This window comes from Halorubrum sp. Eb13 (genome assembly GCF_002252895.1).
GTDB lineage: Archaea > Halobacteriota > Halobacteria > Halobacteriales > Haloferacaceae > Halorubrum.
The window spans coordinates 55,629-112,834 of the sequence record NZ_NHPE01000086.1; the positions used below are offsets into that span (position 1 = coordinate 55,629).

52 protein-coding genes and 9 pseudogenes (2 of these 61 cut by a window edge) are annotated in these 57,206 nt (G+C 57.6%); 33 read left to right on the plus strand and 28 right to left on the minus strand.

Annotated elements, in window-relative coordinates; translation table 11 throughout:
- From DJ75_RS10030 to DJ75_RS10060, 7 genes are all read left to right on the plus strand, one after another.
- Positions 1 to 694 carry the 3' portion of a glycerophosphodiester phosphodiesterase gene (locus tag DJ75_RS10030; RefSeq protein WP_254921943.1) on the plus strand. The gene continues 392 nt to the left of window position 1, outside the view, so 694 of the gene's 1,086 nt are visible here — the last part of the coding sequence; its start codon lies off the left edge, out of view; its stop codon occupies positions 692 to 694.
- Positions 695 to 919: 225 nt separating this feature from the next.
- Entirely contained in the window at positions 920 to 2,389 is a 1,470-nt protein-coding gene (locus tag DJ75_RS10035) for an ABC transporter substrate-binding protein (protein ID WP_094524345.1), read from the plus strand.
- A 1-nt stretch (position 2,390) separates the two neighbouring features.
- Entirely contained in the window at positions 2,391 to 3,278 is an 888-nt protein-coding gene (locus DJ75_RS10040; protein ID WP_094524346.1) for a carbohydrate ABC transporter permease, read from the plus strand.
- 128 nt (positions 3,279 to 3,406) lie between these two features.
- Entirely contained in the window at positions 3,407 to 4,165 is a 759-nt protein-coding gene (locus DJ75_RS10045) for a carbohydrate ABC transporter permease (protein WP_394338276.1), read from the plus strand.
- On the plus strand, positions 4,162 to 5,313 hold the full coding sequence (locus tag DJ75_RS10050; protein ID WP_094524348.1) for an ABC transporter ATP-binding protein: 1,152 nt from the start codon (positions 4,162 to 4,164) through the stop codon (positions 5,311 to 5,313). The genes DJ75_RS10045 and DJ75_RS10050 overlap by 4 nt, the downstream gene beginning before the upstream one ends.
- Positions 5,310 to 5,981 carry an HAD family hydrolase gene (locus tag DJ75_RS10055; RefSeq protein WP_094524349.1) on the plus strand — a complete coding sequence of 224 codons (672 nt, stop codon included), beginning with the start codon at positions 5,310 to 5,312 and terminating at the stop codon, positions 5,979 to 5,981. The genes DJ75_RS10050 and DJ75_RS10055 overlap by 4 nt, the downstream gene beginning before the upstream one ends.
- A 19-nt stretch (positions 5,982 to 6,000) precedes the next feature.
- Positions 6,001 to 6,777, plus strand: coding sequence for a sugar phosphate isomerase/epimerase (locus DJ75_RS10060; RefSeq protein ID WP_094524350.1), 777 nt, complete (start codon positions 6,001 to 6,003; stop codon positions 6,775 to 6,777).
- Positions 6,778 to 7,425: 648 nt separating this feature from the next.
- Here the strand turns inward: DJ75_RS10060 and DJ75_RS18865 are convergent.
- The 3 genes and pseudogenes from DJ75_RS18865 to DJ75_RS19095 all read right to left on the minus strand — a co-directional run.
- Positions 7,426 to 7,662 (minus strand): hypothetical protein, encoded by a 237-nt coding sequence (locus tag DJ75_RS18865; RefSeq protein ID WP_094524351.1) that lies wholly within the window; start codon positions 7,660 to 7,662, stop codon positions 7,426 to 7,428.
- Between the two features lie 376 nt (positions 7,663 to 8,038).
- Positions 8,039 to 8,659: a bifunctional 2-polyprenyl-6-hydroxyphenol methylase/3-demethylubiquinol 3-O-methyltransferase UbiG gene (locus tag DJ75_RS10070; protein WP_094524352.1), complete on the minus strand. Its 621-nt coding sequence runs from the start codon at positions 8,657 to 8,659 to the stop codon at positions 8,039 to 8,041.
- 48 nt (positions 8,660 to 8,707) lie between these two features.
- Positions 8,708 to 9,058: pseudogene (locus DJ75_RS19095) on the minus strand (BlaI/MecI/CopY family transcriptional regulator); the annotation flags it as partial.
- A gap of 5 nt (positions 9,059 to 9,063) precedes the next feature.
- Here DJ75_RS19095 and DJ75_RS10080 point away from each other — a divergent pair.
- On the plus strand, positions 9,064 to 9,345 hold the full coding sequence (locus DJ75_RS10080) for a helix-turn-helix transcriptional regulator (protein WP_094524353.1): 282 nt from the start codon (positions 9,064 to 9,066) through the stop codon (positions 9,343 to 9,345).
- A gap of 518 nt (positions 9,346 to 9,863) precedes the next feature.
- Here the strand turns inward: DJ75_RS10080 and DJ75_RS10090 are convergent.
- The 8 genes from DJ75_RS10090 to DJ75_RS10120 all read right to left on the minus strand — a co-directional run bounded on the left by DJ75_RS10090 (position 9,864) and on the right by DJ75_RS10120 (position 17,303).
- The gene (locus tag DJ75_RS10090) at positions 9,864 to 10,748 is read right to left on the minus strand and encodes a ParA family protein (RefSeq protein WP_094524355.1); all 885 of its coding nucleotides are present in this window, start codon (positions 10,746 to 10,748) and stop codon (positions 9,864 to 9,866) included.
- A gap of 253 nt (positions 10,749 to 11,001) precedes the next feature.
- Positions 11,002 to 12,303, minus strand: a complete 1,302-nt coding sequence (locus DJ75_RS10095) for a site-specific recombinase (RefSeq protein WP_094524356.1) — start codon at positions 12,301 to 12,303, stop codon at positions 11,002 to 11,004.
- A 603-nt stretch (positions 12,304 to 12,906) separates the two neighbouring features.
- Positions 12,907 to 13,608, minus strand: a complete 702-nt coding sequence (locus DJ75_RS10100; RefSeq protein ID WP_176451436.1) for an alpha/beta fold hydrolase — start codon at positions 13,606 to 13,608, stop codon at positions 12,907 to 12,909.
- Positions 13,609 to 14,043: 435 nt separating this feature from the next.
- On the minus strand, positions 14,044 to 14,538 hold the full coding sequence (locus tag DJ75_RS10105) for a hypothetical protein (RefSeq protein ID WP_254921548.1): 495 nt from the start codon (positions 14,536 to 14,538) through the stop codon (positions 14,044 to 14,046).
- A complete protein-coding gene (locus tag DJ75_RS10110; protein WP_094524509.1) occupies positions 14,531 to 15,118 on the minus strand; it encodes a nucleotidyltransferase domain-containing protein in 588 nt (195 codons plus the stop codon). Before DJ75_RS10110 ends, DJ75_RS10105 begins: the two co-directional genes overlap by 8 nt.
- 129 nt (positions 15,119 to 15,247) lie before the next feature.
- Complete coding sequence (locus DJ75_RS10115; RefSeq protein WP_094524358.1) at positions 15,248 to 16,276, minus strand: Cdc6/Cdc18 family protein; 1,029 nt, start codon at positions 16,274 to 16,276, stop codon at positions 15,248 to 15,250.
- A 278-nt stretch (positions 16,277 to 16,554) separates the two neighbouring features.
- Positions 16,555 to 16,848, minus strand: coding sequence for a hypothetical protein (locus DJ75_RS18225; RefSeq protein WP_141212009.1), 294 nt, complete (start codon positions 16,846 to 16,848; stop codon positions 16,555 to 16,557).
- Positions 16,849 to 16,967: 119 nt separating this feature from the next.
- Positions 16,968 to 17,303, minus strand: a complete 336-nt coding sequence (locus DJ75_RS10120; RefSeq protein WP_094524359.1) for a hypothetical protein — start codon at positions 17,301 to 17,303, stop codon at positions 16,968 to 16,970.
- Between the two features lie 751 nt (positions 17,304 to 18,054).
- Here DJ75_RS10120 and DJ75_RS10125 point away from each other — a divergent pair.
- Complete coding sequence (locus DJ75_RS10125; protein ID WP_094524510.1) at positions 18,055 to 19,329, plus strand: Cdc6/Cdc18 family protein; 1,275 nt, start codon at positions 18,055 to 18,057, stop codon at positions 19,327 to 19,329.
- Between the two features lie 411 nt (positions 19,330 to 19,740).
- On the opposite strand, the gene DJ75_RS10135 is transcribed toward DJ75_RS10125, so the two are convergent.
- Positions 19,741 to 20,370, minus strand: coding sequence for a nitrous oxide reductase accessory protein NosL (locus DJ75_RS10135; RefSeq protein ID WP_254921946.1), 630 nt, complete (start codon positions 20,368 to 20,370; stop codon positions 19,741 to 19,743).
- Between the two features lie 188 nt (positions 20,371 to 20,558).
- Positions 20,559 to 20,918: a hypothetical protein gene (locus DJ75_RS10140; protein ID WP_212589833.1), complete on the minus strand. Its 360-nt coding sequence runs from the start codon at positions 20,916 to 20,918 to the stop codon at positions 20,559 to 20,561.
- Positions 20,919 to 21,033: 115 nt separating this feature from the next.
- On the opposite strand from DJ75_RS10140, the gene DJ75_RS10145 reads away from it, so the two are divergent.
- Positions 21,034 to 21,537, plus strand: a complete 504-nt coding sequence (locus DJ75_RS10145) for a helix-turn-helix domain-containing protein (protein WP_094524361.1) — start codon at positions 21,034 to 21,036, stop codon at positions 21,535 to 21,537.
- Between the two features lie 96 nt (positions 21,538 to 21,633).
- Positions 21,634 to 22,320 carry an SCO family protein gene (locus DJ75_RS10150; protein WP_094524362.1) on the plus strand — a complete coding sequence of 229 codons (687 nt, stop codon included), beginning with the start codon at positions 21,634 to 21,636 and terminating at the stop codon, positions 22,318 to 22,320.
- Between the two features lie 105 nt (positions 22,321 to 22,425).
- Here DJ75_RS10150 and DJ75_RS10155 read toward each other — a convergent pair whose 3' ends face one another.
- A complete protein-coding gene (locus DJ75_RS10155; protein WP_094524363.1) occupies positions 22,426 to 23,226 on the minus strand; it encodes a sulfite exporter TauE/SafE family protein in 801 nt (266 codons plus the stop codon).
- Positions 23,227 to 23,616: 390 nt separating this feature from the next.
- Here DJ75_RS10155 and DJ75_RS10160 point away from each other — a divergent pair, with 390 nt between their 5' ends.
- The 3 genes and pseudogenes from DJ75_RS10160 to DJ75_RS18230 form a co-directional block, all read left to right on the plus strand.
- The gene (locus tag DJ75_RS10160; RefSeq protein ID WP_094524364.1) at positions 23,617 to 23,913 is read left to right on the plus strand and encodes a hypothetical protein; all 297 of its coding nucleotides are present in this window, start codon (positions 23,617 to 23,619) and stop codon (positions 23,911 to 23,913) included.
- 174 nt (positions 23,914 to 24,087) lie between these two features.
- The gene (gene sufB, locus DJ75_RS10165) at positions 24,088 to 25,518 is read left to right on the plus strand and encodes a Fe-S cluster assembly protein SufB (protein ID WP_094524365.1); all 1,431 of its coding nucleotides are present in this window, start codon (positions 24,088 to 24,090) and stop codon (positions 25,516 to 25,518) included.
- A 735-nt stretch (positions 25,519 to 26,253) separates the two neighbouring features.
- Positions 26,254 to 26,352 (plus strand): annotated as a pseudogene (locus tag DJ75_RS18230) (IS200/IS605 family transposase); the annotation flags it as partial.
- Here DJ75_RS18230 and DJ75_RS10175 read toward each other — a convergent pair.
- Entirely contained in the window at positions 26,333 to 26,887 is a 555-nt protein-coding gene (locus tag DJ75_RS10175; RefSeq protein ID WP_094524366.1) for a response regulator, read from the minus strand. The pseudogene DJ75_RS18230 and the gene DJ75_RS10175 sit on opposite strands and share 20 nt — an antisense overlap.
- Positions 26,884 to 27,627, minus strand: a complete 744-nt coding sequence (locus tag DJ75_RS10180; RefSeq protein WP_198948032.1) for an ATP-binding protein — start codon at positions 27,625 to 27,627, stop codon at positions 26,884 to 26,886. The genes DJ75_RS10175 and DJ75_RS10180 overlap by 4 nt, the downstream gene beginning before the upstream one ends.
- A gap of 182 nt (positions 27,628 to 27,809) precedes the next feature.
- Here DJ75_RS10180 and DJ75_RS10185 point away from each other — a divergent pair, with 182 nt between their 5' ends.
- From DJ75_RS10185 to DJ75_RS10195, 3 genes and pseudogenes are all read left to right on the plus strand, one after another.
- On the plus strand, positions 27,810 to 28,391 hold the full coding sequence (locus tag DJ75_RS10185) for a hypothetical protein (protein ID WP_094524367.1): 582 nt from the start codon (positions 27,810 to 27,812) through the stop codon (positions 28,389 to 28,391).
- 3 nt (positions 28,392 to 28,394) lie between these two features.
- Positions 28,395 to 28,853, plus strand: a complete 459-nt coding sequence (locus DJ75_RS10190) for a hypothetical protein (RefSeq protein WP_094524368.1) — start codon at positions 28,395 to 28,397, stop codon at positions 28,851 to 28,853.
- Positions 28,850 to 29,173, plus strand: a pseudogene (locus DJ75_RS10195) (site-specific integrase); the annotation flags it as partial. The gene DJ75_RS10190 and the pseudogene DJ75_RS10195, both read left to right, overlap by 4 nt.
- Here DJ75_RS10195 and DJ75_RS19105 read toward each other — a convergent pair.
- The 3 genes and pseudogenes from DJ75_RS19105 to DJ75_RS10205 form a co-directional block, all read right to left on the minus strand.
- Positions 29,172 to 29,659, minus strand: a pseudogene (locus DJ75_RS19105) (RNA-guided endonuclease TnpB family protein); the annotation flags it as partial. The pseudogenes DJ75_RS10195 and DJ75_RS19105 overlap by 2 nt on opposite strands.
- A 130-nt stretch (positions 29,660 to 29,789) precedes the next feature.
- Positions 29,790 to 29,852 (minus strand): annotated as a pseudogene (locus DJ75_RS19385) (type II toxin-antitoxin system PemK/MazF family toxin); the annotation flags it as partial.
- Positions 29,849 to 30,220: a helix-turn-helix domain-containing protein gene (locus DJ75_RS10205; RefSeq protein WP_094524369.1), complete on the minus strand. Its 372-nt coding sequence runs from the start codon at positions 30,218 to 30,220 to the stop codon at positions 29,849 to 29,851. The gene DJ75_RS10205 and the pseudogene DJ75_RS19385, both read right to left, overlap by 4 nt.
- A gap of 183 nt (positions 30,221 to 30,403) precedes the next feature.
- On the opposite strand from DJ75_RS10205, the gene DJ75_RS10210 reads away from it, so the two are divergent.
- Positions 30,404 to 31,414, plus strand: coding sequence for a hypothetical protein (locus DJ75_RS10210; protein WP_094524370.1), 1,011 nt, complete (start codon positions 30,404 to 30,406; stop codon positions 31,412 to 31,414).
- A 21-nt stretch (positions 31,415 to 31,435) separates the two neighbouring features.
- Here the strand turns inward: DJ75_RS10210 and DJ75_RS10215 are convergent, their stop codons facing one another.
- The 3 genes from DJ75_RS10215 to DJ75_RS10225 form a co-directional block, all read right to left on the minus strand.
- A complete protein-coding gene (locus DJ75_RS10215; protein ID WP_094524371.1) occupies positions 31,436 to 33,013 on the minus strand; it encodes an ABC transporter permease in 1,578 nt (525 codons plus the stop codon).
- Entirely contained in the window at positions 33,010 to 33,879 is an 870-nt protein-coding gene (locus DJ75_RS10220) for an ABC transporter ATP-binding protein (protein ID WP_094524372.1), read from the minus strand. Before DJ75_RS10220 ends, DJ75_RS10215 begins: the two co-directional genes overlap by 4 nt.
- Before the next feature lie 232 nt (positions 33,880 to 34,111).
- Positions 34,112 to 35,020, minus strand: a complete 909-nt coding sequence (locus DJ75_RS10225; RefSeq protein ID WP_254921949.1) for a CPBP family intramembrane glutamic endopeptidase — start codon at positions 35,018 to 35,020, stop codon at positions 34,112 to 34,114.
- A 228-nt stretch (positions 35,021 to 35,248) separates the two neighbouring features.
- Here DJ75_RS10225 and DJ75_RS10230 point away from each other — a divergent pair, with 228 nt between their 5' ends.
- On the plus strand, positions 35,249 to 35,596 hold the full coding sequence (locus DJ75_RS10230) for a helix-turn-helix domain-containing protein (RefSeq protein ID WP_394338190.1): 348 nt from the start codon (positions 35,249 to 35,251) through the stop codon (positions 35,594 to 35,596).
- Between the two features lie 929 nt (positions 35,597 to 36,525).
- On the opposite strand, the pseudogene DJ75_RS10245 reads toward DJ75_RS10230, so the two are convergent.
- Positions 36,526 to 37,163 (minus strand): annotated as a pseudogene (locus DJ75_RS10245) (IS6 family transposase).
- Positions 37,164 to 37,190: 27 nt separating this feature from the next.
- On the minus strand, positions 37,191 to 37,787 hold the full coding sequence (locus tag DJ75_RS10250; protein WP_217900384.1) for a hypothetical protein: 597 nt from the start codon (positions 37,785 to 37,787) through the stop codon (positions 37,191 to 37,193).
- A 442-nt stretch (positions 37,788 to 38,229) separates the two neighbouring features.
- Here DJ75_RS10250 and DJ75_RS10255 point away from each other — a divergent pair, with 442 nt between their 5' ends.
- From DJ75_RS10255 to DJ75_RS19390, 10 genes and pseudogenes are all read left to right on the plus strand, one after another.
- Entirely contained in the window at positions 38,230 to 39,240 is a 1,011-nt protein-coding gene (locus tag DJ75_RS10255; RefSeq protein WP_094524377.1) for a HEAT repeat domain-containing protein, read from the plus strand.
- A 60-nt stretch (positions 39,241 to 39,300) separates the two neighbouring features.
- Positions 39,301 to 40,488, plus strand: coding sequence for an ABC transporter substrate-binding protein (locus DJ75_RS10260; protein WP_094524378.1), 1,188 nt, complete (start codon positions 39,301 to 39,303; stop codon positions 40,486 to 40,488).
- A 3-nt stretch (positions 40,489 to 40,491) separates the two neighbouring features.
- Positions 40,492 to 41,250 (plus strand): FAD-dependent oxidoreductase, encoded by a 759-nt coding sequence (locus DJ75_RS10265; RefSeq protein ID WP_094524379.1) that lies wholly within the window; start codon positions 40,492 to 40,494, stop codon positions 41,248 to 41,250.
- 71 nt (positions 41,251 to 41,321) lie between these two features.
- Positions 41,322 to 42,566 carry an ABC transporter substrate-binding protein gene (locus DJ75_RS10270; protein WP_094524380.1) on the plus strand — a complete coding sequence of 415 codons (1,245 nt, stop codon included), beginning with the start codon at positions 41,322 to 41,324 and terminating at the stop codon, positions 42,564 to 42,566.
- Between the two features lie 3 nt (positions 42,567 to 42,569).
- Positions 42,570 to 43,511 carry an FAD-dependent oxidoreductase gene (locus DJ75_RS10275; RefSeq protein ID WP_141212010.1) on the plus strand — a complete coding sequence of 314 codons (942 nt, stop codon included), beginning with the start codon at positions 42,570 to 42,572 and terminating at the stop codon, positions 43,509 to 43,511.
- Between the two features lie 93 nt (positions 43,512 to 43,604).
- Positions 43,605 to 44,522, plus strand: a complete 918-nt coding sequence (locus DJ75_RS10280; RefSeq protein ID WP_094524381.1) for a hypothetical protein — start codon at positions 43,605 to 43,607, stop codon at positions 44,520 to 44,522.
- Position 44,523: 1 nt separating this feature from the next.
- A complete protein-coding gene (locus tag DJ75_RS10285) occupies positions 44,524 to 45,315 on the plus strand; it encodes a hypothetical protein (RefSeq protein ID WP_094524382.1) in 792 nt (263 codons plus the stop codon).
- Between the two features lie 155 nt (positions 45,316 to 45,470).
- A complete protein-coding gene (locus DJ75_RS10290; RefSeq protein WP_094524383.1) occupies positions 45,471 to 45,890 on the plus strand; it encodes a metal-dependent transcriptional regulator in 420 nt (139 codons plus the stop codon).
- A 498-nt stretch (positions 45,891 to 46,388) separates the two neighbouring features.
- On the plus strand, positions 46,389 to 47,315 hold the full coding sequence (locus tag DJ75_RS10295) for a MarR family transcriptional regulator (protein ID WP_094524384.1): 927 nt from the start codon (positions 46,389 to 46,391) through the stop codon (positions 47,313 to 47,315).
- Positions 47,312 to 48,114 (plus strand): annotated as a pseudogene (locus DJ75_RS19390) (DUF6036 family nucleotidyltransferase). The gene DJ75_RS10295 and the pseudogene DJ75_RS19390 overlap by 4 nt, the downstream one beginning before the upstream one ends.
- A gap of 11 nt (positions 48,115 to 48,125) precedes the next feature.
- Here DJ75_RS19390 and DJ75_RS10305 read toward each other — a convergent pair.
- A pseudogene (locus DJ75_RS10305) lies at positions 48,126 to 48,818 on the minus strand (IS6 family transposase).
- A gap of 405 nt (positions 48,819 to 49,223) precedes the next feature.
- On the opposite strand from DJ75_RS10305, the gene rdfA reads away from it, so the two are divergent.
- On the plus strand, positions 49,224 to 49,853 hold the full coding sequence (gene rdfA, locus DJ75_RS10310; RefSeq protein ID WP_094524385.1) for a rod-determining factor RdfA: 630 nt from the start codon (positions 49,224 to 49,226) through the stop codon (positions 49,851 to 49,853).
- A 17-nt stretch (positions 49,854 to 49,870) separates the two neighbouring features.
- Here rdfA and DJ75_RS10315 read toward each other — a convergent pair whose 3' ends face one another.
- Positions 49,871 to 51,814 carry an archaea-specific SMC-related protein gene (locus DJ75_RS10315; protein WP_094524386.1) on the minus strand — a complete coding sequence of 648 codons (1,944 nt, stop codon included), beginning with the start codon at positions 51,812 to 51,814 and terminating at the stop codon, positions 49,871 to 49,873.
- A 334-nt stretch (positions 51,815 to 52,148) separates the two neighbouring features.
- Here DJ75_RS10315 and DJ75_RS10320 point away from each other — a divergent pair, with 334 nt between their 5' ends.
- Both DJ75_RS10320 and DJ75_RS19395 read left to right on the plus strand, forming a co-directional pair.
- Positions 52,149 to 52,961 carry an IclR family transcriptional regulator gene (locus DJ75_RS10320; protein WP_094524514.1) on the plus strand — a complete coding sequence of 271 codons (813 nt, stop codon included), beginning with the start codon at positions 52,149 to 52,151 and terminating at the stop codon, positions 52,959 to 52,961.
- A 762-nt stretch (positions 52,962 to 53,723) separates the two neighbouring features.
- Positions 53,724 to 53,900, plus strand: coding sequence for a DUF3830 family protein (locus DJ75_RS19395; protein ID WP_094524387.1), 177 nt, complete (start codon positions 53,724 to 53,726; stop codon positions 53,898 to 53,900).
- A 272-nt stretch (positions 53,901 to 54,172) separates the two neighbouring features.
- Here the strand turns inward: DJ75_RS19395 and DJ75_RS10330 are convergent, their stop codons facing one another.
- Positions 54,173 to 55,783: a thiamine pyrophosphate-requiring protein gene (locus DJ75_RS10330; protein ID WP_094524388.1), complete on the minus strand. Its 1,611-nt coding sequence runs from the start codon at positions 55,781 to 55,783 to the stop codon at positions 54,173 to 54,175.
- 165 nt (positions 55,784 to 55,948) lie between these two features.
- Here DJ75_RS10330 and ddh point away from each other — a divergent pair, with 165 nt between their 5' ends.
- Positions 55,949 to 56,887 carry a D-2-hydroxyacid dehydrogenase gene (gene ddh / locus DJ75_RS10335; RefSeq protein ID WP_094524389.1) on the plus strand — a complete coding sequence of 313 codons (939 nt, stop codon included), beginning with the start codon at positions 55,949 to 55,951 and terminating at the stop codon, positions 56,885 to 56,887.
- A gap of 171 nt (positions 56,888 to 57,058) precedes the next feature.
- Here ddh and DJ75_RS10340 read toward each other — a convergent pair.
- Positions 57,059 to 57,206, minus strand: a pseudogene (locus tag DJ75_RS10340) (hydroxyisourate hydrolase) (its annotated part continues 98 nt past the right edge of the window); the annotation flags it as partial.

Genomic DNA, 57,206 nt, shown 5'->3' on the forward strand with positions numbered 1-57,206 from the left:
AGTTGTGTTTCACGACGCCAATCTGTCCGGACGAGACGGCGGTAGCCGTGGGCTCACGGACGCGACAGGTGTCGTCTGGGAGACCGAGACTGCGACCGTCACCAGTGCGGAGGTACTCGGTAGCGGGGACACGGTCCCGCGACTATCGACGCTCCTCGATGTCGTCCCCCCGGACGTAGGCGTGAATGTCGAGTTGAAGAATCCGGGAAAATATGACCTGCGGTTCGCCGAGAAACTCTCCGACTCGGCGCTCGCGGACCGAGCGGCCGCCTGGCAGCCGTTCGTCGATCGCGTCGTTGAGGTGCTCGACGAGCACGACAACGAGTTCCTCTGCTCGTCGTTCTACGAAGGAGCGTTGGCGGCGATGCGTAACGCGTCGTCGTACGCGGTGGCACCCATTCTATGGGAGTCGGTCGGCGACGGGCTCGCCATCGCTCGGGAACACGACGCCGCGGCGGTTCACGCGCCGATGAAGCTCATCGCTGGGACGCCGTTCCACGACACCGCACTCACCGCCGGTGTCGACCTCGTCGCGGAGGCTCACGCGGACGGGCGCGACGTGAACGTGTGGACGGTCGACACGTGGTATCAGGCCGATTGGCTCGCCGCCGCCGGCGTTGACGGTATCGCCGCCGACTACTCGGGTCTGCTTCCGCGGGCAACTGACGCATCGGGCTCGGGCGGACGGCCCTGACGGTTGCACGGCAGCTACCCCTGTCAGCGGTCGTCCGCCGTCAGTCTCCGTACTGGATAGCGCTACGCGTTACGCGCGACCGAGAACCCGAATTCCTCTGAGATTGAACTGCGCGACTCACCAAAGTATATACCACACAATACGTTTCAGTGCAGTCGTATCGCTCCGTACTGGTGCGGATTTTCGCGGACCGAATGGATGTCTACTGGGCGATTCCTACCGTTCATGTCATCTATTATAAGAGCTTATTATTGCTATCACGGAGTTGCTCGTGTGGCCAACGCCAACAATGCAAGCGAGAGGCGGCGTCGATTTCTACGAACGACCGGAGCAGCCGCGGTCGGCTTCGTGTCGGCTGGGTGCCTCGGGGCGACATCCGACGGCTCCGAAGACGCTGGAGGGTCGAGCGACTCGTCGAGTTCGACCAACAGCGCAGACTCGGGAGGCAGCGGGGAGACGACGATCAACTGGTGGCACGCGATGGGGGGAAACCTCGGTGAAACGGTTGACGCGCTCGCGGCCGACTTCAACGAACAGTCCGACGGCGTGACCGTTGAAACCAGCTACAAGGGGAGTTACGACGAGACGCTCAACGCAGTTACGTCCGCGATCGGGGCGGGCGAAGCGCCGGAGCTGGCACAGATCGTGGACCTCGGAAGCCGACTCGCGATCGACAGCGGGGCGTTCGAACCGATGGAGGAGGCGCTTCCGAGCGACCGGATCGACTGGTCAGACTTCCAAGATCCGGTTATCGATTACTACTCGTTCGACGACACGGTGTACTCGATGCCGTTCAACTCGTCGAACCCGATCTTCTACTACAACAAGGATATGTTCGAAGCGGCCGGGCTCGACCCGGAGTCGCCGCCCGAGACGTTAGCGGAGGTCAGGGAGGCGAGCGAGACGATCGTCGATCAGGGGATCGCGGAGCAAGGGATTACCTTCGCTAACGTCTCGTGGTTCCCCGAACAGTGGTTCGCAGAGGCGAACGTCCCGCTCGTGAACAAGGACAACGGCCGCACGACAGACCCCACGGAGGCCAACTTGGACACCGACACGGCCGACCGGATCTTCACGTGGTGGGCCGACATGCACGCAGACGGCCTGTACAACCACGCCGGCGTCGGCAACTGGGGCGCCGCACAGCAGGCGTTCCTCAACGGACAGACGGCCATGTGGATATCGTCGACGGCCGGCGTCGCCTCGGCGACCGCGGGAGCCGAAGAGAACGACTTCGAACTCGGAACGGGGTACTACCCGACGGCCGGTGAAACACGGACCGGCGTCGTCATCGGCGGCGCGTCCCTTTGGATGACCCGCGGCCTGTCCGACGAGAAGAAGCAGGGGCTCACCGACTTCCTGCTGTGGTTGGCTGAAGCGGAACAGCAGGCTTTCTGGCACCAGAACACTGGGTATTTCCCGATCAGTGACAGTGCGGTCGAATACCTCGATGAGGACGGCTGGTTCGATGAGAACCCCAACTTCCAGACCGCGTTCGACCAGCTTCAGGAAACGGAACAGACAGTAGCGACGCAGGGGTGGCAGGCCGGGCCGGCATCGGAGGTTCGAACTATCATCCAAGACGGATACGTCAGTATGATTAACTCCGACGTGACCGTCGATGAAAAGCTCGCTAGCATGAAATCGGAGGCCGACGACGCCCTAGAAAGCTACATCCAGAGCAAAGGGAACTGACATGGGCGTTCACGAGAACACCTTCGACAGCACGTTAGGGGCGTACCTCCTCCTGCTACCGACGCTCGTCGCGATCGTCGCGTTCCTGTATTACCCGTCGTTACAGACGCTCAGGTTCAGCTTCTTCCAGACCTTCCTGTTCGGGCAGAACACACGGTTCGTCGGCCTGGCGAACTTCACCGAACTCCTGAGTTCCCAAGTGTACCTCACGAGCGTCGGGTTGACAATCGCGTTCGCAGCGATAGTCGTCGTCGGATCGCTCGCCGTCGGACTCGCTGTCGCGTTCCTGTTGTACGAGGTCAGCGACGGCAAAGCGGCATACCTGATCGCGGCGATTTGGCCGTACGCGCTGCCGACGGCGGTCGCCGGGACAGTCCTGTTGTTCCTCGCTCATCCGAGCGTCGGCATTTACACGCACTACATCGAGGCGTGGTTCGGCGTCGAGGTCGACTGGTTCACCGTCGGCTGGCAAGGGTTCGCTGTCGTGGCCATCGCGGCGATCTGGAAACAGATCGGGTACAACGTGATCTTCATGCTCGCCGCCCTGAACAACGTGCCCGAATCGCTCAACGAAGCGTGCGAACTCGACGGGATCGAGACGTGGCGACGGCTCGTCCGCGTGTACATTCCGCTCATGTCTCCCACATTAGTGTTCCTCGTCGTGATCAACACGATCTACGCGTTCTTCGGGAGCTTCGCGCTCATCGACCTGATGACGCAGGGCGGACCGACGAATGCCACCAACCTGATGATCTATCAGCTGTACCGTGACGCGTTCCAATTTAACAACCTCGGACTCGCCTCCGCGCAGTCCGTGATCCTGTTCGTGCTCGTCGCCGGGCTCACGTTCGTCCAACTGCGCGTGTCCGACCGCTACGCACACTACTGATGTCACTAGACACCGAAGACACCGCAGTCGGCACCCGAGAGGACGAACCGCTGTCAATAATCTCCGACACCCGGTTGGTCCCGGCGCAGTGGCGCGTCCACCTCGGACTCATCGGGTCGATCCTACTGATGGCCTCGCCGCTCCTGTTGGCGTTCGTCATGAGCACACAGACCGTTCCGGAGGTGTACGATATTACCAACGTCGGGATCGGAAGCGACGGACTCGCCAACTACGTCGAGGTGTTCACGACCTACGGCATGGCCTCGTACATGTTCAATTCGCTGGTGATGTCGATCGTGGTCACCGTCGCGAAAATCGCAGTGAGTCTCCTCGCCGCGGTCGCGCTCGTCTTCTACGACTTCCGATTCAAGAACGCAATCTTCTTTCTGATTCTATTTACGCTGATGTTCCCGGTTCCGGTGCGCATCGTCCCGCTGTACGAGATGATGGCCGCACTGGGATGGACGAACACGCTGTTAGCTCTCACCGGACCGTACGTCGCGAGCGCGACAGCCGTGTTCCTCCTCCGGCAGCATTTCATGTCGATCCCCGACTCACTGGTCGAGTCGGCCAAGGTCGACGGGGTCGGTCCCCTGCGCTTCCTCTGGGACGTGTTGATCCCGATGTCGCGGGGCATGATAAGCGGACTCAGCGTGATCACGTTCATCTACGCGTGGAACCAGTACCTGTGGCCGCTGATCGTCATTTCCGACCAAAACAAACAGGTCGTACAGGTCGGCATGAAATACCTTCAGTCAGTCGGGAACGCTGGCCAGACCGACTGGGGGCTCATCATGGCGGGCGCCGTGTTGACGTTGCTGCCGCCGCTGCTGGCGCTCATCGTCTTCCGCGGCCCGCTGCTGGAAACCTTCGGACTCTCAGAATGACCGGAATCACGACGACAGACTTGGTGAAACGCTTCGACGACCTCACCGCGGTCGACGGCGTCGACCTCAACGTTCGCGAGGGCGAGTTCCTCGTTTTGGTCGGCCCGTCGGGCTGTGGGAAGTCGACAACCCTGCGGTTACTCGCCGGGCTCGAATCTCCCACGGAGGGCGCCGTCGCAATCGCCGACGAGGACGTGACAACGACGTCACCGGGAGAGCGCGACGTCGCGATGGTGTTCCAAAGCTACGCGCTGTACCCGCACATGACCGCGAGGGAGAACATGACGTTCGGCCTCACGACTGCCACTCAGTTCACCGACGACGAGGTCAACGACAGGGTCGCAGAGGCGGCCGAGATACTCGATATCGAGGACCTCCTCGACCGGACGCCCTCTGCGCTCTCCGGGGGCGAGCAGCAGCGCGTCGCCATCGGCCGCGCGCTGGTTCGCGACCCGGAGGTGTTCCTGATGGACGAGCCGCTCAGTAACCTCGACGCGAAGCTCCGCGTGCAGATGCGCGCCGAGCTCGCCGAGTTACACGCCCAGCTTCAGACGACAACGTTGTACGTCACACATGACCAGGTCGAAGCGATGACGCTCGGCGACCGGGTCGCGGTCATGAACGACGGCGAGATACAGCAAGTCGCGCCACCGCAGCTGTTGTACGACGCGCCCGCGACCCGGTTCGTGGCCGAGTTCATCGGTAGCCCGGGGATGAACACGGTCGAGGGCACGATCAAGCGACGCGGCGACGCCGTCCACGTGACGTGGGAGCAAAACACCGTTCCGCTCCCGCGTCCGGTTCCCGAAGCCGTCACGTCGCGCGCAGGCGAGAGCGTCGTCCTTGGGGTTCGCCCTGAAGACCTCTCACAAGAGAAGCGCGGGCCGCTGAATATGGAGGTCACCGTCACCGAACCGCTGGGCGACTCGCTGCTTACGCGGGGCGTTGTCGGTGCCACCGAAATGGAAGTGAGCCTCCCGCCACGGTCGGCGGTCAATGTGGGTGACGTGCTGTCGCTGACCGCCGATCCCCAGCGGCTGCACCTGTTCGATGTCGAGACCGGAGCCGCGTTCTACCACTCCGCCGACGACGTCGCCTCAGAGGCGACCGACCAGACCGCCCGCGACGCGCCACGGAGCAGAACATGAATGGCGTCGAAACGCAGTACGACGCCGTCGTCTTCGACAACGACGGTGTGCTCACCTACCCGACAGACGAGTCGGTCCTGACGGAAGCGTCTCGGAGGGCGTTCGCGGGGTTCGATATCGACCCCGCTCCGAGCGATCTCCGCTCGCTCGTCGATGAGCTCTCAGTGGAGACGGTGCGAACGCTCACCGACCGGTACGAACTCGATGCGGACGAGTTCTGGCGTCGTCACGAGGCGGAACGCACTGCTCTGCAGTTGGAGGCGATCCGAGACGGTGAGAAACCGCTCTACGACGATGTCGGGACGCTTGCCGATCTCGCGGTACCGACAGCGATCGTGAGCAACAACCAGCACGCGACGGTGGAGTACATCGTCGCGGAGTACGGCCTCGAGACGATGTTCGAGGCGTACTACGGACGAAAACCGACGCTTCGAGGGCTCGAGCGTCGAAAACCGGACCCGTCGTATCTTGAGACCGCGCTCGACGCGCTGGATGTCGACTCGGCGCTTTATGTCGGTGACAGCCGCGTCGATATCGCGGCGGCACGCGCCGCCGGCGTCGACTCGGCGTTTATAAACCGTCCGCACCGGCGCGACTACCGTCTCGACATCCAACCGACCTACCAGCTCGAAACCCTCGCAGCCATCCCCGACCTCCAGCCACGCTAATCACACCCATACCTCACTTATGGATCCACGAATTGGTTTCGTCACGTCAGTAGCATCGGATCTCGAAACGCAGTTGCGATTCGCCGGCGAGCGCGAGTTCGACTACGTCGAAGTGCTCATGGACGGAAAGCATAACCACGAGCGTCTCACGCCACAGGCGACGGCTATCAGACAGATACTCGACGATCACGGACTTGACCTGCTCGTTCACCTCCCGTTCCCGACTGACATCGGGTCACCGTACGAGCCAGTCCGTACCGGAGCTATCGAGACGCAACAGACCTGTATAGATATCGCGGCCGAACTAGGGGCGGAAAAGGCCGTCCTTCATCCGGAGTCCTCCGCGTGGACAGTCGCGTGGGACCAGGAGGAACTCCGAGAGTACATCGACGGATCGGTCGCCGAACTGACCGCGTACGGCGCCTCGCGGGACGTCGAAATTTGTGCTGAGAACATCTTCGGTAGCCCGTATACCATCGAACACATAGACGAACTGCTCGCTGCCACGAACGCGTCGATGACGCTCGACACCGGTCACGCCCGGGTGACCGGATACGACGCGACGGAGACGGCCGCGTTCGTCGCTGATCATGCAGACCGAATCTCGCACGTCCATTTGAATGACACGCGCCGTCCAGCAGACGAACATCTCCCGTTCGGCGCCGGAAACCTCGACTTCGAACCCATCTTCGACGCGTTCCCGTCTGACTGGCAGGGGACACTCTCGCTCGAAGTCGGGACACAGTCACTCGACTACCTCGGTGAGTCGCGCTCGCAGTTGGACCGATACCTCTGATCCCCGGCGTCGCGGAGCCGGGGACCGTCAACCGCTGCAATTCGTTGTGAGTCGGAGTCCCTCGCCGCGAGGTGCGTAACTCGACAGTCGCCGGCCACACAGGACGGGTATCCCACACACGATACCGGACGTACTCAGGTGACGTGGGTCGGTTGAGCAATCGTCGACCGGCTGCGATCTGTGCGGGTGTCGCCGTCGCGTGTCCGTTCGTGTCGACCCAGAAGGGAGCCCCGCCGTGATGAAGGAGGTGGTCGAACACGAACGACTGCGGAATCGGGACGACGCGATCCCGTCCATGTCGAGCAGCGTGATGCCGTTGTCGAGTGATGGTCGCAGTATCTCCTCTATGGGTGGATCAGCGTGGCCAGCGAGGAACCGATTGCGAGCAGCCCCCGTGGCGGCTGATCCACTGCCAATCGGTCCGAGGTTGGGTGCTTTTCGGTCCTCGACTCGACGTCATCAATCTAGATATGCCGCGGCGTGGCGCTTCCGTGTTTTCAGAATCTAAGGGCTCTGTTGAAATCCTCAATTGGTGATATGTTCTTGGAGGCGTGCTGCATACAGGGCGCGAATGTGGCACGTCGCAGTGACGAAATCAGCATAGTTCGATTCGGTCAGTACAGGGAAATCACAAATTACTTGATAAACTTAGTTCGCTGAGTCTGGGTTCCCGTTCGGTCGAAGTACCGTATTAAAGAGAAGCACAAGTCCTGTAAGTACGACTACGCCCCCAATTGAGCGAGCAGCAGTCGATATCCCTGTCGTGTAACCACGTACCGCAACAGCGATATCACCGAGTGCCGCAACTCCAAGCCCGAGCAAAAATACAATTATGAAGAGTAGATAGCGAATCGATTCAAGTAGTTCATCTGTTTTGGAGGGCATCAAAACCAGTTCGAGTGGTGTTTGTGATAACTTTTTTGAAATCGTAAACGACTGATCAGTTCGCAGGCAAGTTCTATCGGTTGGTTCAGGATTCATTTTGAGAAAATAACGCAGTCCCCGTGCTGACTACATCCTCTGTATCTCTCACGCCGATCTTATCAGTTCTTCAGGATTTCAACAGAGCGAAATAATCCAACAAACGCCAACCCGAACTCTGCCACCGGATTTTCGTCACTGGTCGGCTGATTCCAAGACGGTTTCCGCGGTCGCCGTCACCCCGTCTTCTAGTTAACCAACAATTTGGGATAGTCCGGCAAGTTGTTGGTTAAGTTCGGCCATCATCACGGTACATACTCTCTTCTACGGAAATCAGCAGTCAGTTCGACACGCGGAAGGTCCGAGTAGTGTCTCGATTGCCGTGGACGACGTCGACCTCCACGAGATCTAACGAGGTGAAGATGTGATTCCAGTCTCGGTAGTACAGGGGAGTGCCCTCGTCGACGTAGTTCACATCTGGGTCAGACGACGATGAATCACGTATTGGAGCCTCGACCTCCGCTGTGACCAAGATGTTATTCGTCACTCGAGCTACGTCCTCGAAGGCCCACTCAACATCGGGATGGAGGTGTTGGAGCGTTTCGACCGAATACACCGCATCGAACTGTCCGTCGTCGAAGTCTCCGATGATGTCTTCTATCGGCCCGCAGTGAAACGTTCCGTCGGCGGCGAGTGTGGGGTAGGTCTTCCGCATCGTGTCGAATGCCTCGGCGTTGATGTCGACGCCAGAGAGGTTTTCGAAGCCGCCGTTGGCGAGGTGTTTGAGATGACGGCCAGACCCACACCCGAGTTCGAGAACCGTTGCGTCACGAGGGAGGTGTCCGCTGAGAATATCGCGAATTACCGTGCTCGTCTCATTCGGACCGTAATGTGCGTAGTACGCTGGTGAGTATTCGCCCGCCCGGTCTGTCCACGTGTTTCGGACGGAATGAAGATCCACGTGTATCAACACGGGCAACGGTGTAAAACGCCGTCGGACAACGCCTGACTACAGAACGGGCGTATTCCGACCCTCACTATCGATTTGTGAGATCGGCGACGCAGCTACCGAATCGACGAGTGAGTACTCGCGGTCACGACTCGTGCCTTCTGTTTCGAGGAGGTTGTAGTCGGCCATCTTCGAAAGGTAGGTCCGAACGGTGTGCTTCGTCGGCGGGTCGTCGACCGCCTCAGTATAGCGGTCGTGGATCTCGCTTGGTCCGAGCGGGCCGTGGTCGCAAACGATATTGTAGACGACGCGCTGGTATGGGGTAAGTGAATCGAGGCTTTTCTGCTTAATTTGTGCCCGAGCGTCTTCGGCTGCATCGAGGAGGATGTCGTTGGTGATTTCCTCGTGATTAGGACATGTATGATCTTACGGGCTTTCAGCGGGACTTATTGTACGTAATCGCTGGTCTGGATGATCCACATGGGCTTGCGATCAAAGACGAGCTCGAGGACTACTACGAAAAAGAGATCCACTACGGCGGTCTCTATCCGAATCTCGACACGCTTGTTGAGAAAGGGCTCGTGGAAAAGAGTCAGCGCGATCGACGAACCAACGAGTACACGACTACTCGTCGAGGCACCAGAGAGATCGAGGCACGAGCTGAATGGGAAGCCGAGTATATCGACTACGACGGCTGAAACGTCGCTATCGAGAACAACCTGTGCCTGCTACTTTTCCAGAATTGAGTCGAGCTTACTCTTTCTCAAAGAGGCGCCGAAGGCGGCGGGTAGCAGGGTAGTTCACTCCAAGTCGTACCCCCATTCCCGGAGCGTCGCAACGATTTCATCTGTGTGTTGAAGTCCGACAAGTAGCGCAGCTTCACGCAGATCGGCCTTTTTGACTGACTCTCCGAGCTCTGACTCTAGCGTTCGTGTCGTCTCACGCTGGGTGTTGACCGTCGATTGCTGGAGATGAAGTTGGACAGTCTGCTCACGGCCGTCGGTAATACTGCTTCGGGTAAGTACCCAGGGGAGCTCTTGTCGAGACGATCGAGGCTTACTGTCTCTCGTAGTTTGTATCGCAGTATCTGATGTATCACTTTCTGTTGATTCTGTCGTTCTGTCGGTAGGATCAGCTTCTGAGGTAGCGTCAGCCTCGTTGGTTGTCTCTGTGCTCCCCCAGTCGTCGTCAGCAGCTCCGCTTTTAAATCCCCCCATCACGCGGTCACCTCTTGTTCGTCCTCATCAAGGGCTCCTGGCTCAGGTGGATTCGGTGCCTCAATTCCGCCTTCGCCTTCGATGAATCGGCCAATACGGTCAAACTGCGCAAGCGTCTCTACCTCGTAGTCACGCCGACGATTACGGTGAGTCTGAACGTAGTTGAACGCGGAACACTGCTGACGCCAACAACCCTCCATCAACGACGTTCGGTCTCCGATGACTTCGGGGACCTCATACGGGATTGTTTCGAGCATCTCTTCCTGATCGCGTGTGCCCTTGAATCCGATCGGCACCGCACCTAACACGCCGACATCGATGTTGAGCTGGTCCGCAAAGTTCGTCGCGAGCTCTTCGAGTCCTTCGACGGCAGCTTTCCCCTTTGCCGATGGCTCAATCGGAAGCAGCAGATTCCGCGTTGCGTAAATCGCGTTATAGAGATGCGATCCCTCGGTTGCCGGTGGATCGCAGATGAGTATATCGTATTTGTCGGGTACGCCCGCTTCGCCGAGAACCCGTCGCAACTGTGCGTGGACGTTGTATGCGTCACCAAAGTCTTCGGCCTTTTCTTGTTCTCTATCGAGGTGCTGGGTGAGATCAGACAGCGAGTTATGTTCTGGAATGATGTCAATTCCTTCCGCTGTTTCGATGAGATCCTCAAATGGACCGCGTGGGCTTCCAACCATGTGACGGACTAAGCTATCCGCACTGGCGTCTGCTCGATTGGTGTCAACCCCAAGAAGGCGGCTTAAATCGCCATCTTGTGGGTCAAGAGGGACCACAAGTACGTCGAGGCCCGCTCGTTGGTGAGCAACTGCCGCATTCGCTGCGAGTGAAGTTTTACCGACCCCACCCGCTTCACTGTATACCGTATACGCGAGCATATAGCCATGATTCGGCTCTTAGCTAATGAATGTACGTCAGACACTCATCCAACTATCTAAGATAGCTTACTTAGACAACTAAGAAATCTAAGACACATATCTTAGACATGTGCCTAACTTACTAATCTTAGTTATCTTAGATTGTTTTCTCAGTTCTATGTCTTAGATATCTTTGTGAGACGGCTCAGAACAATATCAAGGCCACGAACAGCAGTTCTTGACTTATTTCTGGTCTTAGTCTCACTGCATACCGCTATCGATCGTTTACCCGCTGATCCGTCTGTGAGAACGCGTCGGTCGCCATGTCGGCGCGTTCAGCGGCCTCGATGTGCTGGTACGCCTCGCGGACCTGTTCCTCACTGTTGTCGAGATATCGCGCAGCAGCGGCGTATCCGAACTGTCGAACAAGCACTTCCCCGACCCCCCGTCGACCACCATGCAGTTCGAGATAATCGCCATCGAAGGAAAGATCGAGATCCGCACAGCGCTCAGCGAGCTCATCATGCGTCCAGAGTCGTTTCATGATGGACCGTGCCCCATCCGTCGTGAGGGGCTTCGGTTCGTTGAGATCGTACTCGGCGGCGGCGATCAGGTCGGGCGTCCCACTGCGGACGCGCTCGATCGCGTCGTCGTCGAGGCCGGCGTCGGCGAGCCCCTCGATGACGTGTGAGGCGAGCGACGGCCGGTGCAGCGTCGTGAACACCGGCCACGACTTGGGTACGTCCAATACCTCGGAGTATCGCTTCAACGGCGTGATGACGGGCTGAGGGAGTGAGGCCGCCTTCCACTCGCGACTCTTCCGGAACACCGTGACGCTGCTGTCCGCAAACGAAACGTCACGCCAGCGAACCCCGTTGCGGCCCTCGTGATCCTCTTTCGGCGCGGAGAGAAACTCCGCGCCGCGGAGGCCGGTGTAGGCGACGACGTACACGAGCGCCTGCTCGCGACAGCGCTGGTATGCCTCGAACCGAGCCCGCTGTTTGGCCTGCCACGCCTCGCTCTCCGGGTCGCCCCGGTCGGCGTGGGGCACCTCGATCGCGCCGAGCGCGTCGAATGCCTCGGAGACGCGACGATCGACGAACTGCGTAATCAGGTCGCGATGGACCGACTCCCACGCCTGCTGGTCACCTGGGCGGCGTCCGTCGTTCTCGGGGAGCGGGTCTTCGGCATCGGACTCGCGGGCGTAGTGCCGCGGGATGTAGCCCTGTGCGTGTGCCCATCCGCACCAAGACGCGACGTGGGCGTAGTAAGTAAGCACGGTCCCGGCGGCGTAGCCGGCGGTCGAGAGGTAGCGCGCGTAGTCTGAGAACACTGTGGTGTCGAGATCCGCGAACCGGATGGTGTCGCTGTCGACAACGCCAGCCCACGACTCGGGCGGGGAGGCGTTTACCGGGTCAGCCGTCTCACCAAGACACCAGCGCCGGAATCGATGCAGCTCGCGCTCGGCGTCGGCACGGTACGCGCCCTGCTCGCCGGCGTCACCCTTCCCCTTGTCCATGAGGTATTTCGTGAATGTGTCGTCGATCGCAGTCTCGACGGAGCGGCGACCCGTCATTGGACTTCCGGAGTGTGAGGGTTGTGTCGTCGGAACGCCGCTCCAGCAGCGGTCGGGCTGGAGCGTCCGTCAGTGGAAGCGTCGGCCATGATTCTGAATCTGCCTCGTTTGGGGCCACGGGTGAGGGTCACTAAGAACTTACTCTGTCTTACTCAACTAAGACAGGGTAAGTGATTTCGGGCGCTATGTGGTTTTGTGAGAGCTAATCCGGTGGTATCGGGTACGAGAGCCATTCTTAGCGGCATAGCTTCATTAGTAAATTGTATATCGCTATATGAATTTTCCGCGGTGGGAAAGTTCCGGAAGTATGCCAATGGAAACCTACAGACGAACTGTTCAATAGAGGTATGGGCGACGAGGCCGAACCACACTTCCGAAACAGTACGAACGTCCGACTCTAGTCCTGCTAGCGAATTTCGATCATACAGCGGCGTTGAATCGTACACCGGCCACTCAACCTGCGATTTTCGAGCAATCCGGCGAAAGACGGAACATCGGGTCTCACGAGTTGGTGCCACTGTGAGATGCTGAACGGAACCCGCTCAAAAACGTCCCTCTCTGTCGTGTAGTCAATCATCAGCAACAGCATCGCCGCAGTGAGTGTTATGCTTTGGACCCAGATTCGTCGGTCACATCGTCGTCACCTGCCCAGACGCGTTCGGTAGCGAACTCTCGGATGATCGCGGTGTACTTGTCGGGACGCTCGATACTACAGGTGTGTCCCGCGTCCGGAACCACGCTGATCTCAGCCGCCGGGAGCTTCGGTTCGAGTGTTTCGGCGGCGTCGGGATTGAGGCGATCCTCTGCCCCATTGAGAAGGAGTACTGGGTCGTCGAAGCTTCGGAGCTTCGTCAGGAAGTCAAGGCCAGCCAGCGCCATCGCTCCCTGCCCGTAGCCAGCCAGCGAGATTCCACCATTGATGACGGTCGCAACGATATCTGGCGGGAGGGGCCCGTCTTCGAGGTCGGCTTTGACGCCGTCACGGAAGCGACGGTCGAGCGGGCCGATCGCCGCCCGGATCCGGTTGAGGAGTCCGGCGACCCACGTCGTCACGCCGAGTACGCCTCGGTAGTCCGCACTGGCCCCCGACAGCACCAACCCGGCGACCCAGGCCGGTCGCCTGGCAGCGTACTCGACGGCGAGGTACCCACCCAGCGACTGGCCGACGACGAGTGCCGGTTTGTCGGTCTCGTCTCCGAGGATGTCGTCGAGTGACGGCAGCAGCATCTCGTCTGCGGCTGGGTCGGCTTGATCGGCCAAGGTCCGATTGCGGTCAGCCCCCCGTGTCGGCTTGTCGGCCGCCATTTGGTTCGATGATCGGTGATTTCCCATACCCGATAACTAGTCACCCTCTCAATAAGCGACGGCGCGGCGCTTCCGGACTTCCAAAAAGAACTGTACCAGACGTCAATTTGAACTCTATCACCGGATCGTGAGGAGTAGGAGACTGTTTCCAAGACGCTTTCCGGGATGGCCGAAGCCTTTGATTATCGAATTAACCAACATTCCGGTATGTCCCGGCAGATTGTTGGTTGATTTAGCTATCCTCATTGTGCTGAGCCCGTCGATGACCTCTGTCGATATGATATTCTAGAATATGATTATTTAGAATATTTTCATCAGGCACAACAGAAACCACGGCAGCTCCAACTGGAACAGTTCGTCGAAGCTGCGGCCGACACGGTTCTTGGTCTCGAAGACATTCGTCCTGATTGTTGCCCGCGACCCAGGAAACGCATCTTACCGGTCAGCCTCGACAGATACACTCGTGTGACACCGTGTCATATCGATGAGGTGGCGATGGATATCGTCGGCAAGCCGGTACATTGCCTCAGCCTGTTCCTTCGTTGCGATACCGAGTCTGTAATAGGTCTTCGTTCGGTTTCGGTTCCACAGCTCGGCAAGTTCCTCTCCGAACGCGTCGTCGTAGAGGCCTATCTCGGCACCGCGTTGGTAGAGTCGGCGGTGGCTACTGATGACCTCCGCCGCGGACATTGCCCCATCGTGAATCAACCGGAACTGAATAGTGCGCTCGATGGCGACGAACGCCGACTCGATCACGACCGTGTAGTACCCTTGGTCGAGGAGATTTGATCCCACCTCCAGCAGCCGACAGGCACGGCGAAGTTGGACCAACTCCGCGTCGTCGACATCCAATCCCTCCTCGATCGTTCCGGGACTGCCCTCGAAGGTCCGCTCGGCTTCTCCCAATTGGTCTCGGATATCGTCATTCATCGGCATACACCTCGGTTCGGAGTTCGGAGAGTTGGTCGGAGCCGACCAACGTGATCCCGTCGTCGAACTGAGGGCGAAGTTGATCGCCGATTCGTTGGACGCTGTCCGTCGATTCGACAAGCGGCTGGAACGTGTACCGATTCCCTTCGAACCGTTGGTCTTCGAGATCGCTAACAACCGTCTGGACAGTCCGGCGAGCTGCCGTTTGGTCTTCGTCGACGATCACCAATAGGTCGATGTCGCTGGCCCTATCTGCCTTTCCCCGAGCGACGCTTCCGAACAGGACGACCCCGACTAATCCATCCAACTCGTCCTGAAGTCGTTGTAGAAATGCCTGAACTGGTTGGTGGAACTTGCTCTGTGGGATCGAGAGAATTGGATCTGGTTTTGTGAGCCGTTCACGGTTGATCTGGACCTGCTGAGTCCGCCCGTCTGGTGCGAGCTCGATGACATCGAGCTCGGAAAGCAATGTCACCGCCTTTGAGATCGTTCCCTTATTTGCCCCTGTGAGGCTTGCGAGTTCGCTTATCGAGTACGTCGCATACGGCTGATCTATGAGAACGTTGAGAACGTCTTGCATTGCTTGGTATCGGAATACCCGATCCTCCGGAAACGGATAGCGTAGCTCTATTGAGATCGACTCTTTCCTATTAGGCATATGATTCCTATTAGGAAACAGTATGAAAACTCTGGTGGTGAACTGGCCAAATTACGAAACCGGCGACGCAGCCGCTGAGTCGACGAGCGAGTACTCCCGGTCCCGACTCGTCCCTTCTGCCTCAAGCAGATTGTACTGGGCCATCTTCGAAAGGTAGGTCCGGACGGTGCGCTTCGTCCGTGGATCGTCGACCGCCTCAGTATAGCGGTCGTGGATATCGCTGGGTCCGAGCGGGCCGTGGTCGCGAACAATATCGTAGACGACCCGCTGGTGTGGCGTGAGCGAGTCGAGACTCTTCTGTTTGATTTGGGCCCGAGCATCTTCAGCAGCGTCTAGGAGGATGTCGTTAGTGACCTCCTCGTGATTTTCGCGGTCAGCCGTGCTGGCTGCGCTGCGAAGCACCCCGATCGCGAGACGGGCATCACCAGCAGCGGCATCAGCGATCTGATAAAGCTGCTCGTCGGTGATGACGCCGTTTTCTAGGCCCCACTTCGTTCGAGCACTCAGAATGTCGTAGAGTTGCTCGTTGTGGTACTTGTCCATCCGGACGTGTTCGCTGGAGCGCAGCCGGCTCACAAGGCGATCGTCGACGCGGCTGAACAGCTCTTCTTCTTTGTTCGCGATACAGATTACCGCGAACTGCTCCATACTGTGGAGGTCGTAGATGAGGCTCGGGTCTTCGAGTTGGTCGACCTCGTCGAGGATGACGACGGTTCGAGGACCGTCGTACTGTTGGAGTCGCTCAATAAGCTTGTCGTGGGGTGTCGACTGGCGATGGATGTCTATCGTCGCGCCGATGTCGTCGAGGATCTGGTACAGCGTTCGGAAGCGGCTGTAGTTTCGCCAGCAGTTGACGTAGGTGGCCTCGACGTCGAGCACTTCCTCGCGGAGCCGTTCGGTAACGAACTTCGAGACACAGGTTTTACCCACACCGCTCGGGCCGGTGACGATGGCCGTGTCAGCCGGCTCGCCGTTCGCGATCGGTTCGAGAACGCTCGAGAGGTGGTTGACTTCGGCGTCGCGATGCTCGACTTCTCGAGGGACGAACCCGGCGCGGAGGACGCGAGCATCACGGATCATCGGTCGGTGGGTAGTTATTCTCAGCGTGAGTGATATAAGTGTGACCGGGGAGATTCCGGAAACGCTCTGATCGCAGTGGTATCTTCACCTCGATTGCTCCGCCGTCTCTCGATTCTGATTGTGGAACCACACTGTTTCCGGAAACGTCCAGGAACCAAGTCAACGGTGTGGAGCTCGCTCTATACTGGTCACAGTAGTTCGAGCCGGCTGGACCTCATGGAGAGCCCTGTCTGACGTGCTCATCGAGATCGCTAGGTCGCAGATACAGACAGACAACTTTAGCTCTGGTTGCCTGCGTCAAATACGGCGGCCAAGTCCTCGAGAAGCTTCTGTGGTGACCTCTCATCATCGCGAGACGGAAGTGGTGCTTCCCAGCAGTCGATCTGGAGTGTGTGTGCATTCGATACCGGCCCCGACTCAGATATCACATTAAAGATGCCGGTGCGATAGATAGCCAGTAGTCGCTGGTCATGAACACCGACATAATCGATACCTGTCCGGTCCAGAACTGTAGGAATATCGGCCGGCTCAGATAGCGAGATAGAGGCGCTTGGAGACGCCGAGTCACTCATACCATGGCCTCGTCCATCACACTGATAAAAACCAGCCTCAAGAAAGGTCCGGATACAGTATCTAGTCAATTCTCGTGGCCGGTCTGTCGTCTCCCAACGGATACAGATGTGGGTACCGGCTACCCACCAGTTGAGCGAGTATGGAATGATGTCCTGGAGCCAAAGCTAGTGAGCTCGGTGATACGCTGCTCTAACTCTTCGATCTCAGCTTGGAGCTCGGTTGTGTCTTCGTTGGCTCCAACCAACTGGTCTTTGAGCTCTTGGAGACGGCTTTCTTTCATCTCGTCGTCGACGTAGCCGTTCGAACGTACACGAGGAAGTCCGTAGAGGATGTCGTTGGAGTGGCCGATATTATCAAGATTCTCGCAGATGACACAGATCGTCGAGAGAAGGAAGACGTCTGGAGTTACTGGTTCGTGTGTAACAACCATCTCGACGATACTGTTGAGAGACATTAGTTAGGTCATACAGTGAATTAATTCTGTGAAGAAGAGTTTGTGAAGAGAATATATAATGTGAAACAAACGAAGTATCCACTGTGAGCGGACAACGGGAGATAATATCGGTAGCTCTCACACCCCATATTCGATATGAAATCGGAGATTGATGTAGTAGTAAGATGACTCTCACACACCGTCTTCGATATGAAATTGGTTCTTCCACAGCGAAAGTTGCTCTAAATCTAATTTGTACGGTCTAATACGGCAGTATTAGTGTTTTGCTCGAGCATTTCATCTCGAAGAACCTGCTGCCATTCCTCACGATGAAATCTCGTGGACGGGCTCGGACACAGTGTTTCTGTATTTCATTTCGATGACGGGGTGTGTGGATGGGGCCGATTTCCGGGCTAGATGGCTTCATATCGGCGGAGGGGTGCTCACTTCGAAGAATATCTACTGCGGACAGGACTCTGAGGTGGGATTTCATTTCGAAGAAGGGGTGTCTGTCTTGCTGTCTGAGATTTCATATCGATGGCGGGGTCTTCACTTCGAAGTTGGTGTGTGATGATATGAAAGAGGCAGGAAATTCATTTCGACGGAGGGGTGTTCATATCGACAACGCCCCCTTCATTTCGACAACGCCCCCTTCATTTCGACAAAGGTTATTAGCGGTTAGATCACAATGCCCGTTATGCAAGGCGACGAACCCGACTCGGGGCAGCCAGATACCGATTCTGGTGGGTCACAAGAGTCCGGATCATCTGTCGTGGATAGTATCCTCGATGGAGACGTACAGACTGTTTTTGAAAACAAGGACCTCGTTGACTCGAGTACGATTGTCGATCAGGATCGGATCTACGGCCGGGACGAGCAACTCGCTGCCGAAGCTCGGGCGTTTCGGGACACTCTCGATGGTGAGCGACCGCCGGATCTGCTTTTGTACGGTCCCAGTGGAACAGGCAAGACCTTGACGGTGAAAGCCGTCGCGAACAAAGTCAAAGAACGAGCTCAGGAGAGCGGTATTGAGTTCGACTTTGTGGCAGCCAATTTCAAAACGATGGAGTCCCACACGCTCGACCGCGCTGTGTGGAAGCTAGGCCACCAGACGGCACGGAAAGCGGGCGTGGTTTGGGATGTCCCTCGGTCGGGTGTCTCGACCGATATGAAATACACCCGGCTCTACGAGATCGTCGACGATCATTTTGACTCACTCGTGTTCATCTTGGACGAGATCGACGCGCTGACCGGCAGTACGGGCGCAGACGAACCGGCGTACTCCCGACTGCTGTATAGTTTAAGCCGAGTTATGTCGGAACAGCATGTTGATACGCAGCTGTCAACGGTGGTTGTCACTAACTACCCGAAGTTCCGCGAGAACCTCGACAGCCGGACTGACAGCTCCTACAACCCGAACGGGATTCATTTTTCGGATTACGATGCCAACGAGCTCATCGAAATTCTCGAACGACGTCGAGATGCGTTTAAAGACGACGCCCTCGAAGGCGGAGTGATCGAGATCGTGGCTGCGTACGGTGCTCAAAACGAAGGTGACGCGCGTCGCGCGATCGATCTGCTCCGGGATGCTGGAGAGATCGCGAACCGGGCGGGCGACCCGGTGGTGACGCAGGACCACGTCAGATCGGCAAACGACTCTGTGGTGAAAAGTCGGGTCCTTGAGATCGTTGGTGGGATGTCTGTACAAAAGAAGCTGTCTCTGTACGCTGCCGCCCTTGTCGCGAAAGAGAATGAGGGAGCGGCTCCGAGCCCCGTGGTGTACGACATCTACAAAATTCTCTGTGAGGGAAGCGACATGGAGATATACACACAAGAAACAGTCAACAGCCACATCAATAAGGCCGGGACCTACGGTGTCCTGGAAAGCGAACGGGTCAGTGGTGGATTCAAATCGGGTGTCCACTTGGTTTTCAAGTTCACCGAGCCCGTTGGGGCTGTTCTAGATACATTGAGCGAAGACGAACGACTCCAAGAGATTCCTACGAAAGAACTTGGGGAGGTCGTGAAGAGACGGTTGCGGGATTAGTAGTCCGGTCCGCACAGCCAGTTCGTACTCCTTATCAACCGGCTGTTTCAGATGCAGTGCGAAATAGTTCGAGGTCCTCCTCATAGAGATATGACTCACAAGCCCGAAATCTGGCACTACTGCCGATCCTCCAGCACGAGTTCAGTGATATACGCCGACTACCGACGCGGTTATCATTCCAAAATCGGCAGCTCCAACGGTCCATTTTCGATGCGAGTGTCGCGTCGAGTGCATCCAACCGCTCTTGATACACGGTTATCGTGTCTTTCGATTCGTTTTCTGAGGTTGCCATCGCGTGGATGATAGTTACGATTTTGCCGGCTAAAACGCTTCTAGCTCCTGATCGACCGTGTCAGATTCTTTGACTAGAACCTGTGTGATTCTCACTATCTCCACTATCAGAAGGGTCAATTAGTTCATCCCCGTCATCTGGATTCCATCAACGAGTGACCGATCGATGTCGTCGTACCCGATCGTCCGTCCGCCGTAATTATCAGCGAACGATTCAGCTTCGCTGGGTTCCGAGAACGGCATGAGATCTGGCCCCATTCCACCCATTACATCCGATTCGATGACGTATGTGAGGCCCGTCGCATCGGCGAATGTATCGGGTGCGGTCGGTGCTGGCATCTTCTTTCGCTCGGTGTCCTCAGGGATTTCCCAATCGACACGGGAATAGTCCGTGACGTAGACCGCAGTCGCCTCCGCACCGTCTGCTGCCAGACTAAAATGGTACGGGAAGAGGCCGTGTGCGAGCGTGTGAAACCAAGCAAGCTTCTCAGTACCTTCGGTGCCTTGTACGGGCCCCTGTCTGGGCTCTGGTTCTGTATCAGCGTAGAACACTTGCCCATTAGGACCCCCATGGTCTCCGATCACCATTCCACCTTGATAGTCCGTCTTTTGACCCGACAAATCCACCGGTTCAGGACTTGAGCCAGAGGATCCCCCAACGCAGCCAGCCGTTCCAATTACGACTCCCAAGCCGACTGTGTGAATAGCTTGTCGACGCGATACCAAATGCGATTCAGATTCAGATTCCATGGACATATTTCTTCGTATAGGATCAATACGGTTCTGGTACAGCTGTCGAACGCGGTTTGTCTTGGGAGAGAAACCACTCACAGAAGGCGTCTACTCCAGATCAACTAGCGCACAGAACAGTCTAGAGTGGACGATATCTGAGACCGATTAGTATGTACTGGGGCCGGGTTGCGGAGGACTCAGCCGAGCTAGTCGCTTGTGAGGCCTTCACCAAGCGAACCTAGGGCGTGGGCGTACACAGCGTATAGGATCATCGCAGCGATCAGGAAGTCGAGGCTGTGTCCGATAAAGTGGTGAACCGGCATCGGGACACCTCCCAGAACAGTCCCGGCGCCGACCAGCGACCGCAGGACTAGCACCCCAACTGCGGCGCTGATCAGCCGGTACTGGCCGGTCTGGCGGCGTCGATACGCGACGAGACTTACGAGAAACAGCGCACCGGTTCCGATCCCGGCGCACGCGATGACGGCCAGCAGCACGGGCGACCCTTGGACGGTGAGTGGCACGAGCGCCGAGAAGCCGGTCCGGGAGATGAGCGATACGATCACGACACTGGTCAGTATGCGTTCGACGTGATAAGAAGACACGGGGCGAAACGTTCCCGTGCGAGGAGAACGCCCCGACAGGTTTTATCTCTCAGCCGATCACGGGCGAATACTCACGATGGCGACGACCAGAGATCGGGTGCGACGACACGTCCGCGAGACGCCCGGCGTCCACTTCAACCAGGTGGAACGCGATCTGGACATCGCCACCGGACAGGCGCAGTATCACCTCCGACGACTGGTGAACGACGAGGAGTTGATCGTCGAGCGGATCGCTGGTCGAGCTCACTACTTCGATCCCACCTTCGACCCGTGGGAACGATGCGCGCTCGCGTTCCTTCGACGCGAGACCGCCCGCGAGATCGTACTGCGGCTCCATGCGGACGGTCCTCTTCGCCCGGAAACACTAACCACAGAGTTGGACCTCGCGCGGAGCACGGTCTCGTGGCACGTCTCGACCCTCAGCGACGCTGGGATCGTCACGAAGTCCGACGACCGCCCGATGACGATCACGCTGACCTGCCCGGACCGCACGGCTGAGTTGCTTGAGGTGGTGTCGCCCTCGCTGCCAGACCGGCTCGTCGACCGGTTCATTCGGACCGTCGACAGCCTCTTCGAATAAGAAGCCGACTAGCTGGACCCGCCTGAATCGGGCGCAAGTGGCGCGTTCGAAGGTCACACCAGATACCTCAAGACCGCGGGACCGATACGCGAACGTATGGACCGACGGAGTTTCTGTAAAACGGCCGGCGTCGCGGGAGTCACCGCCGGCACTGCCGGTTGTCTTGGTGTCCTTGGCAGTAGTGGCGCCGAAGGAACCGTTCTCGGACCGCCGGAGCAAGACCTCAGCGAGGCGTCATTCCCGAGCTACGGTGACAACATGCCCGAGTTCACCGTCCCCGACCCGATCCACGGCGAGGAGATATCGACGGCCCAGTTCGAGGGCGAGCGCGCGGTGCTGTGGACATCATTTTACACCAACTGTCCGGATGGGGTGTGTCCCGCACTCATTCTCCGGCTTCGTCGCGGACAGGAGGCCGCCGCTGAGGCGGGGTACGGCGACCAAGTCGCGTTTCTCCCCACCACGTTCGATCCCGAGCGTGATACCCCCGAGGCCCTCCGCGAGTACGCCGGGCAGCAGGGGGTTGACCTCGACGCGGGTAACTGGCACTTCCTCCGCCCAGAGACCTACGAGCGGGCCCAAGAGATACACGACGAGCACTTCGGTCTGAAGATCGAGAAGCAACCGGCGGATGACATCGAGAATTTAGCGTATCGCTTCCCGCACTACGGGCTCATCATCCTCGCCAATAAACAAGGGATCATCGAGCGGGCGTACTCACGGGGGCCGCGAACCGACATCGAACGGCTCGTCGACGACCTCGAACGAGTGGCCACCGCGTGACAGCTCGTGAGTTCCGGGAGGCCAGCTACCGTCGTTTTCCGCATCGTAGCCGACGAAGGGAGCCCGTCGCCTGTATCGAGCCAGCGAAATGTGGCCAGTACTCGGTCAGTGCCCCATCGCGCCCCCGAGGGGCTGGTAATGCGGGAACATCGGATGTGGGAGGTGAACACCGAGCGCCATTAGCCCGTGCGCGAGCAGCACGTACCCCAGCACGACGAACACCACACCGAGTAGCCGATGAACGCGTCGCCGGTGGGCAACGTCGATCGACTGGATAATCGTCCCATAGAGGAAGACGGCCGGAATCGTCCCAATGCCGAGGGCACCGAGAGCGATTCCCCCGGTGGTCGGGGAGCCGCTCGCGAAGGCGAACAGATACGCGGGATACAGCATCGGGCAGGGAAGAAACGCGTGGACGGCGCCGAGCCCGACAATACTCGGGCTGTTCACGTGTCGGTGAACCCTCGTTGCGAGCCACGACGTGACGCGCTGGACGCCCGGGATACGAATATCGCCTCCGCTTCCACCGATGACGTACCGAACGCCCGTCGCCACAATGAACCCCCCTACCGCGAGACCGACAGCACCTCGCAGGAGATCGGCGATCGGTGTCAGCTGATCAGCGGTGACGAACACGACGCTCCCGAGCGCGCCGAAGAGGGCACCGAGAACTGCGTACGTTGTCGCTCGTCCGACGTTGAACAGGAAGTGCTGGCGAACCTCGTAGGTCGTGAGATGACCGGCACGCCCGTCGTTGGCTGTCACCGTCCCGCCGTCTGGCTGCGGGTTCATTTGCTTCGAGTACATCGTCACTAACGGCCCACACATCCCGATACAGTGTGCGCCGCCGAGCACGCCGATGAGAACGAAGAGGACGACGTCAATCCGGAGGAGCGACTCGATCATAGTCGTTCTCGGTTGCGCACGGATTTGTGTCGTCTGGTGTGTCTCTCGAACAAGCCCGGACAGATACCGAGGACGTGCTACTGTGACATCCTCCTCGCCGTAAAAGTAGTTGCCGAATCAGCTTGTATCGCCCATCGATCTGGTGTGAACAACGGTCTTCATTTATATAAGTAATAAAGAGAGATATAAATGGAATGTGCCGAGTTTGATGATCAGTATCCTCAATATGCGGCGTGTTGAGAGGTTCGGCAACTACTGTAAACGCCGGGATTCTCTCCTCGTAGAAAGATAGGCTAACAAGAGGTCGCACTCGGCTGGAGACGTTCGCAAGCACCTGGAGTGTAGCTCTTGGCGGAACAATTCTTCACAGTAGGCGCCAATGCACAGACGATGACGGACGAAATCGACATCCCAACCGAGCCGCGGGCTGCGGCCGACGCACTGGCGGCCCATCTGACTGCGACCGCAGATCGCCCAGTCCCGCCAGCGACGAACCGATGGCTCGGAGAGGCTGAAGCCGTCGCCCGCGATGCGACCAGTGACGATCTTGACACGCAAACCAGACGGAAACGGGTTCGGCAAGTTGCTACACTGCTTGAGTCGGCTGACGAAACAGGCGATGTGGTCGCCGACCGCCACATCGAAGCAGCGGTTGAGTGCTGTCAAGTCATTCTCGCTAACGAGTGACGATGACCCTGTTTCTACGGAATAGCCCTCTCGTTACATATTAAATTCTACTAAGTAGAGAAACCGAATTAAATCACACAAAGTTATTCATTTTCGTTAAAGAAACCAATATAAGTTACTAAAGAGTGTTCCAGCGCACCACACTTATATTCGTAGTCTCTAAAGAATACTTTGATGAGTTCAAAACAAGACGATCTCAAAGAGACAGACACCGAGGCTCGTTTCGAGTTCAAGAAGGAGGAGAACTCCGCCTTCAAAAGCGAAAAGGGCCTCACCGAGGAGACGGTCCGCGTCATCTCGGAGGACAAGGACGAGCCGGAGTGGATGTTGGAGCGCCGCCTGCGCGCACTCGAACAGTTCCAGGAGATGCCGATGCCGACCGACTGGCCCGGCCAGCCGGACCTGAGCGAGGTCGACGTCGACGAGATCATCCCGTACATCCGGCCGGACGTCGACGTCCGCGCCGGCGTGGACGACTGGACCGAGCTCCCGGACGAAATCAAAGACACCTTCGACAAGCTGGGCATCCCGGAGGCCGAGAAGAACGCGCTCTCCGGCGTCGGCGCCCAGTACGAGTCGGAGGTCGTCTACCAGAACATGCAGGAGCGGTGGGAGGAGAAGGGCGTCATCTTCTGTAACATGGACGAGGCCGTCCAAGAGCACGAAGAGCTCGTCCGCGAGCACTTCATGACGAAGTGCGTCCCCCCGAGCGACAACAAGTTCGCGGCGCTCCACGGCGCCATCTGGTCGGGCGGCTCGTTCGTCTACGTCCCCGAAAACACCACCGTCGACATGCCGGTGCAGGCGTACTTCCGGATGAACTCCGAGGGGATGGGCCAGTTCGAGCACACGCTCATCATCGCCGAAGAGAGCTCGGAAGTCCACTACATCGAGGGCTGTTCCGCGCCGAAGTACTCGAAGTTCAATCTCCACTGCGGCGGCGTGGAAGTGTTCGTCGACGAGGACGCCCACGTCCAGTACTCGACCGTCCAGAACTGGTCGAAGAACACGTACAACCTGAACACGAAGCGCGCCATCGCCGAGAAGGGCGGGCGCATGGAGTGGATTTCGGGCTCGATGGGGTCGAAGGCGACGATGCTGTACCCCTCGACGATCCTGAAGGGCCGCGGCGCCTCCGACAACCACATCACCATCGCCTTCGCGGGCGAGGGTCAGGACATCGACACCGGCGCGAAGGTGTACCACAACGCGCCGGACACGAAGTCCACCGTCGAGTCGAAGTCGATCGCGAAAGATGGCGGCCGCACGAACTACCGCGGCCTCGTCCACATCGCCGACGGCGCCGAGAACTCCTCTACCGCCGTCGAGTGCGACGCGCTGATGTTCGACAACGAGTCGACGTCAGACACGATGCCGTACATGGAGATCAACGAGTCGAAGGTCGACGTCGCCCACGAGGCGACCGTCGGGAAGATCGGCGACGAGGACATCTTCTACCTGCAGTCGCGCGGTCTCGACGACGACGACGCGAAACAGATGATCGTCTCGGGCTTCATCGAGCCCATCACGGAAGAGCTGCCGATCGAGTACGCCGTCGAGCTCAACCGGCTCGTCGAACTCGAAATGGAGGGCTCGCTGGGGTAATCCGATGCCTGAGTGCGCCCACTGCGGAGCACACGTCTCACAACAATTTGTGACCGTGTTCGGGTTAGACGGTGGTGACGTAGTTGCCTGTCCAGCGTGTTCCGGTCGGGCACACATCGCAGAGACGATCGTGGACCGATACTAGTCACAGACCATGGAACACTGCTTTGCGTGTGAGACCGACTACGGGTACCTCGGAACGGCCCCGCACGAAGGGTCCTGTCCAGCCTGTGGCTCGACTGCTGTCACTCCCGCAGGCGATCTCAGCGTCGTCGACACGACAACATGGGAGAGCGCGAACGGGCTCTCAACGGTCCACGTGACAGCGACTGACAACCTATCACGCCAGTTTGAATTTGTTATTGCGGCGCGGCGGGGACAAGGGAAACTCGTCTGTCTAGCGATCGATGAGGTAACCGTGCCCACTGAGACAGTGTGGTCAGTTCCATCTGCCGTTGCTACGAGAGTTACCGCGCATGGTATCAGGATCAGCGACTCAGCGCCGGCTCAGAGCTCACAATGAACAGTACTGGCCAGACACACAGTAGAACGCGTCTGTCCTGTCCCAGTCACGAGAGGTGATTTCCTCGTGATACAGACACGAGCGCATACCCCCGTCTTTAGGCGGGGGTCAAGCGGGCAATAGCCTACACATCCACCGACGACGCCACGTCTGGATTTCCCACGGTTCATCAGGAGTATTAACATGACGACGGAGCATAATGTACAGCACGGATGAAGACCACACGGCACGCGAGCTACGACCTCAACTAGCACATAGTGTGGTTGCCGAAGTACCGTCAGTCGGTACTCGTCAACGTGGTAAGTCATCGTCCGGGAGTTCAGTCAACAGTGACTCGACGTCCCTCTGCACCGCCACGAGGCGGTCGGTAAGCGAGCGGTACTCCTCGCTGGTCTCGAGTTCGGCCGGGCTTTTCACTGCTTCGAGCGTGTCCTGTCGCTCGATCTGCGAGAACAACTCCTGGAGCTTCTCGTCGTACTCGGCGCGGGCCAGCATCCGGTCGACCGTCTCGTGCAGCGCTGTGGCATCGACCGGTTTCTCGAGGTAGGCGTCGAATCCCATCTGGACGACGTCGAGGTCGGGGGTGACAGCCGAAACCATCGCGACCCGAGGGTTGACATCGGCATCCCGGATCGCCTCGAGAACTTCGCCCCCCGCGAGCCCGGGCATCATCCGATCTAGCAACACCACGTCCACGGTCTCGTCCAGCTGTTCGAGGGCTTCGGTCCCATCGTAGGCAGTCTCGACGTCGTAGCACCCCTCGAGCCACTCGGTATACAGGTCGGCCACGCTCCGGTCGTCCTCGACGACGAGGACGACTGCCCGGTTCGACTGCCCAGGTGTCATCTCGGCGTCTCGACAGACAGTTCGCTACCCACTGTTCGGCTGGCCGGCACCCGTAAACACACCTCCGTTCCGTCATCTGTCGTCTCGACCGACGCGTCACCGCCGGCCCCAGTCACGATCATCCGAACCATCCACAGACCGAGCCCCTGCCCGTGATTGAGCGGCGTCTCTTCGCCAGTCTCGATGCGCGTCAGAAAACCATAGGGGAGGTCAAAGTAGTCCCTGCTGGCTTCCAGAAGTTCCGAGAGTTTCTCCTCGAAGGTCAGTTCCGAGTCGGTCGTCGTCTCGTAAATCTCTCCGAGGAGGTCTTTCCTCGCTTCGAACTGTCTCTCGCGCTCCTTGCGTTCCGTGACGTCCTGCTGTATACCGATGTAGTTCTGTAGGACGTCGTCCTCGTCTCTCACCGGCGTGATCGAAATGCGATTCCAGTAGGCCGTTCCATCGCGCCGCTCGTTCCGGAGTTCGAGTGACGTCGGCTCCTCGGCGTCAATCGCCGCACGGAGTTGCGCCACCTGTTCGGAGTCGGTGTCTTCTCCCTGGAGGAATCGCGGATTGCGCCCGATCGCTTCCTCGCGAGTGTAGCCAGTCATCCGCTCGAACCCGTCGTTGACGTAGACCAGCGGATTATCCGCCTTCGTGGGATCGGTGATCTGGATCCCGACGTTGGCTTCGTCCATCGCCCGTTCTTTGAGTTCGAGTTCGCGCTCGCGGGCCTTCCGTGCTGAGATGTCCCTGATCACACAGATAATCACGACCACTTTTGAAGTACCCCGCCGCCGTCGGTGAAGCAGGAATGCTGCAATCGCCTCAGGACGGCGCTTCCACCAAGGGTAGAGCCACCAAGACCGGGCTCCGAGTTTGCTCTGGCTACCCTTAGCTGAGGTCGAGGCGATGGCGAAGAATAGAATTCGGTATAAGACTAATGACCTCAATCTATATTAAGACAAAGCCCGAACGGTGTTGTATGACCGAAGACGAATCGAACTCCGAGGGCCTGATTGAACGCCAGACCACGGGTGAGGACCGCGTGAGGATGACCGCCCGGCAACTGTCGGAGCCGCGGACAGTCAACTGGATCGCTTCCGAAGCGAGCTGGTCACACGAGCCGACCAAACGCGTCCTCGAACGGCTCGTCGACGATGGTATCCTCCACCGTGACGAAAGCGGTACTCACACGACGTACTACCCCGATTACCGGCGTCAGACGATGCAGGAGGCGATGCGCCTCCGGGACAGTGGACACACTGTCGAGGAGCTCACGGACCGTCTCGCCGACATGAAGGCGCAGATCCGCGACTTGGAGGACGAATTCGGCGTCGAGTCGCCGAACCAGCTTCGCGGCACGCTCGCTGAGGAGTCCCTCGATGCCGACGAAGAGGACCGTCGCCGTGAGATCGCCCGCGAGTGGGAGCATCTTCAACGGCGTATCCAGATCGTCGGCTTCGCCATCCGCGAATGGGACTTCCTCGCGCCGACGACAGAGCCCGCTGAGGCCAGCAGCTAACGAATGTCGGTTCCACATCCAGGTGGTGATCCGAACGCGAACCTCTACGCCCAGCTGAAGCGAGACGTCCTCGACCGTGTTCCACAGGTCACGGCCGTCGAGTACGTTCCTGACGATATCGAGGCAAAGCAGCTGCGGGCGATCTTCGATCCGGCCCGCCTGGATCCCCCGACAGGCCCCGATTCGCCGGAACTGACCGTCAAGTGGTATCGACAGGACCCACACGATTGGTTCCGTATCAATTACACCGACCCGAACACGAGCTTTCACGCCGACTGGCACCAGGACGAAGACCATCCCGATCTGGGACGGACGCACTTCCAGTACTCAGTCGCCGATACGGAGGACCGCTGGGGGATCACATTCGAACACGAGACTCCCTCTCTGATTCTCTGGGAAATGGTCGAAGAGCTCCTTGAGGACATTCGTCCGACCTACCAGTACGCTAACGAGGAACCATGACACCCCGAGAACGCGCTGATCAGTCACTCACGGGTTCCTTCGAGCGCTACCTCCAAGACAAGGGGAAAGGCCGCGGCGGCGACGGTGGGAACTATCGACGTAACGCTGCACGCGAGCTCGACCGGTTCGCCGAGTGGGCCGCCGGCGACCGCGGCGCCGACGACTGGACCGGGATCGTCCCCGACGACGTCGACCGCGAGCCGACCTTCGACGATCTCGACGAACGCGTCTTCCGGGAGTACGCCCGACATCTCGGCGGAGATCGGGGACTCAAGCAGAACACGATACAAACCTATTACCGCTATATCTCTGCGTGGTGTCACGAGCGGTGAGTGTGCTTTCCGTGACGCTCCAGTGGTTGGAGTCGAGATACTGTCGTTGGTAGCCATCCCCGGCTACAGGAAGCGCAAGTTCACATCGGACGCGACTCTCCGTCGTGGAGAGTGACACTGTATCGTCAGCGAACAGCGTCATCGTTCGAGTGTTGTACGTTACCGTGGGTGCGGTAAACGTGGGCTTGCTGACCTGCTTGCCGTTCGAGCGGCGTTCGAGGCAGCCGGAGATGGCTTGTGCGGCTTGGTGGGTGGCGAGGATCGCGTGCTGACTCCGAGGTCGGTGTGTTCGCGCACGTCGTCGTAGGCGAGGGGTTGTACGTCGCTCTTGGCGCTACATTTCCCCCACGCCATGTCCGTGGCGAGTTGGCACCCACGCTTCCACTCGGAGATGGTTTCCTCAAGCAACTCGCGTTGCTCGCCATCTACCGAGAGGTGAGTGATTGCCGTCCGACGCACGTAGTCGTCTGCCACGTATTCAATGTGAACAAGTGGCTATTTATATGCTATTGTTTGTGACAGATACGAACGCGCTCCTCCCCTCCCTACTCCGCTCCCTTCGGTCGCTCCTTGAGGAAGGGAACTCCGCGCTACCGCTTCAGTTGAACGGATCATCTCCGTAGACGACGTCGCCGCGTTCGAAAATCGGTCTCTCTTCGTCGGTCACTGTTCGTCCTCGACGCTCGGATGCGGTTCCTCGGGTGCGTGTTCGCGCCGAGACTCCTTGTCCTCAGTACCGAGTTGCTGGTTGAACAGGGCGGTCGCTCGTTCGTACCCGCTGTAGCCGTCGAGTCGCTCTGTGTCGTCGGTTATCGCCCAATACGTCGCTTTATGTTCGACGAGATCGCGGTCCTTCAGTCTCGAGAGCGCAGTGCTGACCGCGCCCTCATCGAGACCGATCTGAGAGGCGATTTCGCGGGCCTTAAACGCGCGATCATCGTTGGCGGCGAGAAATCCGAGGACCTGATCCGGGACGGAAAGTTCCTCGAGTTCGTCCTCGCTCGCCTTCTCGAAGGTATCTCGGTCGATGGACATCGTTGAGCAGAAATACGGTGTCAACCGTAATGAGTGTTAGGTGTGAAAGCCCCGAAAATTCTAAATGCCGGGATTCCCTGCTTGTAGAAAGACGGCTCGAGGAAGTTCCCATGTCCGCCCGTCGATGAGGTGTAGACATCAACCACAAAGAATTTGTTTTGAGGATTGTATTTTTGCCCGAACATGTATTGTTCCCGCCGCCGCGCCCTCCAACTGCTCGGCGCTTCCGCAGTTACGACCTCAACTGCCGGTTGTTTGAATTCAGGTAGTCTCGATGAGTACGCGCTTATTGCAGACGAACTGGACCTTTCGTCGGTCGGTCGGCCGTATCTAAAGCCCGACCTGACGGAGATCGAAGCTGTGACGCGAGTCGATTTTTCTGCCGAAATGAAAGCGCAGTACGTTTCGGAACTGTTTGATCAGGGCAGTGTTACTATCAAACAGTGGCCACTCGTAGGACGGGACGAGTGGGGAAGAGAGGCGAAGCCGTACCCGACATTCTGCCAGCGAAACAATAGCTTCTATCACGTCCGGATTGCTGACGAACGGCGGCTTGAGCGTGAACGATGGCATTTTGCAGTCGAGCGGACCGATGAAACGCCACCTGACGACGCGACAATTGAAACTCGTCCGTTCGATCTGTCAACACAAGACGAACGAGTGCTTGACGCAGCACTTGACGCGGTCTATGCTGGAAACGATGGATTCCTCGGTGATCCTGAATTCGACGAGTTGCAAACCGTGGAGTTCCATCACGGCCTCGATCCCGACGCTAGTGATCTTATCCCGTCGGCTCCGTTTGATTTTGTCGAGGTTAATGAAGCGTACTTCCGGCCAGTTACGGAGCAACGAAGGGTTCAGGTTCCAAAGTGGACGTATACCGTCACCGAGATCACACAGTCACGCAGCGAATTCGACGAGTACGCGAGAACCGAAATCGTCGAACACGACCTGAGGTCCAGCGGTCTCTCCGAGTCCGCACGGAGTGTAATTGACGACGCGATCAGCGAAGACCCGCGACGGTACGAGGAGGGAGCACCGCCCTCAGACGGTCTCTCCGAAGTCTTAGAGGCACTCAATATCGCCAGCGATCTTGAACCAATAGATAGCTACGAGGATCGAGTTGATTTTCGAAACGTCGTCGCCGAGTACCAAGACACAATCTATCGGTTTGACCTGATCGTGACGCCGTGACGCAGCGCGCACCCAATTCGATTACGCGAGTTGCCGGCGTCTACCAATCGAAGCGATAACGAGTGCGATCACTGCGGCGGTCAAGTACCCGATCTGAATCGCAATAGATCCGGGGGCTTGCGTGGCACCGACGTAGTCGAGCAGCCCGAGTCCGTTCATCGGCCCGAGATACCACGCTACCAGATATCCGATCTCGAACAGGCTTGGGCGACCCGACCAGACGCCCGCGGCGAGAGCGGCCGCCGGGAGGAACAGCACCGCTGTGACTGCACCGACCAGCCCGATTGAACTCCCGACGAGAGCGTACCGAACGAGCGCGGGGCTGATCACGGCCGTTCCGACACTGACACCGGCAAGATACGAGACTGCCAACAGTCGAAGCGGGTTACTGGTGGCAAAAATCAGCTCCTGAGTTCTGTGTATCTGTTCGCGTGCTCCTGATTGTGACCACACTGGGAGCGGCAACAGCAACGCGATCGGAACCACGGTTGGTCGGAGAGATCCGAGAGGGGCGACAGTCGTACCAACGAGAGCGGCGATACAACCGACATACCAGTGTCGTCGCCGGCCCCGAAGTGCCATTTTCAGCTCAGCTATGAATGCCCGCTGCAGACGAAATCCGCTAGCCGTGACAGACGCGAGCGAGGGACCGCTGTCAGAACTTGAACGAGACATCTCGGTCAACTGAGTAGACGGCAGCTCGGCTGTTGCTTCAGCGTCTGATGATCCATGATCAAACAGCCCAAACGACCACGCTTGCGTATCGTCGAACCGGTCAAACGATAAGACACTCACGACGAGCAAGCCACCGATAATGACAAAGATTGGTAGACGCGAGACCAGAGCGGGGCCCACCGAAAGTCCGGCCCATCGGAACATCTCCATGCCGGTCGCAGTATCTGTGTACGCGAATGAACCGATTGGGCCCTCAAAACCCGGATACTGGCCAGCGATCGACGACGCCATACTCTGGCGCAACGCCACGAGGCCGGTCAGATCAACCGGGGACTCAGGTGGGATGCTACCGATAACGCCTGCAATCGCGAGCAAAAAGTAGAGGGCGGTCCCGCCAGTGCCTCGGAGAGGACCTAGCGTTTCGAAACAGACACCAGCGGCAGCCACGACTGCCATCGTCGGAAGTGTCAGTAAAATGAATGGGAGAGCCATATCGACCAGATTGAACGGGCCGGTTCCTTGGAGCAGAAATGACACGGCGGTCGCGCCGAACAGAAGCGTCGTGACCACAGCCAGGAGTGTGAAGTTACTCAGCCACTTTCCGACGAGGTAGCTACTGTTTGACAACGGTGCAGACGCTACGAATTCAGCGACATTCGTGGTACGATCATAGGCGATGCTGCCGTGAACGAGCGGATAGCCGAACAACAGCAACACCGTCGTCCCGATACCTGCGACCAACCCGCCGTACCACGCGGCTGTCGGAACACCGGTGTACGTATTGCCGACGACAAGCGTCGAATCGACGGTGACTAGCTTTGCAAAGTACGCCAACACGACCGGAATGACGACAAGCTTCGACGTGCGGGAGCGTTCTCGAAAATCTGCGAGTGCGACAGCGGCTGCATCACGAGACCAGCTCATGGCCGGGGGTGTCCTCCGACCGCATGCAGATAGGCATCTTCTAACGTTGGCGCAACGCTCTCGGCTTCGGGTGCTGGCGCTGTCTCACTGACCACGCGGACGCGAACGCCGTCTCTGCCGCGGGTGGCACTACTGATCGTGTAGTCGGCTCTGATGGCCTCGGTGCGCGACTGAGGAACGACCCACTCCCAGACCACACCATCGGCATCCGCAAGGAGGTCGGCCGGTTGGTCGTGAGCGAGGATTTCACCGCCATACAGCAGCGCGATGTCGCTGGCTGTCGCTTCGATATCAGAGACGACGTGGGTAGAAAGAATGACAATCCGCTCGTCCGCGAGATCGGCCAAGACGTTACGGAATCGCACGCGTTCTTCAGGGTCAAGTCCAACTGTTGGTTCGTCTACGACGAGCAGATCCGGATCGGCTAGGAGCGCCTGTGCAATTCCAACGCGCTGGCGCATACCGCCAGAGAACTCACCGAGGCGTTGCTCTCGGGCCCCAGAGAGGTTAACCAGTTCCAGCAAGTCGTCGATACGGGCTTCAGCGTTACCGACTCCGCGAATCGCAGCGAGATACGAGAGGAACTCACCGGCAGTCAAATTCGGATACACGCCGAACGACTGCGGGAGGTACCCGACAATGCTGCGAATTGCCTGTGGAACCTTTGTCGTATCCGTGTCGTTCCAGTAGACTGCACCTTCTGTAGGCTCAATAACGGTCGTAATGAGCCGCATGAGTGTCGACTTTCCTGCACCGTTCGGTCCGAGTAGTCCGATAACTCCGGGTTCAAACGTGAGATCTATCCCGTGGACGGCCCAGGTGTCTCCGTAGCGCTTCCCCAAGTTCTCGACAGAAAGCGTGTTCATTTGTATGCCAAAACCGTGAGTTCTGTCTCGGAATTTGTGCTTGTGGAATCACTGCTGAAGCTTAGACATCCCGTTAAGCCAGTGGTCCCACCGATGAATCTACCCGCAAGCAACCGCCGATACTGGTGGACGGAATTAATCATACGAAGGCTTCGTCACAATCATGCAAAGTGGTTCTCGAAGCTCAAAGATGCGTTTGAGTGAATCCCCTGGTGGAGTAGCATTCTTTAGACTATGCACGTTCAATGATTTCACTCCTGATCAGTTTGCGAGTGAGTGTTTTCAGCACCGGCTTCTCGCCCCCCACGGAGTTTTCAGCTCTCGGTGTCCACTGCGTAATACGGTGATCGATATCAAGAGAGCCATCCCGCCAACGGATGTAGCCTACAAGCAATAGCCCACCGACGGCTGCGAAAAGCATCCTGAGGATCCCCTCTTCGCCGATCCAGACTGTCGGCCCGCTAACATTGAGAACAAAAACTTCGGGAGTCTGCTGTGAGACTCCGAGACCGAATACGGCACTCATACTGAAATTATAGAACACGTGAAATCCCATCGGAAGAGCGAGGTCCCCTGTTAGAACATACACACAGCCGAAAATAAGCCCAGCCAGCAAGTAATAGCTGTAGCCACCGGGTCCAGTAACCTTGCCGCTGTGCATGAACGCGAAGATGCCAGTGCTGATGAGGAGGGCGATGCCGACGGCAACCCATCGTGGAACGTATCCATCGGCACCTTCGGCGAGGTTTTTCAGCATCGCTCCTCGGAAAATGAACTCTTCCCACGATGCCAGGACGCCGGTATATGCGAGCACCAAAAGCATCGCTGACAGGAACGGGAGGGAATCGGACCCTTGAAAGAATCCGGTTACGGTTGCCCATCCGACAGCAATCGCGATGAGCAACGTTCCGGCATTGATTACAATCCCGATGAACCCACCAACGGCGAACGATCGTAGCCATTCGCTGTCTAACGCTAGCCCGTACTCTGCTGCCGGTCGACGGTCAAACAGTCGTGCTCCGAGTAGCACAGCTGCGACGAGGACCACGGCCATCAGGCTGAATTCGAGCACCTCTCGTAGTGGGTGTTCGAACCGACCTCGGACGACTGTCACAACAACTCCGAAGGCGAGAAACGTCATCACGAGTGGCAGCAGCGCACGTAGCGGTGCGCGGAGCCGTTTCGAATCGTGATTCCAAACTGGGCTGGTGAGAATTCGCCACCCCTGTTGCAGTCGATTCGGTACCGTTCGATCAAGTGTCGTTTGTAACGACATATTCACACCAAGGGGCACAGTAGACGTATCACCACAGGCACGGCTTCCAACTCAGAAGTCGTAGCAGGCTTTTTACTATTACCCGGATCTGGGATGTGTATGGATGAGGACGAGGATGCCGTCTTGGCGGTACTCGACGACGAGTACGCGCGAGCGATCCTCGCTCACCTCACAATTGAACCGATGTCAGCCGATGAACTCTGTGCAGCCTGTGACATGTCTGATGCGACGGCGTACCGCCGTCTCAACCGGTTACAAGAAGCAGAGCTGGTGGCTGAACAGCAGGAACTTGACCCCGACGGACATCACTACAAGCGGTATACAGCTACGGTTGAGACAGTCACGGTCACGTTCGCTGATGGGAGCTGCGAAGTAGCAGTGACGCGCTCGGCAACCGACCCTGCCGACCGCTTCACAGATCTATTCGAGGGGTTGTCCTGATATGCCCCTCTTACAGTTGGAGGCAGCTGGAACAGACCCGTTCATCGCACTCGGTGTACTCGTTCTTTCTGTGGTCTCTGTAGTGCTGTCACTGACTATTACCGTCGTTCTAATTCGTGGTTACCGTCAAGGACCGGCTCACCGCGGAATGCTCTGGCTCGCGGTGGGACTCATCTTCCTGATTACGGTGCCCGAGGTGCTCCGTGTCGGGTTGCCCACGGCGACCGATATTGGGACCGTCGGTCGGTCGATACTCGTCAGTGGCTGTGAGCTATTTGGATTAGGTACGATCCTGTGGATCGTGTACAGAGGTGAGATGCGGTGATCGTAGCGAGTGTGCTAGCAATGGAACCGTTCAGTGTGGTGTCGATCACCCGTAGCGTGACTGCTCTCGTTGGATTGTTTGTCGCTACGCTGGCCTATCGGGGATACCAACGAAACAGTTCTCCAAAGATGCGGGCGTTAGCCATCGGTATCGGTCTGCTAACGGCAGGGGTGTACGTGGCTGTTATGCTGGCTGACCTGACTGGCGGGGCGAATGGGATTGTCTTGCTCGTACGGGGTCTCGTGACGGTTATCGGCCTGAGTGTCGTACTGTACGCGATTACCGTGGCATAGCGACTCTGTAGAATGCGATAATCCAGATATTCACTCGTCCAGCTCTGCTGAGATCCTCAGAGGTGGCTCTGTTGAAATGTTTAAGTTCTTATATGATCGCCGTGCGAGATACAGAGGTTGCATGCAGCAGTTGATCGTTATTTGTTTCACCTCGTCAGCGTCAAAATAACCGTCAGATGAATGTGCGAACTGAACACCCGAAGAGATTTTTCCGGGGGAAGGGACGATACGAGTATGAATGTAACTAAGCGACAGGTCGCTGTGATCCCGTTCGTCCTTTTTTCAGCTGTTGTCGGTGCTGTACATCGTGTTCAGATGAGCTGATTCCATGCGAAGCTGAACGAACTGAGCCAGTCGTTCGGCGTTTTCTGCTTCGGCGTTGCTGAAACGGTATGCGAAACAGATAGTTCGGCGTTTTATTTCTCTGAAGATACGTTCGACAGCGTTCCGATTTCCATGTTTCTCGTATCTGAAATCGAAGCCGTGGCGGTGACGCGCAGCTTGTAACGAGTGCGATCCATCGACGAGAAACACGGCGTCGGAGACGTCGTGTTTCTCGGAAAGTTCCGTGAGAAACGAATGAGCGAGAACCTTCGTTGTCGTCGGTTCAAGCTTTGTATGGAGTAATTCGTTTGTCTCGGAATCGACGGCAGCGTACAGCCAATATTGCTCATCGTTGAGTCGGATCACAGTCTCGTCAACCACAACGTGATCCGGACACCGACCACCTTCGGGCTGTAAATCGGCTTTGTGAACCCCCATTATGAACGGTTGACCGAGCACGTTTGACACCGAATATCCCAAGAATAGAAACTGTATTTGAAAGTGATAGGCCAGCAAGATGAAGCTGAATACCGAGTTTCATGAGCAATCTCGGTGTCGCTTCGCGTTCCACAAAACCTAATTCGATCTGGTCGATACTACCGGTGAGGCGTGTGTTTTCGGGCATGAACCACTCAGAAAACACACCGCCTCACTATTCATCTTTATCTGAACACCACCCCGAAATAGGGGATAGTCGTGATGTCGACCGCACGGTAACCGGCCGACGGAACGATGCTTCGGATTCGATGACCGCGAGCAGCCGATCGGCCACTGTATCGAATCCATCGATCAGCTCCCCTTGCGTGAACTGTTTGATCGTTCTAAGATGCGTATCGCCGTGTGGACTGCTGTCCGAACCGTGTCGATACTGAAACCGATCCGCTCCTTGCGGTGTCCCGCAGTTGACCACTCCCGTGAACGTCTGTAATTCGAAGAACTGCGTGTCTTCGTAGGTCGTGTTCGCAGCGCGACCGGAATCAAACTCATCGAAGCCGTGATCACGAGTGAGTCGAGTCGTCCGGTAGATTTGCTTGTCGGAAAATTCACAGCCAGCCGTCTCGTCATCAGTGGAGAGGTCCACTTCGTCGACGATCTCGGCTTTCGACCGGACAGCGGGAGCTGAAAACTCGCGGTCGTGAGATTGTTTGATGACGAAGTGCGCAGCAACCTGGACGAACTCCCGAACGCCGTCGTCGAAGCGTTTCCGCCACGTACGGGACAACACGGATTCATCGGGGATGTGTTCCAAATCGAGTGGTTCGGCAAGTTCTTGGTACCGGGCTAGCGCTCGATAGCTCTCACCTGTTGCCTCTCGGTAGATGGGGAGCCGAACCATTCCGAGAAAGGAGTGTGGAGCAGGGTGCCACTCTGGATAGCTATCGCTGCGGTATTCCGTCTGGATTGAAGTATCTACAACGCTCAATAGCAGGGAGTCACCGTCTCGCAGCCGTTCAGTGATTTCGATTCCTGTGTTTTAGGCGTCGGTCATCCGGCAGGCACGGTCCGAGAGCGGGTCCAGCGTCTCCGACATTGATGCGCGCTTGTGTCGGCAGCATAGAGGTGGTCGCAGTCTCGCCTGCACCAGCACCTTTCCTCAATAGAGACGCTCAGTATAGGCTTCGCAGGGCAGCGCAGAACCACCGGATTGAAGCGATTGGTCGTGAAAGCCAGTAACATATCCGAACAGATCAATGAGTGACCCAGATCAGCCGCCACCGCCTGACCGCCTGACTACTCTTCTCGAGGAACAAGATCATAAAGGGACAGTGGGGTGTCTCGACCGACTCAGCGCAGCTGATACTGAGACCCGTAAGCGTGCGTTGAGAGCGGTTCGGGACGCCGCTGAAGACCTGCCACTCTCCTTTGAAGAGCTCGCTAACCCGCTTTCCACCTTCCTGACCGATGATGATCGAGCAGTCAGATTGACGACCGCGAAGCTGTTCGTCACGCTCGCGCAGTCCGAACCGGCAGCCGTCCTGCCTGCCGTCGACGCACTCGCCGAGCGGTTGGCCGACGACGAGGAGTTCTACTATGTCCGTGCCAGGAGTGCCGAAGCACTCGGCTACGTCGCAGTCGAGTCACTCGAGGAAGTCACTGATCCAGAGACGCTGGCCGACCTCCGCATCGGACTGGAGTTCGACGAACCCGAGGTCAAAGAGAAACTCGCGAAGGCGCTGGCGTACGTCGCGCTCGGCGATCCGGCTCGACTCCGCCACCAGGTCGACTCGCTGGCCGAGCACCTCGGCGATGAAAACGAACTCGTCCGGTATCACCTCTGTACGGCATTGGTGGTCGTCGGGTGTGAGTATCCAGAAAAGCTTGCCGAGGCGGCGGAACCGCTCCAAGGGCGACTCGGTGATGAGGACCCGTACGTGCAGGGGCGGGCGGCCGAAGCGCTTGGACTACTCGCAGCGTCAGAGCCCGGAGTCGAGTCGGGGCCTGACCTCGATGATGTCGAGGCCAAGCACGAGGACCCACCGACCTTCCTGACCGACCGGCTAGAGTTCTGTCGGCGGCAGTTAGCCACCGAAAGATCTGGCGGGACTCCTGATGGAGTCGGCACGATCGAGTCGATTCGAGACGGGACGGACGAAGTAGTCGAAGAAATGAACGCCCTTGACGGCGACGCATGTCCGCACTGCGGACTCGATCTGCCGGAGAGTGGGCCGCCGATGTGTCCGCGGTGCGGTACTCCTCGCTGACATTTTTTCGCCGGCCTAAAATTCGGAACGTTTTTCAATATTTAGGTGGGCCTAAAGCATATGACAGACGATTCCAGCGGTCACGAGGCACCGACACGGCGTGACTACATGAAGTACGGCGGCGCAGTCATTGGCGGCGGACTACTCGCCGGGTGTGCGGGCCAGTCCGATTCCGACTCGACGCCGAACGAGACGAGCGCGGACGATCAGTCGACGACGGAGACATCGACAGAGACAGACAGCTCATATACTGTCGAGATGGCTCCGGTCGGGGAGGTGCAGTTCGAGGAGCCCCCAGAGCGGGTCACACACTACTTCCCTGACTACGCCGACATGGCCGTCGCGCTCGGCCACGGCGATTCGATCCTCTCGATGGGACTGCCATCGCGGTTCCACACCAGTCATTACGACGAACTCGACGGTGTGAGCGTCGACGCGGAGTCGCTGACGCGACTGAGCGACAGCGGCGTCGACAAGGAGCTCTTCTACGAGCTGGACGGCGATATCCATCTCATCGATCCGCAGTGGCTCATCAACAACGGCTCGTTCAAGCTTGAGGAGTCCGACGTCGAGGAAGTCAGTAGCAACGTCGCGCCGTTCGTCGGCAACACGATATTCCGCCGAACCGACGAGTGGCACGACTATCGGTACTACACGCTGTACGAGGCCTTCGAAAAAACCGCCCATATCTACCAAGAAGAAGAGAAGTTCACCCGGATTAAACAGCTCCACGACGAATTCATCGCTCGGGTACAAGCCGATCTTCCTCCAGCAGACGATCGACCGAACGCGCTATTGACGTTCGCTGCGGGCAACGAGCCGGAGGCGTTCTACCCCTACCGGCTGAGCGACCAAGGGGCGAACAAGAAGCATTTCCGCGATCTCGGCCTTAGCGACGCCCTCGCAGACACGGGAGTCGAGGGGCTCTCGACGACCGATCGGGGTCAGATCGACTACGAGACGATGCTCGAAGTCGACCCAGACTCCATTCTCGTCCGGGGACACGAAAACAAGAGCCACGGGGAGTTCGAAGACACTGTCTTGGCGTTCATGAAAGACCACGAGGCGGCTTCGGAACTCGCTGCTGTCCAGAACGACATGGTGTTCCGTGGTGGGCCGATTTACTCCGGGCCGTTACATAACCTGTTCCTGACTGAGCGCTACGCGAGGCTGTACTTCCCCGAGGTCTACACGGGCGAACTGTTCGACCGTCAGCGGGTCGCGGACATCATCAACGGCGACGTCTGACCAATGAGCACGACCAGCCCACCTGAAGTCGTCGTCATCGGCGGCGGTGTTGCCGGCCTGTCGACAGCCGTCTTCACCGCCCGACACGGGCTGGATACGCTCGTCGTTGCCGCCGGCGAGTCGATCCTCCGACGGAACGCCCACCTCGAGAACTCCCCCGGCTTCTCCGCCGGCGTCAACGGCCGCCAGCTACTCGATCTCCTCGAAAAACAAGTGGCCGGAGCAGGCTGCGAGCAGGTGACCGCGACCGTCGCAAGTGTCGAAGATACCGACGAGGGATTCGCCGTCGAGACCGACGCCGTCGACCGCTACCGTACGGAGTACGTCGTCGCGGCGACGAAGAACGCGGTCGGCTATCTGGCCGACGTCGACGGCGTCGGCATCAGCGACCGCGGGAAAGCGTTCCTCGACACGGACGAGCGCGGGCGCACCGGCGTCGACGGCCTCTACTCGGCCGGTCGGCTCGCCGAGAAGCCACACCAAGCAGCGGTCTGTGCCGGCCACGGCGCCGAGGTCGGCGTGACGATCCTCGAAGACGACGAGCGGCCGTTCTACCACGACTGGGTCGCGCCCGAGGGCTACTTTACAGACCGTGGGCGGGACTTGCCGCCCGGTTGTGAGGAGATCGACGAGGCGGAGCGGGCGGACCGCGAAGCGCGCTCGCTCGACGTAATGGGTGAGCGTTTTGCCGAGCCCCACCCGGACGAACAAGAAACGCACCCGCGTCTCGAAAACGAGGGGAGCCATTCGGACGGAGGGTAGAGGCGACGCGAAGGGTCTCTCAGTAGAGCCCCATCGATAGTTTTTTTAATTTTTAGGCTGGCCTAAAACGTATGACTGCTCACGACAGCAGTGATACCGGATCGACACGTAGAGGCTATCTGAAGTACGGGAGTACGCTACTGGGTACGAGTTTCTTGGCTGGCTGTACGGGGGGTGACGGTAGCGGGGCCACAGAGGAGCCAACGACCACCGGCGAGAGTGGGACCGATTCCGAAACCGGCGAGACCGAGACGGAGTCGACCGAGACCGATACCGGATACACCGCTTCCATCGTCCCCGCGGGAGAGGTCCACTTCGATGCCGTTCCCGAGACGTGGACGGTCTACAACGGCGGCTGGGCCGACATGGCGTTCGCGCTGGGGCAGCGAGAGGGGTTCCTCACCGCGGGCAATATGATTCCGGGGTTCTTTTTCGATCCGTTCGACATCGACGTCCCGGACCAGGACGCGCTCCCCTCGATGTGGTCCGAGGGCGGTTGGGACAAGGAGAGTTTCTACGAACTCGACCCGGACGTGTTCCTGATGGATCCGAACTACCTCCACGGGACCGGCTGGGACGACTCCTGGAGCAAGGACGACACGCAGGAGATCATCGAGAACGTCGCGCCGTTCTTCGGGAACAACTGCCGCCGCCGACGCGAGTTCCACGATTACAAACTGTACAGTCTCTACGGCGCGTTCGAGCAGCTCTCTCACGCCTTCCAAGAACAGGAGCGATACGAAGCGTTCGCCACGCTACACGACGAGGTGCAGTCAGAGATCGCTTCTCGTACGCCCGACGAACAGCCGACGATCGGCCTCGTCAACGGCGGCTCGGAACCCTCGAAGGGGAAATTCTTCCCGTTGAATACACAGGACGATGGGTACGAGATGAAGCCGTATCGGGATCTGAACGTCGCGAGTGCGTTCCCCCAGGAGATGGAAGACGGCGGGCAGATCGATTACGAAACGCTTCTCGAGGTGGACCCGGAGATTATCGTCGTCCACTGGGGTATCGGTACCACCGGCGACACGGATAGCTTCTCCGCCGAGGCATTTCGGGAGCAGTACGTCACTCCGATGGAGGAAGACTCCGTGGGACAGGAACTGACGGCCGTTCAGCAAGGCCGCGTGTTTCCGGGCCAGTACGGCGAGCAGGGCCCCATCGTGAACCTCCTGCAAACCGAGATGGTCGCACAGCAGCTCTATCCCGACGAGTTCGGTGCGTTCGACCCGGAGTCATTCCCGGAGGTCCCTGAGGAGAATCAGCTCTTCGACCGCGGGCGCGTCAAGGACATTATCGCGGGCGACATCTGAGGCATGGCACGCACAGACACTATCGGACCGACGGGAGCCGACTCCCCGGACTCCACACTCGATCACGACGTACTGGTCGTCGGGGGCGGAGCGGCCGGGCTGTCCGCAGCGACGTTTCTCGCACGCTACGGACTGAACACGCTCGTCCTCGCTCGTGGGAAGTCAGCCATCCAGCAATGTGCCGTCCTCGAGAATTTCCTTGGATTTCCGGTCGGTATCACGCCCGACCGATTTCTCGAACTGGGGCGAACACAAGTCGAGTACGAGGGTGGGACCGTCCGTGAGGAGACTGTCGAGCGCGTCGAGCGGGTCGACATCGAGGAGCCACCGACAGATGCAGGCGGTGAGCCGCTGGATTCGAATGGGTTCGAGATAGAGAGTGACGACGGCGACTATCGCGTCCGGTACGTCCTCGCCGCGACCGCGTACGACGGGGAGATGTTCGAGCCGTTCATCGAGGAGATAGAGACCGACGAGGCGTTCGGGATGGTCGACAGCGAGAACGGGCGCACGCCGGTCGACGGGCTGTACGCGGCCGGATGGATGACGACCGAAACGGTACATCAAGCCATCGTCAGTGCGGGCCACGGTGCGCACGCAGCGCTCTCGCTGATCCGGGACGATATCGCCGCCCGCTACTGGCCTGCCGTTGCGGACCACTACGTCGACTGGGTCGTCCACGACGGGCGATACGCCGGCGATGAAGCGTGGGACGACCACACCCGCGAGTGGTTCGAAAACGAGATTCTCGTTGACGACGTGGACTCCGGTTTGGCAGATGCGGCCCTCGAACATCTAAAATCCGAGTTCCTGGACCGACAGATCGGCACCGACGAGCGGGCGCGTCGGGATCGTGACGGACAGCGGGCACTGCTCGAGACGATGGACGACGATGTCGTCTCCGAATACGCTGCGAGCCTCGACACCACCGATGACAGAAACTGAGCGCCATCTCGTGGCTGTGACCGCTGGATTCGGGAGTCGCCACGCTGACTCTCCCCCACTCGATCAACACAGCGCGTAAGACACCAAACCACCATGGTCGGCCCAACACTCATCGACATCAGGGAACACATCGAAGCCCTCGCGACCGAGGACGGTCAGTACTACCTCCGTTGTGGGCGGATGGGCGACCGGCCAGTCCCAGCGGCCGGTACCCGGTTCCCGGATCGGGTCACCGCGCGAGCTGCCGCTCGCGCCACCGAGCAGTACCGCTCGGCACTACAACGCTACGACCCGCAAGTCCCATTCTACGACCTAATCGTCTGTGAGGAGACGGCCCAAGAAACGACAGTAGCGCACGAACGTAACTCAGAGACAGGCAGCCCACCAGACAGGCTCTCCGAGCCCGATCTCACCGACAGCGCCACGCCCGAGCGGCACGACCTCGTCGAGTTCTGTCACCGCGTCGCCGGCGCGGTCTTCGAGACGCTCTCCGAAGCGGGATACGACAGTGTCGAGGGCGCCGTCATGGACACGTACTTCGAGCTCGCCGAGACCGTCGGTGATCCCGACGAACTCTGTCTGTGTCTCCTCGAGAGCATGGCCAGCGAACTCGACGAGCGCCTGTTTCCTGCTGACCAGGCCGAAGTTCTCGCCGACGCTGCGACACGACTAGAGTCACCCAGCGAAGACGGTGATTCACTCGAGCGGAGCCTGACCGCGCTCCAGCAACGAGGTGTCATCGAGAGCTACACGCGCTCGCCGTACTCCGTTGACCTCGATGGGGGTTCAGGAGCCGTTGTCGTACAGATCTCTGGCTACGCGCTTTCAGCGCAGGACGGCCGACTCCCTGTGCTACCGTTGACGCTTGAACTCTGCCGACATCACGCGGAGCAGTCCCCACAGTCTGTTCAGGTGACCGCCGTGGACGGCGACTGGCAACTCACGTTCGGCCTCGCGGACACGGGAGAGCAGAACGGCCTCGTGAGTGCTCCAATCGAGGGAGAGGTGTGAGATGGCCGTCGACACCTATATCCAGCAAGCGCGAACGCGCGCTCGATCCGAGCGGGAGCCCATCGACGAGATGCTGGACGCCTACGACACGTTCATCCGTCGGGTACAGAAGCTACAGCCCGAGCAGACACCATCATCGGTCGCCAGCCTCTCGACAGCCGGTGGGGTCACCCACCTCTCCGCAGACGCGTCCAGTACCGATGGCTGTCGGCCTGTCCGAACGGTGTTCACCGAGACGATTCGCCCTCACAGCGTTGCCGACATCGACGAGACTGAGTCTTTGCTGAAAACGATCCGCGAGGAATTCACTGACGCAATCGCAGTCGCACTCGCTCCGACGACAGAGGCCTCATTCACTCCCGACCTCAAACGGATGGTTCTCGCCGAAGCACAATCTCGGCGGGCGGAAGCGACGGCGCTACAGAAAGCGCTCGAACGCGAGGAAGCGCACCTCGACGAGGCGGATGCAGCGGTCGACGACATCATCGCCTGGATCGTCGACGCGAACGAGACGCCGTTGACTGACCTCGGCTTCGATGCGCTACAACAACGTCACGAGACGTTGGCCAGCCATCGTGACTACTGTGAGGAGGTGGCTCGCGACCGGCAGGAATTCCTCCAGAAGACGACGAACAACGGTGTTGACGCCGGCATCCGTCACAGAAGCCTCATCCCGTACCTGTATCAGGATTTTTCGGTCGACCATCCGGTGCTCGCAACGGTCGCGACGCTCGATGAGACGTGTGAAGATTGCCAACGAACCGTGCGAGACCACTTGGTCCGGAGGGCATGACCGATGGGTGAGGGACCTCGTCGACAGCGTGCAAAGGCGTGGGCGTGGGTGTACGCTGCACTGTTCGGCCCCGATGACTGTTCTGATGCTGACACAGAAGACTGTGGCGAGGATTCGGCGAACAGCACTCTCTCACGAGACCAGCCGGACGAACGATGAGTAGAGCCGCACAGCATCTACTGGCCGTGTATATCCTCGGTCATCAGGACGATCCACCGATCCCGACGAATGCGGTGGCCGAGACGCTGGACCGCTCGCCGGCGACCGTCACTGAAACGTTCCAGCGACTCGAGGAAGATGGGCTCGTTGAGTACGAGGCGTACAACGGAGTGACTCTAACAGACGCAGGGCGCGAGCGTGCTGGAGAACTACACGAAACCTACGTGACCATCTCGTGGTTCTTCCGGAGCCTCTTGGAGTTAGACGACTACGAGAAGGAGGCGATGGAACTGGCCGGACTCGTGAGTCCGACCGTTGCCGAGCGCCTGGCGAACACATTGCCCATTGAGACGGACGCCCCATCACATTCCGACGGAGCAAACTCGTCGGCAGCGACCGATTACGAGAGTTCTTGACTACAACCGATATCGATGAGCGATGCTTCCTGACCCCGATATCGGTCAGCACAAGCAAGCGGTAGTGGGCGCCGTACGGTAGCGTGAGACCAAGTCGTATGACCGGCAGTGGTCCAGTCCCAAGTTCAGGCGATGCGAAAAATTGATACATTCCATTAATGATACACCCATAGTCTCGGAATTTTGGCTACAAAGGCGCTGTAAGAGATATTTTTAGTCCCACGTAATATTAAGATTTATGATACTATGGTTCCAGCGTGAGAGTGTAATGAGCGCAGAAGGCTCCGGGCTCGACTCGTTGAGCGTGTTGACGATCTCCGTCGGGAGGTTCGCCGGTGGGGTCGGGGGTTCGTAGGACATCGGCTACTCTCGTGTTAACCAACACGGCCCATGAACCCATAGTTTTGTTGGTTAAGACGATGGGGGCGGTTCTCGCGATTGCTGGCTGTAACACTACTCGAAACTTCTTTATATACAAGTTTCGTACTATGTTACACCGTGCTCCGGCGCATCGAACTCGAGGTCCTCGCCACGGTTGACCGCGGCGACACGATCTCCGAGCTCGCGACGAAGCTCGACCACAGCGAGAGTTACCTCTCTCGTGCCGTCGCCGAACTCGTCGAGAAGGGGCTCGTCTACACGGAACGCGATGGCCGGCGAAAACGAGTCGTACCGTCGGATGCTCGCGCCGTCCAACTCTTTCGGAACCTCGTCCGCCAGCACTCCCACATCGACCTCCCCGAACTGCTGACCGGGAAGGCACTCGAAGTGCTGTACTACCTCGACCAGCCGCGAACCGTCTCCGAGATCGCTGACCGGAGCGACAACTACCGCAACACGGTCAACCGGGCCCTCAAGCGGTTTCGCGACCGTGGGCTTGTCGGGACCGTCGACGGCCGCTACGAGTTCAACGCCGACTTTGACCGCCTACACGAGTTCGCCCGTGAACTCGCCCATCATTTCCACCGCCAACGCCTCAAAGCCGTTACCTCGAAGGGCACGATTCTCTGGGAAGACTACGACGAATTTCTTGCTCAAACCGAGACGGAGATAGACGCAGACGGATTCCACGAAACCGGCCTCCCTCGGTTCTCGATGTTTGATCTCCAGTTCCTACTCACCGGCCACCGCTACTACGTCTACTCCGAGGAACTCGACGCAGTCTCGCCGGCGGAGCTGTGTTGTCACACTCTCTTGATCGACAACGGTAGCCGCTACCGTTCGTACTGTCTCCTCCTGCTCAGCCACGTCGACATCGACGAGGCGGACCTCCGAGAGCAGGCGGCGAAGTATGGCCTCGAAGACGAAATCGACGCCTTGCTGCGCTACCTCGAGACGCACGGCGAGGTCGACGACGACCGGCTCCCGGAGTGGGACGAGTTCCAGGAGTTGGCGGCTGACTACGAGGTGCCACTCCCACAATGAGACCAACATTCGGCCGCGAGTACATCGAGAACGAATTCCAGCGAATCGGGGACGGGCTATCTGAACCGCTCACGGTCTACCTGATCGGTGGTGGCGTGATGTCGCTGCGCGACCTCAAGGGGGCGACGAAAGATATCGACCTGGTCGTCCCAGATGGCGACGTGTACGGCCAGCTGTGGGCCGTTCTGATGGACCTCGGGTATACGGAGGTCAATCGCTGGATCCAGATTACCGGGCGCTGGGGGCGACGAGCTGCGTCGAGAACGACGATGGGTGTCGCCTCGATATCTTCAACCAGCAGGTCGCGAACAAGCTCGTGCTCACCGACGGTATGCAAGAGCGCAGTGAGCCGTTCCTCAACCTGGATCGACTGACGGTCCGGCTGGTTAGCAACGAGGATATCTTCCTGTTCAAGGCGATCGCAGGCCGCGACGACGACATCGAGGACATGAATATGCTCGTGCAGGCCGGCCTCGATTACGACGTCGTCCGGCATGAACTCGAAGCCCAGATCGAACGCCTGGGGGACGATCAGTTCGCCACGTTCGCGAACGGGGCTCTAGTTGAACTTGAGGAGCGGTACGGGGTGACCACGCCGATTGAGGCCCGCGTCTAGGAGCTCACGAATAGGTACTACCGGGGGATCGAAGTCCTCCAGGCACTCGATGAGCCGATGACCGTCGACGAACTGGCCGCCGAACTGGAGCGGGATACTGACGAGGTTCACGACCGGCTCGCGTATCTCTCAACGTTCGACCGGGTCCGTCGGATTGGCGACACAGTCCGTCCCATGGAGTAGTCCGGTCACGACTACGGGGAGGGAAGGCACCCATCAGGTCGTGGGACCCGCCCCTGCTTGATTTCGTAATCGACTCGTCGGAGGTGTTTACAGCCGGCCTCGGGCGCTCGCTGCTGCCAATCCGGACAAGTACACGACTCGCTGATCACGTCGACTTCGTACCAGTTTCCGGACGCCGATCGGACCTCATAGCGGCCACCCTTTTCGAGCAGCGAGACGGCCACCGATTTGTCGACGGCATTCCGATTTCCATGTGTGACATGTTGGAATCGTAGCCCGTGGCGATGGCAGGCCGCTTGTAACCATGGAGCACCGTCGACCAGAAAGATCGCGTTGTCAACCTGATGTTTCTCACGAAGTTCTGAGAGAAACATCGAAGAGATTACGTTAGTTCTCGTCGGATAGAGCCGAACATGGAGCAGACGGTTTGTGTCGGAATCGACGGCAGCGTACAGCCAATATTGCTCACTATTGAGCTGAATCACGGTTTCATCGACCGCGACGTGATTCGGACAGGTACCGTCTGTCGGCTGTAGATCGGCCTTCTGTGTCCACCGATGGACGGTAGTTCGATGCCGATCGACACCCAAAATATCAAGAATCGAGATAGAATCAGAACATGACTGTCTAGCTAAATAAAGCCGGATACCGAGCTTTTTCCCCGGCTCAGGTGTCACCTCTTGCTATAGAAAATCTAACTCGATACAACCCTTATCCCCGTTAAGGCGGTCGAACGAGAGCCTAGACCGCTCGACTTTTTGACCGCCTTATCTTTCGATCTTATATCAACACCGCCATGAGATACATTATTGCTGTTATAAACAGAACTCCGGCTAATAATACAATATACTCTGTTTTTAAATATGAATAGAGCGCACAATTTGACATATATCAGGAATTGATGTCTTTATAAAGTTTGTTAACCCGTTCTCTATGAATTTCATATAAATAATATTAGTATGATAATAATCTTATGAAAATTTAATTTTTCGACTGTATGATCTCAGTTTTATCGCATCGGCTGGTATCAATATTCCCCAGAGGAGACCGTGAGGGTACTCGATTGAACAGCACCGCTATTATATATGTTGCCACCGCTATTTGGGAATATGCCGGAAGAAACCAGTGGACAATCAAGAAAGTCGAATAAGGTTGCGAGACTGATCGCTGAATATCATCTCGCTGAATCTCTCGGCGATAAACTTGAACGGCTCTGGACTGCCGAGGACCAACAACGTAAGAGTCTCCGAGATCTTGCAGATCTCTTCAATCAGCGATTGCTCGAAAGTGCGATGGCCTCTGCAGGAATTTCTACAGTAGACGGAGAAATCTCCAATCTTTATCGTCTCCTCACCGCTGATGACGTGAGTAGTGGTATGCGAACCGAGGCTCGAAATCGTCTTGAACGGGATGGCGTCGATGTCAAGCAACTCGAACGCGATTTCGTCTCGTATCAGGCAATTCGGTCGTACCTCACTAAATATCGGAATGCTTCCTACGAATCCCCCTCCGACAGCGAGCAAGTGGAGAGCGTTCTTGATTCCATCCGACGTCTCCAGTCCCGCCTACGGTCACTCACCGAGGGCAGCTTGGATCGACTCCGATCAACAGAGCGAATCACGCTCGGCGAGTTTCGCTTGTTTATCGATGTTGACGTTCTCTGCGAGGACTGTGGCGAACAGTACAGCGTTATTGACCTGCTGGAACGTGGCGGTTGTGATTGCGAGGACGGAACATAGCCGCTTCTGGCCGGGTCCTATATTTCAGTGATGAGGGTATAATCGTCGTCGAGAGCCTGTGCGTCTTCGGGGAGCAGAGCGACAACCAAGAACTCCGGATAGTCGGCCATATAATTGATCAGCGATGCGATTCGCTGTGAATCGATGGCCTCCAAGGAGTCCAGAATCATGAACGGAACCCGTTCGTACACCTCGTGAACGAGATAGCCCGCAAGAGCAAACACCAGTCCAGTGACTTCTCGTTCGCTTTCGCTAAGATGATCGACGGTGTCCTCGTACGCCGCTCCGGTGTCGGTACTCCGGACGACGTGTAGTTCGAACTGAGTTTTTTCCACCTTTCTTCGTCCGTCTCGTACCTCGCGCTCGACTCTTTCGATCCAGATGCGCTCGATGTTCTCATAGCCGAGAGTCTCGAGGACTGCATCCATATGCTCGTTGAATTGCTCGACAGCGTTCTCTTCGATCTGATCGATTCGCGTCCGGAGATCCGTCAGTTCAGTACTGATCTCTTCTCGCTGCGAATTCAACCGTGTCTCCTCAGCAAGGCGCTCTTCGATAGAGCCGATCTGTTCCGTCACATCCTCCAGCTCAGATTCAAGCCGTTCGAGATCGAATTCCAACTGATTTGCCTCCTTGTGAAGATCCAGAATTTCACTGAAGTCTGCAGATTCTAACGTTTCGATCTCCGATTCAAGATCCTCGACTCCCTCGTTGAGATGTTCTCGCTCGTCTCGCAAGTCATCCAATCGCTCTTCGCGTTCCACGATTTCACTCTCGATGCCAGTGAGTTTTCTCTCAATCGACTCTCTTCGCTGCTGTTGTTCCCGATATTCCTGCTGTTTGCCTTTCAGCTGAGACAATTCCGATTCGAGGTCCCGGACCGTTTCCAGTTTCTCTTGACGGATATCCCGAAGTTGATCAAGCGTCTGTGTGATATTCTCCTCTTCGACTTCGGATCCACAGGTCCAACAGACAACCATGTCGTCGACAAGTGCATCCGTCACTGTGCTGTCAGTCTCTTGAGCGCTCAGAACGGAGGTGACAGTTCCTTCGCTCTCTTCCAGCCGTTCTTCATTGAACTGAATCACGTTCTGGAGGTTGCTCACCTCGCTTTCGAGACTCTCTTTCCGGTCTCGAAGTCTGGAAATTTCGTTTTTGAGCTCGTCATGCTCCCCCATCGGTGTGTCGGGAAGCTCATCGAGCTCCGACTCGAGGTCTCTCCGTTCGGTTGTCAGTGCTTCAATGCTCTCTTGTTCGACTTCGATGTCGGATCGAACCCGATCTAATTCGGCGCGTTTCTCGCGGAGTTCGTCGAGGCAGGCCTCGAGTTCTTGTTTCTCTTCCCGCGTTTCGTCGACGTCGGCATCGAGGGTCTCAATCTCTTCTTCCTTTGCTACTAGTTCCTCTTTTTTCGCTTCGATCTCGTCTTTGAGCTGGCTCCGGTCCTCTTCCAACTTTGGCATTTCACCCTTCAGCTCGTTGAGTTCATCGAGTTCATCGTCGATCTGCGACCGTTCCCGTTCGAGCTGTTGGATTTCTGATTGGATCGATTCGGTATCGACTGGTCGCATGATGAGCTCGTGAAGATCGGCACCGCTGATGACGGATCGACGGGCTTCGTTGGTTTCCAAGAGAAATGCGAACAGGTCGGCAAGCTCTGGCTCATCAAGATAGGGGTTGCCTCCAGCCGTGACGGAGCCATTTGTGCGAGTGAACGTTCGCACATAGGTTTCCTCATCAACGTCGAGCGCAACTCGTCCTTCATCCGCGTCTGCTTTCAGGGACGCATTATCGCTTCCCATAACTGCCATGATAGACCGGAGTAGCGACGTTCGATTCGTCGCGTTTCTTCCCTCCAATACCGTGATCCCGGGAGAAAAGTCTACAGATGCTTTGTCGATACCCCCCATATTTTCTACCTCAAGTTTGGCGGCTTGATCGAGTATATTTGCCCGGTTCATATCCTTGTATAGAATCTTTATAATAAAAGAGTTGTGGCATTGACTCACTTCCACCTTCAGGATCGAGCATCTCAAAACCTCATAACAAAATTAGTATTGTTATTCTAATGCGATGTAGATAAGGCACTATGACTATTATTCCAAAGTGATTAATTTATTATTTTGAATTTATTTCAGATATCAGGGCAGAATATATTTTTTATTGAATAGTTGTACTGTCCCATCCATATATAATGGAATAATTCCTTCGTATATTCAGATAGAGATATTCGGCTAGTGTCTATCCGTTTGATATAGCCAAACGATTAAGTAAATTCGAATGGTTTGTGAGAACATGACTGTCGATCCAAACCAATCGGAGTCGCCGCGGACACTAAAAACAGTAGAGCGTACAGCTCAGATCATCGAGGCGCTCGAAACACTGGACGGTGCGGGAGTGACCGAGTTGGCGACTCATCTCAGAATTTCAAAAAGCTCCGCGTATCATTACTTGGCGACCCTCCGTCAGGAAGACCTAGTCGTCAAGAATGGTGAGCAGTACGAACTCAGTTTGCAGTTCCTCCTCGCTGGCGAGTACGTCAGGAATCGAAATCGACTGTACAGATACGGAAAAGACGAGGTCGAGGACCTCGCGGAGTCGACCGGTGAGTACGCGAATCTCTTCACCGAGGAACATGGGATGGGCATCAATCTGTACAAAGTGAGCGGCAGTGACGCTGTCGGAAGCGGGTATCAGACCGACAAGCTTCAGCGCCCGGACTATCTCCACTGTACGGCAACAGGAAAAGCAATCCTAGCATATCTTCCCCGCGAGCGCGTCGACAAAATCCTCGACCAACACGGGCTTCCGAAACAGACCACCAACACGATCACCGATCGCGACGAACTCTTCGCCGAACTCGATACTGTTCGTCAGCAAGGATATGCACACAACGACGAGGAAGAAGTTGAGGGTCTGCGTGCCGTCGGTGCACCCGTCATCGACCGTAATGAGAACGTCTTGGGTTCGTTGAGTGTCGCCGGACCGACGAGCCGTCTGAAAGGGGAGCAATTCAAAGACCAACTTCCAGAGAAGGTCCAGAGCGCAGCGAACGTGGTCGAAGTGAACCTGAACATGGCGACTCACGAGAATGAGTCGTTAGAGTGATAGACTTCGTTTTCGGCGGAAACTCCGCTGAACCGGTTTCTGTATCGCAAGGGGCCTCCACGTGGCACGTATCTTGTTACGTTGACTGCGTTTGTATTATACGAACCACGATAAGATAGTGATTGCCGCAGTAGAAGCCCGTCTCAACCGTATTTTCCCCCGATAGTGCCGATAACTACGTTATCCTCATTTGTGATATAGTAACGATAGTCGAAGATCGATACTTCACAGGCGGAGCAGGTCGAGTGTTTTGGGGCTTGTCTCGAGACGAAGATCTCCCGTTTCACCGTGTGACAGGCGTTTATCGCCGTTATCGACGTCGAGGCGCAGTACGACGACACTGACGACTCGAGTTCTGGTTTGTCGGCGGATGCTCCGCAACGCGCCTCCTCAGTATGGTGGTCGGCGTCTTGGTCAGCCTCCCGATCTTCGATCTATCGTGGGTGATTAGGCTGCCGACTGCGTTCGTCGCGTACTCTGTGCTCTCGAAGGTGAACTTCAACCGCCACGTTATCCGAACGACCAGCTCGCGGAGCACTCAACCCACCAAAAGAGACTGACACCACCGGCGTACGTCGATTGAGAGACTCGCCGTGCTCAAGGTGGACGCAGCTTTTTCATTCTTCATTGGGTCACCGTCGGACCCGTGACGCAGATAGAGTCCGACATCGATGTCCAAGTGTTTATCTCCGATCTACTCGAAAATGAAGCCCTCGCTCGGTCGAGGTACTCTAAGAGTTCCTGCCGCTCGTATCGGAACTCATGCTTCCGGAGATTCCTCGCGAGAACCACACAGTCTATCCCGCGCGTGGCGACACCCTCCACTATCCGATCTATCGGAACGAAAGAGGTACTTATCACCTACGGCCCGATCTGCTTCGAGAGCCCGCAGGTAAAATAGCCGGCTACCGGGTCGCAAGCCTCAACTCGAGCACGTGAGACTCGTACTCAAACTCCACATAGAACAGTGTGAACACTAGTGCGGCCGTCGGTGTCGTCTCGACGAATACGTGGACCATCCGATGTGCAGTCGGGATTGAGAGAGAGGCAAACCACTCGGGATGGATGTAACCGCCGAACTGGGATACAGTCAATACACCGATCGGGTTCGTCCGAATTGGAACGTGTGATCGTGGAAGGCCTCAATCAACGAGAATAAAGCTAGTCCAGCGGGTATGTTGGCGCCACCAGTCGTACCGGTGGATGAGCTGTTATTCGAGATCAGGACGGGATAACGCGGTCTCTTTGGACGTAAGGAACTCCAGTAGCACCGGTGTCCCTTCTTTATTTTTCTGGACGCCACGTCGAATCGCGTCTGCAATATTGTCGGGGTCTTCGATCCGTTCACCGTACCCGCCCATCGATTCCGCAAAGTCAGCATAATGGCCCGAGAAAGGCGTATCGTAGCTCGCCATCTCAAAGTTGTTTAAGACGATCTCGAGAACCGGAATGTCCTCTCGAACGGCCGTCTCAAAGTCCATTCCGGTCATACCGATGGCACCGTCGCCCATCACGTGAACGCATGTCTTGTCTGGCCGTGCGAGCTTCGCACCCATCATCAGCCCGAGACCGTACCCTAACTGAGTCGTCTTACCCCATCCGACGTACGATAGTGGTTCGGTCACCTCAAAGAAGGGCGCCATAAAGTCGCGAGCATTCCCGGCGTCGGCTGTGGCGATGATTTCGTCTTTATCGAGGACCCGATCGAGCTCGTACACGACCCGGTAGGGATTGATCGGCACTTCGTCTGAGGTCAACGTGGCTTCCCAACCCTCACGCCATTCTGCTTCGACCTCGGCGATCTCGTTGGCAACGGTATCGAATCGGCCACGCGAGTCGCCGTTGAGCCGGTCTTGAACCTCGTCAACAAGAGCTTCGAGCGTCAGCTTAGCGTCACCGACAAGACCGTAGTCAGATTCGACATCTTTGTCGATGTCACCCGCATCAAGGGTTGAGTGGATCAGCGTCTTGCCATCGGGCACGGTAATTCCGTACGCTGTCTTCGTGAAGCTGCAGCCAATTCCGAAGATGACGTCCGACTTCTCGAGGAAGTGATTCAGTGCCCGTGGTTCACTTTTACTCCCGGCACCGAGGGAAAGCGGGTGATCTTCAGGGAAGGCGCTTTTCCCGTTCAACGTGGTCGCAACGGGCGCTTCGAGCAGCTCAGCGAGTTCCTGCAGCGGGTCCCACGCCTCCGCATAGTGGACACCCTGGCCGGCGTTGATGACGGGATTATCGGCCTCTAGGAGTACGTCGACGATCTCCGGGATTGCCTCCGGATCAGGAGCAGATCGAGTTGACGAGGTTGATGCATACTCGACGTCGCCGATCTCTTCACTGAATACGTCTTTGGGGACCTCGACGAGTGCCGGTCGTTGACGGCCGTTCCGCGCCGATTGGAACGCGCGACGGAACATCTCACTGACGGAGTCCGGATCGGTCAACTGCTCGGCGGTTTTGGTAACGTGCTGGTAGTTTATGAGCGAGCTGAACTTGGGATCGGTATTCGTCTTGGCCCGCGAGTACCCCGCGGGGATCGCGACGATCGGAGCTGACTCCGCGTACGCCTGTGCGATGCCACCGACCGAGTTCTCGGTCCCAGGACCGTGCTGGCAAGCGAACGCTCCCACCTGATTGCCGGATGTGATGCGGGCGATACCATCCAGCATGTGCGCGCCTGTGCGCTCTTGACGGACCACAATCGGACGAATTCCGGCTTCCTCCGCAGCGTTATCGTCAAACAGTGGATTACTAGGGAATCCGATCAGGTGCTTGACCTCCTCTTGGGCTAATATATCGGCTATTGCCTCTGTTACATTCATACCGTCTATTACTCATCGATTCTCATGTGTCATAAAAGTACGGAATCATTTAAAAATAATCATAATGATCGTATATTCTGATTGAGGCGGATTCGCCGCTCCTCTGGAGGTCAAATATTTCTCATGACACCAAGGTTTATTATCGGCATCGTTCGATAACTTAGTATGCCGGAGTCTACAGACTTGGATCGGCTGTGTGTACACGAATCGGTCGAAAACGTGATTCCCAAGGAAGCGTTCGTGGCGGCGCTCGAAGATGGACCACTCGACGTCGAGCTTATAGGAGATCAGGAACCTATCACAGAAATGGATGCGGTCGCGACCTACGTACCACACGATGAGTTTCTGGATGCTGGGTGGGTTCACTGTATCCGCGCCGGATACGACGAATTCGATACAGAGCGATATCGGTCTACTGGCGTACCGCTCACGAATAGTACTGGGATCCACGAGACAACCGTGAGCGAAGTCGCCTTGGGATTCATGCTGTCGTTGGCTAGAAACCTTCACGTGTACCGCGATCATCAAGCGGCAAACGAGTGGTACGAGCCCGACTATCACCGGCCGTTTACGCTGGAGAACGAACGGATCTGCGTCGTCGGACTGGGAACGATTGGGAGGGGTATCGCGAAGCGTGCCGACGCGCTGGGGATGGATGTGATCGGAATACGTCGCTCGACCGATCCCGTTCCGGGGGTCTCGAAGGTATTCCAGCCCGATGACTTGAATGATGCGATAGCGGACGCACGGTTCGTCGCGCTTACGGTGCCACACACGCCGTCTACTGAGCACATGATTGACGAGTCGGCACTCGCGCAGATGCGAGATGACGCGTACTTGATTAACGTCGCTCGCGGTCCCCTTGTGGATGAGGCCGCACTCGTCGACGCACTCGAACGTGGCGAGATCTCGGGAGCCGGACTGGATGTTTTTGAAACTGAACCGCTTCCAGAAGAATCCCCTCTGTGGGACTTCGACGAGGTGATGATCTCACCGCACAAGGGGTCGGCGACGAACCGGTATCACGTCGATATTGCGAATCTGGTGAAAGAAAATATCGATTACTACCTGGCGGACGAAGACCTGCGGAATCGGGTAGCGTAGTCACGACGGGGTCGTTGCTCAGGCAACGGATACGAACTATCGTCTTTGTCGGCGACGGGTTTTGTCGATATTGCCGGTCCAATATCAGGTAGTCGGCACTAGTAGAAGAAACAATCTGTTAACAGGAAACGACGACAGAAGTCCAAAAAATACTCATCGCTAGCTCCAACGTTAGGTCGTGTACCCGCCGGGAGAGCAGAGGAGCGGAACGTGGTGGTGCTCCTCGGGATCAGAGGTCTTGAACCGCACAGGAACCGTATCAAGAAAGCTTGTGTCGGTGGACTCTGCTCTCTCGTAGTAGCTACTGACATCGAACAGC

Coding starts and splice junctions, on each gene's coding strand:
- DJ75_RS10080 (WP_094524353.1), top strand. CDS start 9,064: ATGTATGATCTTACGGGCTTTCAGCGGGACTTATTGTACGTAATCGCT.
- DJ75_RS10150 (WP_094524362.1), top strand. CDS start 21,634: ATGGACCGACGGAGTTTCTGTAAAACGGCCGGCGTCGCGGGAGTCACC.
- DJ75_RS10155 (WP_094524363.1), bottom strand. CDS start 23,226: ATGATCGAGTCGCTCCTCCGGATTGACGTCGTCCTCTTCGTTCTCATC.
- DJ75_RS10100 (WP_176451436.1), bottom strand. CDS start 13,608: ATGGCGGCCGACAAGCCGACACGGGGGGCTGACCGCAATCGGACCTTG.
- DJ75_RS10145 (WP_094524361.1), top strand. CDS start 21,034: ATGGCGACGACCAGAGATCGGGTGCGACGACACGTCCGCGAGACGCCC.
- DJ75_RS10225 (WP_254921949.1), bottom strand. CDS start 35,020: ATGACGTTTCTCGCCTTCGGAGTTGTTGTGACAGTCGTCCGAGGTCGG.
- DJ75_RS10210 (WP_094524370.1), top strand. CDS start 30,404: ATGTATTGTTCCCGCCGCCGCGCCCTCCAACTGCTCGGCGCTTCCGCA.
- DJ75_RS10120 (WP_094524359.1), bottom strand. CDS start 17,303: ATGTCTCTCAACAGTATCGTCGAGATGGTTGTTACACACGAACCAGTA.
- DJ75_RS10265 (WP_094524379.1), top strand. CDS start 40,492: ATGAGCACGACCAGCCCACCTGAAGTCGTCGTCATCGGCGGCGGTGTT.
- DJ75_RS10115 (WP_094524358.1), bottom strand. CDS start 16,276: ATGATCCGTGATGCTCGCGTCCTCCGCGCCGGGTTCGTCCCTCGAGAA.
- DJ75_RS10035 (WP_094524345.1), top strand. CDS start 920: ATGTCATCTATTATAAGAGCTTATTATTGCTATCACGGAGTTGCTCGT.
- DJ75_RS18865 (WP_094524351.1), bottom strand. CDS start 7,662: ATGCCCTCCAAAACAGATGAACTACTTGAATCGATTCGCTATCTACTC.
- DJ75_RS10315 (WP_094524386.1), bottom strand. CDS start 51,814: ATGAACCGGGCAAATATACTCGATCAAGCCGCCAAACTTGAGGTAGAA.
- DJ75_RS10040 (WP_094524346.1), top strand. CDS start 2,391: ATGGGCGTTCACGAGAACACCTTCGACAGCACGTTAGGGGCGTACCTC.
- DJ75_RS10185 (WP_094524367.1), top strand. CDS start 27,810: ATGACCTCAATCTATATTAAGACAAAGCCCGAACGGTGTTGTATGACC.
- DJ75_RS10285 (WP_094524382.1), top strand. CDS start 44,524: ATGGCCGTCGACACCTATATCCAGCAAGCGCGAACGCGCGCTCGATCC.
- DJ75_RS10095 (WP_094524356.1), bottom strand. CDS start 12,303: ATGACGGGTCGCCGCTCCGTCGAGACTGCGATCGACGACACATTCACG.
- DJ75_RS18225 (WP_141212009.1), bottom strand. CDS start 16,848: ATGAGTGACTCGGCGTCTCCAAGCGCCTCTATCTCGCTATCTGAGCCG.
- DJ75_RS10270 (WP_094524380.1), top strand. CDS start 41,322: ATGACTGCTCACGACAGCAGTGATACCGGATCGACACGTAGAGGCTAT.
- DJ75_RS10160 (WP_094524364.1), top strand. CDS start 23,617: ATGACGGACGAAATCGACATCCCAACCGAGCCGCGGGCTGCGGCCGAC.
- ddh (WP_094524389.1), top strand. CDS start 55,949: ATGCCGGAGTCTACAGACTTGGATCGGCTGTGTGTACACGAATCGGTC.
- DJ75_RS10175 (WP_094524366.1), bottom strand. CDS start 26,887: ATGACACCTGGGCAGTCGAACCGGGCAGTCGTCCTCGTCGTCGAGGAC.
- DJ75_RS10230 (WP_394338190.1), top strand. CDS start 35,249: ATGTGTATGGATGAGGACGAGGATGCCGTCTTGGCGGTACTCGACGAC.
- DJ75_RS10290 (WP_094524383.1), top strand. CDS start 45,471: ATGAGTAGAGCCGCACAGCATCTACTGGCCGTGTATATCCTCGGTCAT.
- DJ75_RS10205 (WP_094524369.1), bottom strand. CDS start 30,220: ATGTCCATCGACCGAGATACCTTCGAGAAGGCGAGCGAGGACGAACTC.
- DJ75_RS10275 (WP_141212010.1), top strand. CDS start 42,570: ATGGCACGCACAGACACTATCGGACCGACGGGAGCCGACTCCCCGGAC.
- rdfA (WP_094524385.1), top strand. CDS start 49,224: ATGCCGGAAGAAACCAGTGGACAATCAAGAAAGTCGAATAAGGTTGCG.
- DJ75_RS10050 (WP_094524348.1), top strand. CDS start 4,162: ATGACCGGAATCACGACGACAGACTTGGTGAAACGCTTCGACGACCTC.
- DJ75_RS10280 (WP_094524381.1), top strand. CDS start 43,605: ATGGTCGGCCCAACACTCATCGACATCAGGGAACACATCGAAGCCCTC.
- DJ75_RS10255 (WP_094524377.1), top strand. CDS start 38,230: ATGAGTGACCCAGATCAGCCGCCACCGCCTGACCGCCTGACTACTCTT.
- DJ75_RS10330 (WP_094524388.1), bottom strand. CDS start 55,783: ATGAATGTAACAGAGGCAATAGCCGATATATTAGCCCAAGAGGAGGTC.
- DJ75_RS10105 (WP_254921548.1), bottom strand. CDS start 14,538: ATGAATGACGATATCCGAGACCAATTGGGAGAAGCCGAGCGGACCTTC.
- sufB (WP_094524365.1), top strand. CDS start 24,088: ATGAGTTCAAAACAAGACGATCTCAAAGAGACAGACACCGAGGCTCGT.
- DJ75_RS10110 (WP_094524509.1), bottom strand. CDS start 15,118: ATGCAAGACGTTCTCAACGTTCTCATAGATCAGCCGTATGCGACGTAC.
- DJ75_RS10045 (WP_394338276.1), top strand. CDS start 3,407: ATGGCCTCGCCGCTCCTGTTGGCGTTCGTCATGAGCACACAGACCGTT.
- DJ75_RS10260 (WP_094524378.1), top strand. CDS start 39,301: ATGACAGACGATTCCAGCGGTCACGAGGCACCGACACGGCGTGACTAC.
- DJ75_RS10090 (WP_094524355.1), bottom strand. CDS start 10,748: ATGCTCGCGTATACGGTATACAGTGAAGCGGGTGGGGTCGGTAAAACT.
- DJ75_RS10060 (WP_094524350.1), top strand. CDS start 6,001: ATGGATCCACGAATTGGTTTCGTCACGTCAGTAGCATCGGATCTCGAA.
- DJ75_RS10190 (WP_094524368.1), top strand. CDS start 28,395: ATGTCGGTTCCACATCCAGGTGGTGATCCGAACGCGAACCTCTACGCC.
- DJ75_RS10220 (WP_094524372.1), bottom strand. CDS start 33,879: ATGAACACGCTTTCTGTCGAGAACTTGGGGAAGCGCTACGGAGACACC.
- DJ75_RS10055 (WP_094524349.1), top strand. CDS start 5,310: ATGAATGGCGTCGAAACGCAGTACGACGCCGTCGTCTTCGACAACGAC.
- DJ75_RS10135 (WP_254921946.1), bottom strand. CDS start 20,370: ATGGAATCTGAATCTGAATCGCATTTGGTATCGCGTCGACAAGCTATT.
- DJ75_RS19395 (WP_094524387.1), top strand. CDS start 53,724: ATGCTTCCGGAGATTCCTCGCGAGAACCACACAGTCTATCCCGCGCGT.
- DJ75_RS10320 (WP_094524514.1), top strand. CDS start 52,149: ATGACTGTCGATCCAAACCAATCGGAGTCGCCGCGGACACTAAAAACA.
- DJ75_RS10215 (WP_094524371.1), bottom strand. CDS start 33,013: ATGAGCTGGTCTCGTGATGCAGCCGCTGTCGCACTCGCAGATTTTCGA.